General features: G+C 71.3%; 46 protein-coding genes (1 of these 46 running past the window's edge). 21 read left to right on the top strand and 25 right to left on the bottom strand.

Annotated features, from left to right (window positions below; all coding sequences use genetic code 11):
• Positions 1-235 precede the first annotated feature (235 nt).
• The 5 genes from ETD85_RS05060 to ETD85_RS05080 form a co-directional block, all read right to left on the bottom strand.
• Positions 236-1642 (bottom strand): PQQ-dependent sugar dehydrogenase, encoded by a 1407-nt coding sequence (locus ETD85_RS05060; RefSeq protein ID WP_138688420.1) that lies wholly within the window; start codon positions 1640-1642, stop codon positions 236-238.
• Positions 1643-1934: 292 nt separating this feature from the next.
• Complete coding sequence (locus ETD85_RS05065; protein ID WP_170246505.1) at positions 1935-2762, bottom strand: alpha/beta hydrolase; 828 nt, start codon at positions 2760-2762, stop codon at positions 1935-1937.
• A gap of 5 nt (positions 2763-2767) precedes the next feature.
• Entirely contained in the window at positions 2768-4042 is a 1275-nt protein-coding gene (locus ETD85_RS05070; protein ID WP_138688422.1) for an amidohydrolase family protein, read from the bottom strand.
• 150 nt (positions 4043-4192) lie between these two features.
• A complete protein-coding gene (locus ETD85_RS05075; RefSeq protein WP_138688423.1) occupies positions 4193-5017 on the bottom strand; it encodes an IclR family transcriptional regulator in 825 nt (274 codons plus the stop codon).
• A gap of 82 nt (positions 5018-5099) precedes the next feature.
• Positions 5100-5687, bottom strand: coding sequence for a PadR family transcriptional regulator (locus tag ETD85_RS05080; RefSeq protein WP_138688424.1), 588 nt, complete (start codon positions 5685-5687; stop codon positions 5100-5102).
• Between the two features lie 200 nt (positions 5688-5887).
• On the opposite strand from ETD85_RS05080, the gene ETD85_RS05085 reads away from it, so the two are divergent.
• The 4 genes from ETD85_RS05085 (at position 5888) to ETD85_RS05100 (ending at position 9227) form a co-directional block, all read left to right on the top strand.
• Entirely contained in the window at positions 5888-6643 is a 756-nt protein-coding gene (locus ETD85_RS05085) for an SDR family NAD(P)-dependent oxidoreductase (RefSeq protein WP_206058084.1), read from the top strand.
• Between the two features lie 84 nt (positions 6644-6727).
• Positions 6728-7600 (top strand): fumarylacetoacetate hydrolase family protein, encoded by an 873-nt coding sequence (locus ETD85_RS05090; RefSeq protein WP_138688425.1) that lies wholly within the window; start codon positions 6728-6730, stop codon positions 7598-7600.
• Positions 7597-8424, top strand: coding sequence for a fumarylacetoacetate hydrolase family protein (locus tag ETD85_RS05095; protein WP_138688426.1), 828 nt, complete (start codon positions 7597-7599; stop codon positions 8422-8424). Before ETD85_RS05090 ends, ETD85_RS05095 begins: the two co-directional genes overlap by 4 nt.
• 17 nt (positions 8425-8441) lie before the next feature.
• Positions 8442-9227 carry an SDR family NAD(P)-dependent oxidoreductase gene (locus ETD85_RS05100; protein WP_206058085.1) on the top strand — a complete coding sequence of 262 codons (786 nt, stop codon included), beginning with the start codon at positions 8442-8444 and terminating at the stop codon, positions 9225-9227.
• A gap of 13 nt (positions 9228-9240) precedes the next feature.
• Here ETD85_RS05100 and ETD85_RS05105 read toward each other — a convergent pair whose 3' ends face one another.
• Positions 9241-11103: a glycoside hydrolase family 3 protein gene (locus ETD85_RS05105; RefSeq protein WP_206058086.1), complete on the bottom strand. Its 1863-nt coding sequence runs from the start codon at positions 11101-11103 to the stop codon at positions 9241-9243.
• A gap of 86 nt (positions 11104-11189) precedes the next feature.
• On the bottom strand, positions 11190-11945 hold the full coding sequence (locus ETD85_RS05110) for an IclR family transcriptional regulator (RefSeq protein ID WP_240778966.1): 756 nt from the start codon (positions 11943-11945) through the stop codon (positions 11190-11192).
• 243 nt (positions 11946-12188) lie between these two features.
• Between ETD85_RS05110 and ETD85_RS05115 the strand changes: the two genes are divergently transcribed.
• Positions 12189-13505, top strand: coding sequence for an MFS transporter (locus ETD85_RS05115; RefSeq protein WP_138688429.1), 1317 nt, complete (start codon positions 12189-12191; stop codon positions 13503-13505).
• Positions 13506-13524: 19 nt separating this feature from the next.
• On the opposite strand, the gene ETD85_RS05120 is transcribed toward ETD85_RS05115, so the two are convergent.
• Complete coding sequence (locus ETD85_RS05120; protein ID WP_138688430.1) at positions 13525-14160, bottom strand: TetR/AcrR family transcriptional regulator; 636 nt, start codon at positions 14158-14160, stop codon at positions 13525-13527.
• 118 nt (positions 14161-14278) lie between these two features.
• Here ETD85_RS05120 and ETD85_RS05125 point away from each other — a divergent pair, with 118 nt between their 5' ends.
• The gene (locus ETD85_RS05125; protein WP_138688431.1) at positions 14279-16888 is read left to right on the top strand and encodes a family 78 glycoside hydrolase catalytic domain; all 2610 of its coding nucleotides are present in this window, start codon (positions 14279-14281) and stop codon (positions 16886-16888) included.
• Positions 16889-16954: 66 nt separating this feature from the next.
• Here ETD85_RS05125 and ETD85_RS05130 read toward each other — a convergent pair whose 3' ends face one another.
• Positions 16955-21301: an NACHT and WD repeat domain-containing protein gene (locus ETD85_RS05130; RefSeq protein ID WP_138688432.1), complete on the bottom strand. Its 4347-nt coding sequence runs from the start codon at positions 21299-21301 to the stop codon at positions 16955-16957.
• 116 nt (positions 21302-21417) lie between these two features.
• Positions 21418-22578 (bottom strand): serine hydrolase domain-containing protein, encoded by a 1161-nt coding sequence (locus ETD85_RS05135; protein ID WP_138688433.1) that lies wholly within the window; start codon positions 22576-22578, stop codon positions 21418-21420.
• A 378-nt stretch (positions 22579-22956) separates the two neighbouring features.
• Here ETD85_RS05135 and ETD85_RS05140 point away from each other — a divergent pair, with 378 nt between their 5' ends.
• The gene (locus ETD85_RS05140) at positions 22957-23244 is read left to right on the top strand and encodes a DUF4158 domain-containing protein (protein ID WP_276617175.1); all 288 of its coding nucleotides are present in this window, start codon (positions 22957-22959) and stop codon (positions 23242-23244) included.
• A 184-nt stretch (positions 23245-23428) separates the two neighbouring features.
• Here ETD85_RS05140 and ETD85_RS05145 read toward each other — a convergent pair whose 3' ends face one another.
• The 5 genes from ETD85_RS05145 to ETD85_RS05165 form a co-directional block, all read right to left on the bottom strand.
• Positions 23429-25309, bottom strand: a complete 1881-nt coding sequence (locus ETD85_RS05145) for a CocE/NonD family hydrolase (protein WP_138688434.1) — start codon at positions 25307-25309, stop codon at positions 23429-23431.
• A 328-nt stretch (positions 25310-25637) separates the two neighbouring features.
• Positions 25638-26426: a MerR family transcriptional regulator gene (locus ETD85_RS05150; protein WP_138688435.1), complete on the bottom strand. Its 789-nt coding sequence runs from the start codon at positions 26424-26426 to the stop codon at positions 25638-25640.
• A complete protein-coding gene (locus ETD85_RS05155) occupies positions 26423-27199 on the bottom strand; it encodes an alpha/beta fold hydrolase (protein ID WP_138688436.1) in 777 nt (258 codons plus the stop codon). The genes ETD85_RS05150 and ETD85_RS05155 overlap by 4 nt, the downstream gene beginning before the upstream one ends.
• Before the next feature lie 458 nt (positions 27200-27657).
• Complete coding sequence (locus ETD85_RS05160) at positions 27658-28317, bottom strand: response regulator (protein WP_138688437.1); 660 nt, start codon at positions 28315-28317, stop codon at positions 27658-27660.
• Positions 28314-29465: a sensor histidine kinase gene (locus ETD85_RS05165; protein WP_138688438.1), complete on the bottom strand. Its 1152-nt coding sequence runs from the start codon at positions 29463-29465 to the stop codon at positions 28314-28316. Before ETD85_RS05165 ends, ETD85_RS05160 begins: the two co-directional genes overlap by 4 nt.
• A 183-nt stretch (positions 29466-29648) precedes the next feature.
• Between ETD85_RS05165 and ETD85_RS05170 the strand changes: the two genes are divergently transcribed.
• The gene (locus ETD85_RS05170; RefSeq protein ID WP_138688439.1) at positions 29649-30347 is read left to right on the top strand and encodes a hypothetical protein; all 699 of its coding nucleotides are present in this window, start codon (positions 29649-29651) and stop codon (positions 30345-30347) included.
• Here ETD85_RS05170 and ETD85_RS05175 read toward each other — a convergent pair.
• Positions 30332-30931: a short chain dehydrogenase gene (locus tag ETD85_RS05175; RefSeq protein ID WP_138688440.1), complete on the bottom strand. Its 600-nt coding sequence runs from the start codon at positions 30929-30931 to the stop codon at positions 30332-30334. The genes ETD85_RS05170 and ETD85_RS05175 overlap by 16 nt on opposite strands.
• Positions 30932-31001: 70 nt before the next feature.
• Here ETD85_RS05175 and ETD85_RS05180 point away from each other — a divergent pair, with 70 nt between their 5' ends.
• The gene (locus ETD85_RS05180) at positions 31002-31862 is read left to right on the top strand and encodes a LysR family transcriptional regulator (protein ID WP_138688441.1); all 861 of its coding nucleotides are present in this window, start codon (positions 31002-31004) and stop codon (positions 31860-31862) included.
• Between the two features lie 68 nt (positions 31863-31930).
• Here ETD85_RS05180 and ETD85_RS05185 read toward each other — a convergent pair whose 3' ends face one another.
• The 3 genes from ETD85_RS05185 to ETD85_RS05195 form a co-directional block, all read right to left on the bottom strand.
• Complete coding sequence (locus ETD85_RS05185; RefSeq protein ID WP_138688442.1) at positions 31931-33085, bottom strand: MFS transporter; 1155 nt, start codon at positions 33083-33085, stop codon at positions 31931-31933.
• 123 nt (positions 33086-33208) lie between these two features.
• On the bottom strand, positions 33209-33676 hold the full coding sequence (locus tag ETD85_RS05190; protein WP_138688443.1) for an RrF2 family transcriptional regulator: 468 nt from the start codon (positions 33674-33676) through the stop codon (positions 33209-33211).
• A gap of 156 nt (positions 33677-33832) precedes the next feature.
• Entirely contained in the window at positions 33833-34495 is a 663-nt protein-coding gene (locus ETD85_RS05195; protein WP_206058088.1) for a helix-turn-helix domain-containing protein, read from the bottom strand.
• 164 nt (positions 34496-34659) lie between these two features.
• Between ETD85_RS05195 and ETD85_RS05200 the strand changes: the two genes are divergently transcribed.
• The 5 genes from ETD85_RS05200 to ETD85_RS05220 all read left to right on the top strand — a co-directional run bounded on the left by ETD85_RS05200 (position 34660) and on the right by ETD85_RS05220 (position 38952).
• Positions 34660-35862, top strand: coding sequence for a cytochrome P450 (locus ETD85_RS05200; RefSeq protein WP_138688493.1), 1203 nt, complete (start codon positions 34660-34662; stop codon positions 35860-35862).
• 5 nt (positions 35863-35867) lie between these two features.
• Entirely contained in the window at positions 35868-36812 is a 945-nt protein-coding gene (locus ETD85_RS05205; protein WP_138688445.1) for an ATP-binding cassette domain-containing protein, read from the top strand.
• Positions 36809-37567 carry an ABC transporter permease gene (locus ETD85_RS05210; protein WP_138688446.1) on the top strand — a complete coding sequence of 253 codons (759 nt, stop codon included), beginning with the start codon at positions 36809-36811 and terminating at the stop codon, positions 37565-37567. The genes ETD85_RS05205 and ETD85_RS05210 overlap by 4 nt, the downstream gene beginning before the upstream one ends.
• A 132-nt stretch (positions 37568-37699) precedes the next feature.
• Positions 37700-38497, top strand: a complete 798-nt coding sequence (locus ETD85_RS05215) for a thymidylate synthase (RefSeq protein ID WP_138688447.1) — start codon at positions 37700-37702, stop codon at positions 38495-38497.
• Entirely contained in the window at positions 38494-38952 is a 459-nt protein-coding gene (locus ETD85_RS05220; RefSeq protein WP_138688448.1) for a dihydrofolate reductase, read from the top strand. The genes ETD85_RS05215 and ETD85_RS05220 overlap by 4 nt, the downstream gene beginning before the upstream one ends.
• A 69-nt stretch (positions 38953-39021) precedes the next feature.
• On the opposite strand, the gene ETD85_RS05225 is transcribed toward ETD85_RS05220, so the two are convergent.
• The 6 genes from ETD85_RS05225 to ETD85_RS05250 all read right to left on the bottom strand — a co-directional run bounded on the left by ETD85_RS05225 (position 39022) and on the right by ETD85_RS05250 (position 48148).
• Complete coding sequence (locus ETD85_RS05225; protein WP_138688449.1) at positions 39022-40869, bottom strand: DUF2264 domain-containing protein; 1848 nt, start codon at positions 40867-40869, stop codon at positions 39022-39024.
• Positions 40870-40871: 2 nt separating this feature from the next.
• On the bottom strand, positions 40872-43181 hold the full coding sequence (locus ETD85_RS05230; protein WP_138688450.1) for a polysaccharide lyase 8 family protein: 2310 nt from the start codon (positions 43179-43181) through the stop codon (positions 40872-40874).
• A complete protein-coding gene (locus tag ETD85_RS05235) occupies positions 43178-44590 on the bottom strand; it encodes a M60 family metallopeptidase (RefSeq protein WP_138688451.1) in 1413 nt (470 codons plus the stop codon). Before ETD85_RS05235 ends, ETD85_RS05230 begins: the two co-directional genes overlap by 4 nt.
• A gap of 9 nt (positions 44591-44599) precedes the next feature.
• Positions 44600-45907: a M60 family metallopeptidase gene (locus tag ETD85_RS05240; protein WP_138688452.1), complete on the bottom strand. Its 1308-nt coding sequence runs from the start codon at positions 45905-45907 to the stop codon at positions 44600-44602.
• 112 nt (positions 45908-46019) lie between these two features.
• Positions 46020-47075: a LacI family DNA-binding transcriptional regulator gene (locus tag ETD85_RS05245; RefSeq protein ID WP_206058089.1), complete on the bottom strand. Its 1056-nt coding sequence runs from the start codon at positions 47073-47075 to the stop codon at positions 46020-46022.
• A gap of 26 nt (positions 47076-47101) precedes the next feature.
• Positions 47102-48148: a hydroxyacid dehydrogenase gene (locus ETD85_RS05250; RefSeq protein WP_206058090.1), complete on the bottom strand. Its 1047-nt coding sequence runs from the start codon at positions 48146-48148 to the stop codon at positions 47102-47104.
• Positions 48149-48309: 161 nt separating this feature from the next.
• On the opposite strand from ETD85_RS05250, the gene ETD85_RS05255 reads away from it, so the two are divergent.
• From ETD85_RS05255 to ETD85_RS05285, 7 genes are all read left to right on the top strand, one after another.
• On the top strand, positions 48310-49290 hold the full coding sequence (locus ETD85_RS05255) for an ABC transporter permease (protein WP_206058091.1): 981 nt from the start codon (positions 48310-48312) through the stop codon (positions 49288-49290).
• Positions 49277-50164, top strand: a complete 888-nt coding sequence (locus ETD85_RS05260; RefSeq protein ID WP_240778968.1) for a carbohydrate ABC transporter permease — start codon at positions 49277-49279, stop codon at positions 50162-50164. The genes ETD85_RS05255 and ETD85_RS05260 overlap by 14 nt, the downstream gene beginning before the upstream one ends.
• Before the next feature lie 26 nt (positions 50165-50190).
• Positions 50191-51858: an extracellular solute-binding protein gene (locus tag ETD85_RS05265; protein ID WP_138688454.1), complete on the top strand. Its 1668-nt coding sequence runs from the start codon at positions 50191-50193 to the stop codon at positions 51856-51858.
• Positions 51859-51861: 3 nt separating this feature from the next.
• On the top strand, positions 51862-53238 hold the full coding sequence (locus ETD85_RS05270; protein ID WP_138688455.1) for a M1 family metallopeptidase: 1377 nt from the start codon (positions 51862-51864) through the stop codon (positions 53236-53238).
• A complete protein-coding gene (locus ETD85_RS05275; protein WP_206058092.1) occupies positions 53235-55439 on the top strand; it encodes a right-handed parallel beta-helix repeat-containing protein in 2205 nt (734 codons plus the stop codon). Before ETD85_RS05270 ends, ETD85_RS05275 begins: the two co-directional genes overlap by 4 nt.
• Positions 55436-56647, top strand: a complete 1212-nt coding sequence (locus tag ETD85_RS05280) for an alpha-L-fucosidase (RefSeq protein WP_138688456.1) — start codon at positions 55436-55438, stop codon at positions 56645-56647. The genes ETD85_RS05275 and ETD85_RS05280 overlap by 4 nt, the downstream gene beginning before the upstream one ends.
• A gap of 397 nt (positions 56648-57044) precedes the next feature.
• Positions 57045-57671, top strand: partial view of a substrate-binding domain-containing protein gene (locus ETD85_RS05285; protein WP_240778969.1) — the 5' portion only. 300 nt of this gene lie beyond the right edge of the window; only the first 627 of its 927 coding nucleotides appear in the window; the start codon lies at positions 57045-57047; its stop codon lies beyond the right edge, outside the window.

The following is a 57671-nucleotide window of genomic DNA, read 5'->3' on the forward strand; positions in this document are numbered from 1 at the left end:
AGCTCCACCCGACCGACGACCCGGCCTTGGCACCCGCCACCGAAGCCGCCTAAGATCCACCCACGGCACCTACCTCGTCGAGCTATTTACACCGCTCCGAGGACGCGACCGCCGCCCGGGCACACCGACTCATGGAGACAGGCCGGCACCTCGGCAAAATCGTGCTGATCAACGACTGAGCCACAAGACGGCAACCGCCGAACGGAGGCCGGCGTATCGCGTCAGGCGTTCGGCCTCATCTCGTGGGTGCGACTCGCCACACGGTGTTGCCCGCGTCATCGGCGACCAGCAACCCTCCCGCCTTGTCGGCGATGACCCCCACGGGGCGTCCGTAGGTGGTGCTGTCGCCGGAGCCGGGCCTGAATCCGGTGAGGAAGTCCCGCGGCTTCCCGCTGGGCATGCCGTCGGCGAACGGCACGTGGACGACCTTGTACCCCACGGGTTCGCCACGGTTCCACGACCCGTGCTCGCCGATGAACGCGCCGCCGCGGTACGGCTCGGGAAACGACGTGGCGAACGCCAGCCCCAAGGGTGCCGTATGCGCTCCCAGCGAGTAGTCAGGGCGCAGCGCCTTGGCCACCAGGTCGGGGCGAGCGGGCCTGACGCGGTCGTCGACCTTTGTGCCCCAGTAGCTCCATGGCCAGCCGTAGAAGTCGCCGTCGCGAACCCTCGTCAGGTAGTCGGGCGAGGTGTCGTCGCCGAGGGCGTCGCGCTCGTTGACGACGGCCCAGAGTGTCCCGGTGGCGGGCTCGACGGCAAGGCCGTTGGGGTTTCTGAGGCCGGATGCGAGGAGGCGCTCGCCGCTGCCGTCCGGGTTGACCTCGAGCACGGCCGCGCGTCTGTGCTCGACCCCCAGGCCGTGCTCACCGGCGTTGCTGGCCGATCCGACCGTGACGTAGAGCTTGGACCCGTCGGGGGCGGCGAGCAGGTTGCGGGTCCAATGGTTGTTGTACCCGCCTGCCGGCAGATCGAGGATCTTCTGCCCTTCCGCGGTGATGCGGGTTTCGCCGAGCGTATGAGGAAAGCGCCACACCCCGTCGGTGCCGGCGACGTAGAACATGACGCCGGTGCCATCGGGGGCGGCTGGTTCGACCGCGTGCGGGGGCGCCGGTTTCAGCAGGGCCATGCCGAAGGGTTGGTGCAGGTTGTCCAGGAACGTCCCGCGGAAGTCGGCGACGCCGTCGCCGTCGGTGTCGCGGAGCAGGGTGATCCGGTTCGCGCTCTGCCCGGTGGTGGAGCCGTCGTTGCGACGCAGCCAGTTGAGGAACCCCATCACCGGCGAATCCGGATTTTTCGGCAAAGTAGCGGACTCGGCCACGAGCACGTCGCCGTTCGGAAGCTGGTAGAGCCAGCGCGGATGCTCCAGCCCGCCCTCGAATCTCGTCACGGAGAAGCCCCGAGGCGCGGTGGGCGCTTTGCCGGGCGGCCATCCCACGACGTCGGGCGGGTTGACCTTGGGGATCGGGAACGTGTCGGGATCTCCGAGTCTGGGCCGGCTCCCCAGGTGCGCCTCCGTCTGCGCCCGGCCGCCCCGGTTGACGGCCACGAAGGCTGCGGCCGTGGCCGCCGTGGCGAGCAGGAGCAGCACCAGAAGGGCGCGCCCGGCGATCCGGATGACGGGCCGCCTCCAGGCGTTGGCCATCTCTCACCCCTCGCTCTCGGGGGTGCTGAGCGGGAGACCGGCAGCCCGAGGGGCTTCCGGGGGTGGTACGGGAGCGACGAAGTCGCCGGGACGTGCGGGAATGCTGCGAATTTCCACGGCCATCACCTTTCGGGATTCGATGACCCCCACGGTGCTTGGCGGGCGGGAGCAGCACATCCGCCTTCGGGCTCGGCCTACCGGCCACTTGGCGGAGCCCGGCAGGCCAGTTGATGGCCTGCCGCAGCCGGCGCTACCCGGACGTCATCCGGCGGCGCAGGAGTGCCGGCCGCGATCAGCCCAGGTCGCCGCCGGTGCAGCGGGCCGGCGAGTGGCTGGGGGCGGCATGGCGTACGAGCCAGCCGGCCGATCGCTCGGCCAGCCGCCACTGCGCGTCGTGGTCGAGCTCGGGAAACATGTGCCCCGCACCGGGAATCTCCTCGACCCGAACGTCCCCGCCGGCCGCCCGGAGCGCCTGCGCGAGCCGGTGGCTCTGCCTGCGGGGGACGGCGGTGTCCAGGTCGCCGTGCAGCAGCAGGAACGGAGGAGCGCCGGGCCGCACGGCGTGCACCGGGCTCGCCGCTCGTGCCAGGTCGGGGCGCTCCGCGGCGGTCGCGCCGAGCAGCAGCGCCTCCCTGGAGCCCGGCCCGCGGTCGGGCTCTCCCCCGGCGTCCTCGATGTCGTCCGGCATGTGGAGCAGGTCGGTGGGCGGGTACCAGCAGACGACCGCGGACACCATGGCCGGCTCGGTCAGCGCGTGGAGGGCGGCCAGGTGCCCTCCGGCCGAGACTCCCCAGCTCACCATGGTGTCCGTGGCGATCCCGTGGTCGCCGCGGTGCTCGGCGAGGTAGCGCGCCGCGCTGGTCAGGTCCGCCAGCGGGGCGGGGAACCGCGCCTCGCCGCTGAGCCGGTACTCGATGCTGGCCACGGCGAGGCCGAGCCCGGCGACGCGCTCGAAGAACGACGGGGTGGCGAAGGGCGGCTGGGTGCGGCGGCCGGCTCGCCAGCCACCCCCGTGCAGGTACAGGCACAGGGCGGCGGGAGCCGGCGGCACGTAGAGGTCCAGGGCGAGCGGGCGGAAGCCGGGTGGCTGCGCGTAGACGATCTCCCGGAGGACGGCCACCCCGGTCACGACGCGCGGGCCTCGATCAGGGGCTCCTTGTGGAAGCGGCCGCCCTGCATGATCGCCGAGATGTTCCGCTGATCCTGGAGGATCGTGACGTCCTGTGCCGGGTTCCCCCGCACCATGAGGACGTCGGCCAGGTAGCCGGGGGCCAGCAGGCCCAGCTCGTCGCCCATGCCCATGACCTGGCCGCCGTACTGCGTGGCGGCGCGCAGGGCCTCCAGCGGGGTGTAGCCGAGCAGCTCGACGAAGAGCTGCAGGTCGCGGGCGTTTCGGCCGATGGGGTTGTTGGGGAATCCGTAGTCGCCGCCGGGCAGGGCGCGGATGCCGCGGGCGCGGATCTCCGGGTAGATGGCGGCCATGCCCTCCAGAGCGGCGACCGAGCCGATCTTCTCCGCCACGCCGCGGTCGATGCCGAACTCCGCGCCCTCGTGGACGTTGGCGTAGATGATGCCCGGGGCCGGCGAGACGAAGACCTCGTCCTTGACCGATTCCAGCAGGTCGAGGGCTTCCTCGTCCGCGTAGGTGCAGTGGTAGATCGAGCGGAAGCCGGCACGTACCGCGATCTTCACCGATTCGGCGGACTGCGCGTGACAGTTGAGCCACACCCCGCACTCGCGGGCCGCCTCGCCGGCGGCGGTGGCCTCCTCCTGGCTGTACTGGGTGAGCTGGGAGCCACCGGGGATGAAGACGTCGTCGTTGCTGAGCAGGAACTTGACGCTGTCGAATCCCATGGCGGCCTGCTCGCGGACGAACGCGCGGCAGGCGTCGGGGCCCTGCCAGCCGGGCTCGACGTGGCCGTCCGGCCGCACGGGGTGGTTGTCGCGCTCCATGCTGGCCGCGCGCAGGCGCGGGCCCGGCACCGCCCCCGCGGCGATCTTGTCTCGCAGGATCACCTCGGTCGGCATGGGCAGGATGGAGCCCGCCGAATAGGCCGCGGTGAAGCCGGCGTCCAGCAGGATCGCCGCGTTGCGCTCGGCCCTGGCCAGCTCGGCCTCCAGGCCCTCGATCCGGCCGAAGAAGCTGACGTCCAGCGGCGGGTTGAAGCCCGGGTCGATGTGGCCGACCGCGGAGGGGAAGGTGAGGTGCGCATGGGACTCGATGAGGCCGGGCATGACCGTGCAGCCGCGGGCGTCGATCACCCGGTCCTCGCCGTGCTCTTCCTGCCAGCGGCCGCGGACCTCCACCACGCGGTCGCCCTCGACGACCACTTCACCCGGTTCGGGGGACGAGCCCGTTCCGTCGAAGACCAGGCCGTTGGTGAAGACGATTCGCTTCATGGTGCACGCTCCCGGCGCGGGATTCTCACGTAATGAGAATGGGTTTTGTTAAGCACTCCCGAGAAAGAGTGGCCGTGGACCCCGCCGGCTGTCAATGCCTGCAGGTGCCGGTGACCAGGTGCCGCTCGACCTGCGGGCAGAGCCCCGCCGTCACACCTGGGAGCAGCCGAGCAGCAGGGAGATCTCCTGGCCCGTACGCGCCGCCTGCGGGCGCAGCTCCCTGATGAGCCGCTGCGCCGACCAGTCGCGCGCCTGCACCGCGACGTTCAGGCCCGCGATCACCTGGCCCGAGGCGTCGCGCACCGGAATGGCGATCGAGCGCAGCCCGAAGGCGAGCTCCTCGTCCTGGACGGCACAGCAGTCCCTGCGGATGGCGGCGAGCTCGTCCCGGAGCTCGTCTAGGGACAGCTTGGCGTTGGGACCGTGCGGCGGCAGGAAGGATCCGGCGGTGACGCGGGTCTCCAGCTCGTCGTCGCTCAGATGGGCCAGCAGCAGCTTGCCGATCGAGGTGAACACCGCCGGAAGCGTCGAGCCGACCTGGATGTTCGCGGTCACCAGGTCGGAGTTCCGGATCCGGATCAGGTAGAGCACCTGGTCCCCCGTCAGCACGCACAGGTTGACGGTCTCCCCCGTGGCCTCGGCCAGCGCCTTGAGCTCCGGGGTCGCGAGCTCGACGAGGTCCATGCTGCGCAGCGCGGCGCTGCCCAGCGTGAGCACGCGGACCCCGGGCCGGTAGTCGCCGTTCGGCAGATGGACGAGATAGCCCTCCGCGGTCAGCGTCATGACCATCCGGTAGACCGTCGGGAGCGGGACGCCGCTGGCGGCGGCCATGTCGCTGACGCGCCAGGCCGGGTGCTGCTCGGTGAACAGCGCCAGCAGCCTGAGGCCCTTGGCCAGCGCCTCGATGCGGTATTCGGGCCGGGGAGCGGACTCGGTCGGCGAGGCGGTCTGGGCCGGCCTCCGTCTGGCGGGCATGCCACGCGCCTCGCTCTCTCACGCCCTGAGAAACCCATGTTCGAGGCGCGAGACTATCACGAGCCTCGCCGGCCGGCCGCTCTCACCGCGGATCCTCCGCGCCCTCCAGCCAGGCCAGAGCGTCCTCGGCCCAGGCGATCTCCGCCCGGGCGCGGGCGATGTTGCCCTGCATGGCCAGCACCTTGAGCCCGGTGATGAGCCCGTGCTCGCTGCGCGGCCGGCCGGCCAGCCGCTTGACCAGCCGGGGGAAGACCCCGCGGCGCATCTCGCGCAGTTGCCGGAGGTAGACGGCCAGCAGGTCCTCGTAGTGGCGGCGATGCGTGCTCAGGTGTTCGCGGATCACCTCCACCGGGGCGGTGTCGAGGAACATCAGCTTGACCCGTTCGGCGTCGCGGACGGGCGGGTATTCCACCGGCTGCGCCAGCCACTCCCGCAGCTCGGCGGCCCCCTGCTCGGTGAGCTGGTAGGTCCGCTTCGGCTTGCCCGGGTTGTCGTCGGTCATGGTGCTGGTCACGAGCCCCTGGCTCTCCAGCCGCCGCAGCTCCGGATAGATCTGGGTGTGCGAGGCGTGCCAGAACCACCCCAGCGACTCGCCGAACTCGCGCGCGAGATCGTAGCCGGAGGTCGGCTCGGTGCTGAGGAACCCCAGCAGGGCGTACTTCAGAGACATCTGACCGTCTTTCGCGCTCCGGGACCGCAGATCCTGGTCCTATGTCAATCTTCACATAGGTTCGACGCTCCGTTGCCCTGGTGAATCCGGGCAGGCAAGAGTAGAGATTGACATAGCGGGACATGGACATCCGCGCTGGCGCATGGCTAGCATCCGTCAGGATGAAATCAACTTTCGCTGGATGAACTTGGAGGCCGGTCATGGATTGGCTCGGTCTGAGCGGGCGCAAGGCGCTCGTCATGGGTGCGGGCGGCCTCGGCGCCGCCTGCGCCAAGGGCCTCGCGCAGGCGGGGGCGTCCGTGACCGTCGCGGACGTGGACGCGGCCAGGCTGAAGGAGCTGCAGGCCGATCCGCACCTCGGCGGCGCCGGCATCGGCGTCATCCGCGCCGACCTGGCCGGCGCCGCGGCGTGCGAGGCGGCGGTGACGAGCGCCGCCGCCGAGCTCGGCGGGCTCGACGTGCTCGTGCACGCCGTCGGGGTCAACGACCGGCGGCCCGTGGTCGACACCCCCGACGAGGTGTGGGACCGCATCGTCACCCTGAACCTGTCCACCGCCTTCTGGGCCGGGCGGGCCGCCGGCCGGCTGATGCGGGAGGCCGGCCGGGGCAGCATGGTCTTCTTCTCCTCGGTCTCCTCGCAGCTCGCGCATCCGCACCACGGCCCCTACGCGGCCAGCAAGGGCGGCCTGGACCAGCTGGTCAAGGTGATGGCCAGGGAGTGGGCGGCCGACCGGGTGACCGTCAACGCGGTGGCGCCCGGCTACACCGAGACCGAGCTGACCCGCGACTACCTGGCCAGACCCGGGATGCGGGAGGAGATGACCAGGCTGGTCCCCGCGGGACGTCTGGGGACGCCGGAGGACGTGGTGGGCGCGGTCCTGTTCCTCCTGTCGCGGCGGGCCTGCTTCATCACCGGCCAGGTGCTGTACGTCGACGGCGGCAGGACGCTCGTATGACCGCGCCGCCGCCCGGACGGCCGCGGAAGCAGAGGCAGGCGAGGTCCACCGCGCGCCACGGCTCGGTCCACAAGGAGAGGGAACATGAAGCTGATCACCTTTGACGACGGCCGCGTAGGGCGGCTGGAGCTGGAAGAACGCATTGTCATCCCGTTGCGGCTGCCCTCCACCAGGGCGTACTTCGAAAGCGGCGGCCACGCCCCGGAGACCGGCGAGCGCCTGCGCCTGGACGACGTGCGGCTGCGCGCCCCGATCGTGCCGAAGAAGTTCTTCCACACCTCGGGCAACTTCCGCGAGCACGAGGACGAGTCGAAGAGCGTGGACTGGTCGCACCCGATCCACAAGGGCATCGTGTTCTTCCAGAACGTGGACGCCATCGTGGGCCCGGACGAGCCGGTCATCTACCCCGAGCACCTGACCAGCGAGCTGGACTACGAGCTGGAGATCGCGGTGGTGATCGGCAAGCCCGGCAAGTTCTTCGGCGTGGACGACGCCCCCGGCCACATCGCCGGCTACGTGGTCTACAACGACATCACCGCCCGCGACATCCAGCGCAGGGAGATGGCCTCCGGCGTGTTCTCCTTCTGCAAGGCGATCGACACCTTCAACCCGCTCGGACCGTACATCGTCACCGCGGACGAGATCCCGGACGCGCAGAACCTCGACATGGAGCTGCGGGTCAACGGCCGGGTCCGGCAGAAGTCCAACACCAGCCGCATGTCGGTGTCCATCCCGCACCTGGTGGCCTACCACTCGCCGCAGGGCTACAGCGCGGGCGACCTGATCTCCACGGGCACCATCCAGGGCGTGGCCGGTTTCAGCGGCGATCCCAGCCTCTACCTCAAGCCGGGCGACGTGATCGAGGCCGAGGTCGAGCGGCTCGGCGTGCTGCGCACCCCCGTCGTGAGCTGGGAGCAGGGGCATGGCACCCCGGTGCCGGAGAAGGTGGACTGGTGAGGGCCGGCGTCCTGGACGGCCGGGCCGTTCTGATCCGCGGCGAGCTGGCCGCGGACGTGGCCGTCCGCGGGTTGCCCGGCGAGCCGATGGCGCTGCTCGAACGGTGGCCGGAGCTACGGGAGCTGGCGGCCGGCCTGCCGGACGACGCCTTCGACCTGCCGCTCGGCCAGGCCGCCTGGCAGGCGCCGGTGCCGAGGCCGCGGCAGGTGTTCGCCGTCGCGCTGAACTACCCGCCACACGCCGCCGAGGCCGGCTTCGACCCGCCGGAGCATCCGCTGGTGTTCACCAAGTTCCCGGCCTGCCTGACCGGACCGCGCTCGATCGTCACGCTGCCCGAGGGCAAGGTGGACTGGGAGGCGGAGCTGGTCGCGGTGATCGGGCGCCACGCCCACCGCGTCAGCGAGGAGCGCGCGTGGGAGCACGTGGCCGCGCTCACCGCCGGCCAGGACCTCTCCGAGCGAGTCACCCAGAGCAGGGGCGCGCCCGCCCAGTTCAGCCTGGGCAAGTCCTTCCCCGGTTTCGGACCCACCGGCCCGCTCCTGGTCACGCCGGACGAGCTGGCCGACCCGGACGACCTGGAGATCACCTGCCTGCTCAACGGCGAGGTGGTCCAACACGACCGCACCAAGTCGATGATCTTCCCGGTGCCGGAGCTGGTGGCCAGGATCTCGGCCGTGGTGCCGCTGCTGCCGGGCGACCTGATCTTCACCGGCACCCCGGCCGGCGTCGGCAACCGCCGTACGCCGCCCCGCTACCTGAGCGCCGGCGACGAGCTCGTCACCCGCATCGAGGGCATCGGCGAGCTGCGCCAGACCTTCCAATGACGACAGGAGAACGTCGCGTGTCAGAGCAGTCCATCCCCCGGCGCTTCGCCGGCAAGAGCGTGCTGGTGACCGGCGCGGGCACCGGTTACGGGGCCGAGATCGCCGTCCGCGCCGCCCAGGAGGGCGCCCGGGTCGCCGTGCACTACAACACCTCGGCCGCCGGAGCCGGACGTACCGTCGCCCGGATCGAGGAGCTGGGGGGCGAGGCGGTCACCGTCCAGGCCGACATCAGCCGCCACGACGACATCCGCCGGATGGCCGAGGAGGTCTTCGCCCGCTTCGGTGGCCTGGACGTGCTGGTCAACAACGTCGGTGACGTGGCGCCGGAGCAGATGTCCTGGCGCGACCTCACCGAGGAGTCGATCGACCGGGTGCTCGCGGTCGACGTGAAGGGCACCATGCTGTGCACGCACGAGCTCGGCTCACGCATGCTGGAGCAGGGCCACGGTGCGATCATCAACATCGGCTCCACGGTCATCGTGCGCGGCAGCCCCCGCGCTCCGCAGTACGCCGCCGCCAAGTACGGCATCCTCGGCATCACCAAGTCCTACGCCGCGGCCTTCGCCCCCACGGTGCGGGTCAACACCTTCGCGCCCGGGTTCATCGAGACCGAGGCCACGCTGAGCCGGCACGACTGGCAGAGCGGCCGTCGCGAGGAGCTGATCTCCCGCACCCCGATGAGACGCGTCCCCGGGCCGGCCGAGCTGGCCGGAACCGCGCTGTTCCTGGCCACGGACGACGCCGCCCACATGACCGGCGTCTATCTCAACGCCGACGGCGGCTACAACATGATCGGCGCCTGAGAGGACCGCGCGTTCAGCCGTTCCCGGGGCCGGCGGCGCGCGGGTGCCAGGCGTGCGTATCGGCGGCATGGCCGAGCGGGAAGACCGGGTCCGCGGTGCCGCCCGGCAGGTCCTCCGGATGGGCCTCGACGGCGGCCATGGATCGGGGCAGCTCGAACGGCAGCCGCCCCTCCGGGCGCGCGTGCCCGAACACGACGTCGAGCACGGCGTCATCGCCGGCCCCGAAGTCGGCGACCAGCGCGGCGGCGCATCCGGCGAGCTCCGGGATGACGGCGGGGCGATCGAGGAAGACGTCGATCACGGTCGGCACGGTGGCGGCCAGCGCGCACAGGTGCTCACGCTGCCGGTCGGGCAGGTCGAGCCGGCCCTGGTGGAAGAACGCCTCCGGCAGCCCCTTCCTGGGCTCGTACGGAGCAGCGATGCGCACCAGCGCGGCGTCGGCGTCCTCCGGCCGGCCCACCACGGTCGCGTGCCCGGCGGCGAGGCCGGGGTCGATCCCCTCGACGTAGAGCCGGATCCCGGAGGCGAGCGGCAGCAGGCCGGAGTCGTTGCTCAGCAGCGTCATCGCCCGCCGCTGCGCCGCCGCGCCGGCCGCTGCGAAATCCGCCCGGCCCACGGTGGCCACCGCGCGTTCCTCGTCCACGTACGGGTCATCGAACAGGCCCAGCCGGAACAGCACGGTCAGCACGCGCCGTACCGACTCGTCGATCCGCGCCTCGCTGACCCGGCCGGCGGCGAGCAGGTCGGTGATCACCTCGGGGCACCACTCCCCGCCGAGCTGGTCCACGCCGGCGTCCAGCAGGAGCAGCGCGCGCCCGGCCCGGTCGAGGTGCTCCACGCCCCACGCACGGGCCGGCCACAGGCTGCCGTCGGGCAGCACGGCGGCTGTGAGCAGGCCGAAATCGGTGCACACGACGCCGTCATAGCCCTCGTCGCGGCGCAGCAGCCCGGCCACCACCTCCCGGTCGAAGGCGAACCCGACCTCGCCGAGCCCCGGCACCCCCACCGGCCGGCCGTAGTACGGCATCACGGCGGCGGCCCCGGCGCGCAGCGACGGGCGGAACTGCTCGCGGTGCAGCTCGAACAGCCCGGCCGGATAGACCTGGTCCTTGCCGCGGGCGAAGTGCGCGTCCTCGCCGCCGGCCTGCGGGCCCGCGCCGGGCCAGTGCTTGACCATGCCGGCGACGGAGCCGGGGCCGAGCCGCGCCCCCTGCAGTCCCTCGACGTAGGCGCCGGCCAGGCGGCCCACCACGTCCGGGTCGGCGCCGAACGTGCCGGCGGCGCGGCACCAGCGCGGCTCGCTGGCCAGGTCGGCCATGGGGTGGATCGCCAGCCGGATGCCCACCGCGGCGTACTCCGCGCGGATGACCCGCGCGAACTCGCGCACCAGCTCCTCATCGCCGATCGCGCCGAAACCGAGCGGTTCCGGCCAGCGCGAGCAGCCGCCGGAGGGGACCGAGGTCAGCGGGTTCTCGTTCGCGGAGTGGCGCGGATCCGAGGAGACCAGCACCGGGATGCCCAGCCGGCTGCCCGCGGCCAGGTCCTGCAGCCGGTTGTGCCAGCGGGCCAGGGGCCCGGCGGCGACCGGCGCCATCAGGGCCAGGCAGCGCAGGTGCAGGTCACGTACGGCGTGGGTGGTCGGAGCGGTGGGCAGCGGGCCCGCGGATTCCTCGGCCAGGCCGCCGTCGGGCCGGGCCGCGACGGGCGCGTGGCACATCAGCCCGGCCTTCTCCGCCGGCGTCATCCGGCTGATCAGGTCGCTCACCCGCTGCTCGATCGGTCGGGTCGGGTCTTCGTACGGGGCCATCACGCCGTCGCCGTCGAGGTCCCGGAAGGCGACGCCGTCTTGGATGGGCCGTGGTTCAATGCGTGACACAGGCATGAGCATGACGGCGGGCGACGCCGGTCACCTATCGCCATGCCATTCATTGGCAGGACCGCCGGGAGGACGACGCGGCCGGCTCAGAGCTGGGAGTCGGGAGCGCCGCTTGAACGGCGCGCGCCCAGTTCGCGGGAGATGCTCCGCGCGGCGGTCTGGACCGCCAGTCCCAGCAGCCGAGGCTGCGCGACCCGCTTCGGCACCAGGACCCCCAGGACGCCCACCGCCGTCTCGTCCTGGCCGAAGACCGGCGCGGCGATCGAGACGATGGTCTCGGACTCGTCCTCACGGCGGAACACCGCCAGCCGCTTCAGCCGCACGTCGGCCAGGGTGCGGCGCAGAGTGTCGGCGGGGATGAGCCGGTTGCCCGGCTCGCTGTAGACCGGCTTGGCCAGCAGCTCCTCCTGCACCTCCTGGGGCGCGAAGGCCAGCAGGACCAGCCCGACCCCGGTCGAGTGCAGGGGAAGCCGGCCGCCGGTCCGGTATTCCACCGACGCCGCCTGGCGCGCGGACAGCCGCTCCACGAGCATCGCCTGCATCCCGTCGCGGACGGCGAGCTGCACGTGCTGACGGGTGACTTCGGCCAGGTCGTGCATGAAAGGCAGGGCGACCTCGCGGAGCCCGTGCCCGCGCGGCGCCAGCGTGGCGACCTCCAGCAGCCGGAGGCCGACGCAGTATCGGCCCGCGCCGTCCCGTTCGAGCGCGCCCCAGCTCACCAGGCGAGCCGCCAGGCGCAGGGCGGAGCTCAGCGGGATCGCGCTGCGGCGGCTCAGCTCGGCCAGCGTCAGTACGCGGTGATCGGCGTCGAACGCCGCGAGCAGGGACAGGGCGCGGTCCACGACGGGCTCGCCGTGCGGGGGCCGGCGTCCGCGCGCCGGTGCGGAAGCCGTTCCGGTCGCCCGCACATCGGGTTGGCCGGATTGTGATGACCCGGGCCTTTCATTGATTGGCATCTCGGCTTAACGGTACAGCGCCACGGCGTCATCCTTCCGGGCAAGCCAGGCGCGGGACGGTCGACGGCCTCCGACAAGCCCTCACACCATCGCCGCCGATGGCTGACCGCTCGGCGAAAGGTGTCCACGATGAGTACTTCTGACCTGCAGGGCGAGAGCGTGCCGGACCCGGCGGGCATCGGCTCGGCCGACCGCGACACTCCGCCGGACGGCTGGCCCAACCCGCGCCAGGGCTTCCTGTTCTTCCTCGGCCTCGCCGCGATCGGCGCCGCGATGGCCAACCTCGTGCCCGCCGTCCTGACGCTGTCGATCAAGGCGACCGTGATCGCGCCGGATGACGCCGCCACCGTGGTCTCCATCGTCACCAGCATCAGCGCCCTGTGCTCGCTCCTCGTGTTCCCCGTGTTCGGCAGGCTCAGCGACCGCACCATCGGCCGGTTCGGCCGGCGGCGGCCGTACCTGCTGCTGGGCGCCGTGCTGTTCGCGGCCGGCGCGCTCACCATGCTGGCGGGTGACACCACGCTGGTGCTGACGGCCGCGGGCATCGTCACGGCGGTGGGGTTCAGCTCGGCCACTGTCGCGCTCACGGCGGTCGTCGCCGACCAGTTCGCGCCGGACCGGCGGGGACCGGCCTCGGCCGTCATCGGGCTGAGCCTGCCGGTCGGCGCGGTCGTGGGCCTGTTCATCGCGCAGTCGGTCGCGCCGAATCTGGCGGCGATGATCCTGCTCCCCGCGGGAGTCGCGGCTCTCGGCTGCGCCCTGTTCGCCGTCATGCTGAAGGACAAGGAGCTGTCGCCGGCCGAACGTCCGCCTTTCGGCTGGGGTGAGGTGCTCGGCACCTTCTGGGTGAACCCCGCGCGCAGCCCCAACTTCGGCTGGGCCTGGCTGAGCCGCTTCCTGGTCTTCCTCGGCGTGGCGGCGATCCAGGCGTACCAGGTCTTCTACCTGATGAACGCCCTGGGCTTCGCGCCGGCGGAGGTCGCGGGGGCCGTCTTCCTGTCGACGCTGGTCCTCACCGCCGCCGCCCTTGTCTTCGCCCCCATCGCCGGCAAGATCTCCGACCGGATCAGGCGTCGCAAGCCGTTCGTCATCGCATCGGCGCTGATCTTCGGGGTCGGCCTCCTGCTTGCCGCCTTCGCGACCTCCTTCCCCTTCTTCCTGTTCGCGATCGGCGTCGTCGGGCTCGGCCAAGGGGTCTACTTCGCGGTCGACATCGCGCTCGTGACGGAGATCCTGCCCGACCCGGCCAACCCGGCGAAGGACCTCGGGATCATGAACCTCGCCAGCAGCCTGCCGGCCTCGATCCTGCCGGCGATGGCTCCCGCGATCCTCTCGATCGGCGCCTCGGCGGCGGCCCCGCAGAACTTCTCGGCGCTGTTCCTGTTCGGAGCGCTCGCGGGCCTGCTGGGCGCGGCCCTGATCCTGCCCATTCGAAACGTCAGGTAGCGTTCCCCGCCGCGACGGCTCAGCCGCGGCCCAGGCCGCGGCCGTCGACGGTGATCGAGCGCGCCAGGCGGTCCAGGTGCGCGCGCACCGCACCGGCCAGGTCGAGCGTGCCGCCGCTGATGACCCACTGCAGTTGCAGGCCGTCGCTGGCGGCGATGTACTCACGCGCCACCGACGCGAAGTCGACGTCCTCGCGGAAGTGGCCGGAGCGGGCGCCGTCGCGCAGCCGCCGGGTGATCTCCGCGACGGCCTGCTCGTAGCGCTCGGCGAACAGGGCCTGCGCCGGGCCGGCCCGGTCGACCGCTTCCGCGGAGATCAGCACGAACAGCTCGATGAGCCCCGGCTGGGCCAGATGCCGCTCGGTGGTCTCGACCATCGCGTGCAGGACGTCCAGGCCGGTGGCCTCGGCGGGCAGCCCGGCCCACCAGGTGGCGTCCCCGGCCAGACGGTGCTCGGCGACGGCCAGCAGCAGGTGCTTCTTGCTGGGGAAATGGTGCAGCAGCCCGCCTTCGCTGAGCCCGGCGTCGGCGGCGATCTGCGCCATCGAAGTGGAGTGATAGCCGCCCGCCTCGGCGAACCGTCGCGCGGCCAGCTCGACGATCTTGGCGCGGCGCGCCGTCCCGACCGCGTAGCCGCCGCGCCGGGAGGTCTTCATGGCTCCCGAGCCTACCGGTCCGCGGCAGGTGAAGGCATGGATCGCCGAATGAAAACCGAGTAATCTCGGTTTTCGCGCTTCGGCAGGCAGCGCACCCCCGCGAGGCAGAAAGTCCCTCATGACCGCACCCACCCACCTTCGCGTCGAGCACCTCGACGAGCCGCTCGGCATCGGCACGCCGCGCCCACGCCTGTCGTGGTGGCTGCCGGCCGGCAGCTCACGCCAGCTCGCGTACCGCATCCAGGCGGACGGGTGGGACTCCGGCGCCGTCGGCTCGGCGGCCAGCGTGCTGGTCCCCTACGAAGGGCCGCTCCCCCGGTCGGGGCAGCGCGTGACCTGGCGGGTGAAGGTATGGACGGACACCGGGGAGAGCGGCTGGTCCCGGCCGTCCTGGTGGGAGCCCGGCCTGCTGGAGCCGGACGACTGGACCGCGGCCTGGATCAGCCCGGCCGATCCGCGGGCGGCCGCACCCGGTGAGCGTCCCGCCTACCTCCTGCGTACCGAATTCGCCCTGGACAAGCCGGTGGTCAGGGCCCGCGCGCACGCCACCGCGCGCGGCCTGTACGAGCTCCACTGCAACGGCAGCCGGGTGAGCGACCTCGAGTTGCTGCCCGGGTTCACCTCGTACCGGACGCGGCTGCAGGTGCAGACGTTCGACGTCACACCGCTGCTGCGGCAGGGGCCCGGCGTGCTCGGCGCGGTGCTGTCCGACGGCTGGTACCGCGGACGGCACGGCTTCCTGCGGCTGCCCGATCAGTGGGGCGAGGAGGTCGCCCTGCTCGTTCAGCTCGTCGTCGACCATCCCGGCGGCAGCAGGACGGTGATCGGGACGGGCCCGGACTGGCGGTGGGCCACCGGCGCGATCGTGTCCGCCGACCTCATGGACGGCCAGCGCGTCGATCTGCGCGAGGACCTGCCCGGCTGGTCACGGCCCGGACCGTGCGGCGGTGTCTGGAGCGACGTGGCGCTCGCCGAGCCGGAGCAGGCCCGGCTGGTCGCCTCCCCCGGCCCGCCCGTGCGGGCGGTGGAGACCCTGCGCCCGGTCGCCGTGACCACGGTGCGTCCCGGCGTCCAGGTGATCGACCTGGGACAGAACATCAACGGCCGGCTACGCCTGACCGGCCTCGGCCCGGCGGGCACGACGCTGACCCTGACCCACGGGGAGGCGCTCACCCCTGACGGCGACGTGACCACCGAGAACCTGCGCGCCTTCGACTTCGCCACCCGCGCGCCGCTCCCGGCCGGCCAGACGGACCGGGTGACGGCGGCGGGCCTGGACGGGGAGACCTTCGAGCCCCGGCACACCACCCACGGCTTCCGCTACGCGCGGGTGGAAGGCCACCCGGACGGCCTGGCGCCCGGCGACGTGGCCGGCGTCGTCGTCCACACCGACCTGCGGCGCACCGGCTGGTTCCGGTGCGCCGACGAGCGCCTGAACCAGCTGCACGAGGCGGCGGTGTGGAGCTTCCGCGGGAACGCGTGCGACATCCCGACCGACTGCCCGCAGCGGGAACGGGCCGGATGGACCGGCGACTACCAGCTGTTCGCGCCGGCCGCCGCGTTCGTCTTCGACGTCGCGGGCTTCACCTGGAAGTGGCTGCGCGACGTGGCGGCCGAACAGTGGCCGGACGGCCGCGTCCCGAACTACTCCCCCGGCCAGCCGCCCTTCCTCCTCAGCCCGGCCGAGGCCGGCATGACCGGCTCGGCGGGCTGGGGTGACGCGATGGTGAACGTCCCGTGGGAGATGTGGCGCGCGTACGGCGATCGCGACCTCCTCGCCGAGTTCTACCCGGCGATGCTGCGCTGGGTGGACTTCGGCGCCACCCGCGCGCGTGAGCACGGCCACCCCGGCCGGGCGCCCGGGCCCCACGACCGCTACCTGTGGGACACCGGCTTCCACTGGGGCGAATGGCTCCAGCCGGACGGCCCGCAGCATCCGGAGCCCGACCGCGACCACAGCGTGGTCGCCACCGCCTACCTGCACCGTTCCGCCCGCCTGGTGGCCGGCATCGCCCGGCTGCTCGGCCACCAGGGCGACGCCGCCCGCATGGACGAGCTGGCCGCGGGGACGCTGATGGCCTGGCGGCACGCGTTCGTCCGCCCGGACGGTGGCCTGGCCGTGGACGACCAGGCCACCCACGTGCGGTCGCTCGCGTTCGACCTGGTCCCGCCCGCGCACCGGGCCCTGGCGGCAGCGCGCCTGGCCGAGCTCGTCCGCCGGGCCGGCACCCATCTGACGACCGGCTTCCTGGCCACCCCTCATCTGCTGCCGGTACTGGCCGACAACGGTCATTTGGACGTGGCGTACGAGCTGCTGCTGCGCGACACCGCCCCGTCCTGGCTGCACATGATCGAGCAGGGGGCGACCACGATCTGGGAACACTGGGAGGCCGTCGGCGGTGACGGCACGGTGCGGGGCTCGCTCAACCACTACAGCAAGGGCGCCGTGATCTCCTTCCTGCACACCCACGTGGCCGGAATCCGCCCGCTGGAGCCGGGTTACCGCCACTTCGCCGTCGCGCCCCGGCCGGGCGGCGGCCTGAGCTGGGCGGAGGCCGAGCTGCACAGCCCGTACGGGCGGATCCTGTCGTCCTGGCGCGTCACCGGGGACGAGCTGGAGCTGCGGATCGAGGTGCCGCCCGGCACGACGGCGGACGTGCGCCTGCCCGGGGCGGAAGGGCACGCGACCACCGCCCCCGGCACCCATACCTACCGCACGAGGCTCTGACCTGCGACGCGAGCGCGTCGGGTCCCTGCCCGGGCCCCGGCATCAGCAGATCGCCACTCGGCCTCTTCAGGGCACGGACGGTGCGCAGACCGGCTCGTACGGCTCGCCCGGCACGTAGAGGTTCCACTCCTCGCGCGTGATCGTCCGCTGGGCCAGGACGCACACGCCGGCCTCCAGGTCGGAGGGCAGGTTCACGTCCCACAGCCGGATGGTGGCGTCATACCCGGTGCTGACGAGGGTGCGGCCGTCCGGGGTGAAGGCGACCCCGGAGACGCCCTGGTCATGCCCGGTCAGCGGACGGCCGAGTTGCCGCCGGGTGGCGACGTCCCACAGCCGGATCGTGCTGTCGCGGCCGGCGCTCGCGAGCAGCCGCCCATCGGGACTGAAGGCCGCCATCCATACCGTGTGGGTGTGCCCCACCAGCGGCTGGTCCTTCTGCCGGCCGGTGCGCACGTCCCACAGCCTGACCGTGCGGTCGCTGCTCGCACTGGCCAGAACCGAACCGTCCCGGTTGAACGCGACGTAGGTGACGGCGTCGATGTGGCCGCGCATCGGGGAGGCCCTCTCCAGGCGCGTACGCCGATCCCACTGCCGGACGGTCCCGTCGTCCATGCCCACCGCGAGGGTGGTGCCGTCGGGGGCGAAGGCCAGTGCGGAACCGCGGACACCTGTCACCGGCGGGCCGATCTGCCGGCGGGTCCGCACATCCCAGAACCGCAAGGTGGCGTCCGCACCGGTGCTGGCGAGCATCGTCCCGTCCGGGCTGAACGCGAGCCCGCGCACCCAGCTCTGACCGTCGTCCTCGGTGTGGCCGCGCAGCGGCGGCCCGAACTGCCGCTGGGTGGCGACCGTCCACAGGTCGATCACTCCGTCGGACGCGCCGGTGGCCAGCAGCTTGCCATCGGGGCTGACGGCCACCGGGCCTCCGTCGCCGATCCTGCCGGGCGCGATGGGCTGTCCGAGCGGGCTCACAACGGGCTGTCCGCGACGGTCGCGCCCGGCCAGCGTCCACAGCCGTACGCCGTTGCCGCTGGAGGTGGCGAGCGTGCGGCCGTCAGGGCCGATGGCGGTGCCGTAGATGGCGCCGGTGCCGGGCCGGGTGACGGGCCGGCCGGTTTGCCGGCCGCGGACGAGGCTCCAGACGCGGACGGTCCCGTCGACGGCGGCGCTGGCCAGCGTCGTCCCATCCGGGGAGAAGGCCACGTCCAACGGCGTGCCGGTGTGGCCGACGAGGGGAGCCCCGATCTGCCGGCGAGTGACGAGGTCGTACAGGACGATCGTGCCCGCGCCGCCGTCGGTGGCCATCGTGCCGCCATCGGGGCTGACGGCCAGCGCGGTGCCGGAGCCCTGAAGGGGGGCGCCGAGCCGGCGATGGGTGGTCGTGTCCCACCAGCGCACGGTTCCGTCGCTGTCCCCGCTCAGCAGCTTCGTGCCGTCAGGGGTGTAGGCCACCTTCCAGGCCGCGATGTTGCCCTTGCGGGTGGCCGGGCGGGGCATGATCTCGCGGCGCCGGGCCACGTCCCAGAACAGCACGGCCCCGGTCGTGCCGGCGGTGGCCAGCACGCGCCCGTCCGGGCTGAAGGTCACGTCTTCTGCCTGATCGGCAGTGATCTGGGCGACGCGCCGCCGGGTGGCGACCTGCCACAGATAAAGGACGCCGTCGTCTCCCGCGCCGGCCAGCGTCTCGCCATCGGGGCTGAGCGCCACAGCGTTGAAGCGCACGGTCTCCCCGTCGAGGACGCCTGCGACGGTGAGCGGGTCGCCGGCCGGGCGGCGGGCGGCGATGTCCCACACGTGTATCGCGCCCCCGTCGGAGTCCTCCGTGCCGCTCGCGCCGAACAGGAGCCTGCCATCCCGGCTGAAGGCCACTCCCCGCGCGCGTTCATCCGGCGCGAGCGTGAAGCGTGCGATCGGACGGCCCGTGGCGATGTTCCAGAGCCGTACGGTGCCGTCGCGTCCAGCCGAGGCCAAGGTCGTGCCGTCGGGGCTGAACGCTACTTCCTCGACATCGGCGACATGCCCGGCGAACACCGCGCGAGCCGGGTTGAGCAGCGCGGCGGTCATGGCCGCACGCGCCTCCGGCGTGTCGTCCATCCTCCATGCGGCGGCCGCCAGCAGCCGCGACAACGCGGGATCGGATTCGCTCACGTCCACGCTGCGCCCGGCGAGCTCGCGCGAGCGCGCGGCGTTCTCCTGCGCGCTCGCCTTCGATGCGCGGTCCACCGCGATCCCGGCCCCCGCCAGAGCCGCCACCAGCAGGATCGCCAGCGCGACGATGACGGCGCGGCGGGTGCGCGCGACCCGCGTGGACACCCGGACGCCGGCCTCCAGGAACTCGCGGTGCACGCCGGTCAGCACGGGGTGGCGTAACGGATCGGCGTCCCATCGGGGAAACGCCTCCTGCAGCTCCGACAGGCGGCTGCCCCGGTAGAGGAACGCCGGATCTCGGCTCTTGTCCTGCCAGTCCGCGGCGCTGTTCAGGAACTGCCGGAAGACGATGTGGTCCCTGCGCCCGTCGGCGAGCCAGCCGCTCAGCTTGGGCCAGGCGTGCAGCATCGCGTCGTGGGCGATCTCGATGGTGCCGCCGGCGCCCTGAGCGCCGCCGTCGCCGCCGAGGACGAGCAGCCGCCGGTCGGCGAACGCCCCCAGCACCGCCTCGACATCCGCGCTTCGCTCCGCCGGATAGCCGCCGAGCAACTCCCCCCGCGCCACCCGGAGCCGCACCGGCCGTCCGTCGGGCCCGATGTCGGCCAGATTCAGGAAGACCGCACGGGTGAGGCGCTGCTGCTCGGCGGTCAGGGCGTCGTACACCTCGTCCGCGGCCGACTCCACCGCGTGGGCGACGCCGCCCATCAGGCCGTACGCGCGGCTCGTCAGCGTGCGGCCTTCCCTCCTCTCCCAGGTGAGCAGCATCGCCTGCGACAGCAACGGCAGCACGCCGGTGCCGTAGCCGCCTTCGTCGGCGTGTGAGCGCAGGTCGCTCAGAACGCTTTCGACCAGGCCGGGTTCGAGCTCCAGGCCGGCGGCCGCGGCGGGTCCGGTGACGGCACGGCGTAGATCGGATTCGGTCATCGGGCCGAGCACGAACTGCCCGTCCTCCAGCGCCTCGCCCAGAACGGGGTGCGCGGCGCAGGTGGCCGCGAAGTCGCCACGCACGGCCAGCACGACCAGCGCCGGCGCGGCCGCGGCAGCGACGAGCGCGGTGCAGAAAGCCTCCCGCTCCTTGCTTCCGACCAGCTGGAAGACCTCCTCGAACTGGTCGACTACCAGCACGAGCCGGCCGGCTTCACGCCGCCGGCGCCGTTCGGCGTCGGCGAGCACGGCGTGCTGCACGGTCAGATGGGCGTCCTGCGGATTGGCCTCCAGCGAGCGGCGCACCGCACTCGGTTCGAGCCCGCCCAGGGCACTCAGCCGTACTGCCAAGGCGTCGAGTGGACGCGAGGTCGGCGTCATCACCACCTGCGGCCAGTGCTCGCAATCCGGCGCGCCCGGCAGCAGGCCACGGGCCAGCGCCGGCAGCAGCCCCGCGCGCAGCAGCGAGGACTTGCCTGCCCCGGACGCACCCGTCACCATGGCCAGCCCCGATGCGGGCAGCCGCTCGGTGAGCTTGCCGAGCAGCCTGGCCGTGGCCCGCTCGCGGCCGTAGAAGATCGGGGAATGGTTGCGCTCGAACGGCCACAGCCCCCGGTACGGCGCCTCGTCCGGCCACCTGGGGCCGCCGTCGTCCGCTTGCTGCGCGGCGGCCGCACGCCGGTTGACGGCGGAGATCTCTTCGCGTACGAGGGTCAGCTGCACCGACTGCCGGAGGGCCAGATCCCGGTCGTGCTGCTGCTCGGCGGCCTGACGGTGCAGCATCTCCTGCAGTTGGGTGGCCTTGCCCGACAGATCGGCGAGCAGCTGGCGGAACTCGGCGAAGCTCCCGCTCAGCTCGGCGAAGACGGTCGTGAGATGGGCCTGCAGCCGCTGATCTCCGTCGATGACCGCCGCCTCAAGAGCGGCTCCCGCCGCATCGATCTCGTGCAGCACCCCGGCGATCGCCCGCCGCAGGTCCAGCGCGTCGGCGCCATCTGCCTCCAGCGATCGCAGGAGCTGGGCGCCGATCTCGCCTTCGACTTCCTCTTCCGACAGGGGGCGGCCGGCGGCCCGCTGCCGCACCGCGTCCATCGACTTGATGATCACATCGGCCAGCACGTTGCCGCCCACACCGCCGAGCACTTGGGCCCCGGCCGTGACCAGGCCATCGGCGCCGGCGAAGGCGAGCGGCACCAGGGCGCCGGCGCACAACGTCGCGATGACCGCCTGCGGAGACCGCTTCAGCAGACCGCTCCCGCTCCGCCGCACCACCAGGGCGATCCGCGCCCGCGCCGCCTGAGCCTGGGAATCGCCGGGCTCGTCGTCGGCGCCCGATCCCATGCACAACCCCCCGTCGGTCCGCGAAGGCACCCGCCCGTGTGTGTTATCGCGACCGAGCCGGGCCCCGCTACAACGACCGTGGCCGGCTCACCCCGCGAGCGGCCCGGATCGCCCGCCTAGGACGCGGTCGGGCAGAACTCGGCGGAGAGCGCGTCGGTGAAGACGCTCAGGGGTGCCCAGTCGCCATTGACCTGGGTGGTGAGGCGGTGTTTGCCGTCGCGGGTGCCCATGGAGTAGCTCCAGGAGCCGTAGGTGGCGCCGGCGTTGCCCCAGACGGTGGTCCCGCAGGGCAGCTCCTGTTCGAAGATGCCCAGGCCGTAGCGGGTGCCGGGGATCCAGTTCGCTCCCTCGGTGGAGACGGTGGTGAGCATCTCGCGCAGTTGCGCGGGCGGCAGGACGCGCCCGCCGAACAGGGCGGCGAAGAACCGGTTGAGGTCGGTGGCGGTGGAGATGACGCCGCCGGCGGACCAGGCGAAGGACTGGTTCATCTGGGTGGCGTCGTAGATCGTGGGCTGGGGGTCGCGGGAGAACAGGGTGGAGTAGTGGACCGGGTGCGGGCCGCGGATCTTGGCGGCGGTGCCGGGCAGGTAGGTGCCGGTCAGGCGCAGGGGTCGGATGACGGTGCGGTCCAGCTCCTGCTCGAACGTCCTGCCCGTCGCCTTCTCGACGATCATCGCGGCGAGGATGTAGTTCGTGTTGGAGTACTTGAAGCGCTGCCCCGGCTCGCCGGTGGGCGGGTGGGCCAGGGCGATCTTCACCAGCTGTTGCGGGGTGTAGGTGTCGTAGCGGTGCTTGAACCACTCGGCGCCGACGCCCGTGGCGAAGAACTCCTCGTCGTCGGAGTATGCGTAGATGCCGCTGGTCTGGTTGAGCAGCTGCCTGATGGTGATCTTTTCGGGCTGGTAGGCGCTGTCGTCGAAGAGGCCGGGGAGGTACTTGTCCAGGGTGTCGTCCAGGCTCAGCTTGCCGGCGGCGGCGAGCTTGAGCACCACGGTGGCGGTGAAGGCCTTGGATGCGCTGCCGATGCGGAATCGCTCGTTCTGCCGGCGCTCGCGTCCGGTTTTGGTGCTGGACACGCCCGCCGAGCCGAACCAGGAGCGGCGGCCGTCGCGGACGTGGGCGACCATGCCGGGGGCGAGTTTGGCGGCCACCGCCTGGTCGAGCACCTGCTGCACCTTGGGATGTCCGGGAGCGGAGGATGCGGCTGCGGGCAGGGCTGTGGTGGCCAGGGTCGCGGCGGCGAGTAGTGCCGTAACGACGGACTGTGATCTGAGCAAGTCAGCTCCTCCATTGAGGGGTGGGCCGGAAAGGTCCTGCCGGGCGCGCCCGCCTGTTCAGCGTTTGCAATGCACGAAAAGCTAGCTTGCATTCACAAAACTATCAATTTAAATATGGGTTCTGACCGGGAATTCCTTGGGTAATTGCAATGGATGTGAGGGTGAATGCAAGTGAGGAAACTTGCAATGAGATGGACCCGAACGCAAACGGCACCCGCGCCGGCGAGCTGGCGCTCGCGATCAGGGTCCCAGTAGCACGGAAGAAATTTCCAGCGAAGTGGCGTCTGACCTGTGGTAACGGCAGAGTCGATCTCCGTGGCGGGTTGATGATCACTGCCGCTGCGTTCGTTCCGGTTGTCCGGTACGGCACGTGGAGTGGTGCGTTGTCCGAGAAGATGCTCGTTCCCGGAGATCAGCGCGGATGAGCTGATCCGGTCTTTCACGCCGACGGCGGCTGACGTGGCGTTCGTCGATCCGGGCAAGGGGCGGGGCCCGGTTGATCGGCTGGGCATGCTGGTCCAGCTCTGTACACTGCCGTGGCTCGGGTTCGTGCCCGACGATGTGGGCTCGGCACCGCCGCCGGCTGTGGCCCGGGTCGCGGAGCGGCGGGGCCTGATCGCAAGTATCTGGAGTGGCAGACCGCCCCGGCGGGCAGCCAGGCGATGAAGGAGCTGGAGCAGTTCCTGCTGGACCGGGCGATGGAGCACGACTCGCCGACGCTGCTGTTCAACCTGGCGCGCGAGTACCTGATGGCGGCCAAGATGGTCGGCACGGCCCGCAAGGGCGCCTCCGATCTGACCTCGCAGCTGGTGGGGCACCACCTCGAAGATCGCGAGTGTCGATCTTGCCGTTACTTGCTGGTTGTGCCGGTGACCAGCGGCAGCGAGATCGACGTGTCGGCCAGGTCGACGGTGACCTTGGCCCCGGTGCCGGGTTCGACGTTGCTGCTCTCGTCGAGGTTGAGGTCGTCGTTGGTTCCGGTCAGTATCAGGCCCAGCCGGTGCCCGGCCTTGAACTCGTAATCCAGCGGCAGCATCTTCCAGGTGATCTGGTAGGCCTTGCCAGGCGTCAGCGGCGCCTGGCGGCTCAGCGACTCATGGTTCTGCGCGTCCAGGATTCCCCGGGTGACCACGTGGAAGTCGGAAGTCGCCAGGTTGTCGCCGGCCTTGAGGTAGCAGCCGTCGTCACCGTCCGTGCTCTGGCCGACGCAGTCTTCACCGCCGATGAACTTCAGGCCTTCCGCGGACGTCGCGCTGCGTTCGCGGTAGTTGATGCGGGCGTCGGTGCCGTAGTCGACGAGCACGACACCCAGGTTGGCGGTCGGCTCGTTCAGGGTGACCCGCAGGCTCACCGACGGCGTCCCGGACAGCCGCATCGCCTTCTTCAACGGCGGGGTCAGGAAGGCCAGCCGGTTGGGGTCGGCGGTGTCGGGGTTGCCGGCCATCGCGATCTCAGTCTGGGCGGTGTCGAGGTAGCTGCCGGTCCCGGTCGAGGGCTTGCGGCCCAGGGAGCCGTCCTGCTGCGGCCGCAGGGTCGTCGTCCGCGCCGCGGGTGCGGGCCAGTCGGCCTGGGTGATCCAGCGGTCCGGACCGAGCTGCACATCGACGCGCGGCCGGCGCGTGATGTCGTTGGAGACGCCCATGAGTTCGTGGTCGAACCACTGGTGCAGGGTGTCGACCCACACCTCGCGGCGGGCCCAGAACGGGTCGAGGTGCCCGTACTGCGTCACCCACGCCTTGCGCTGCAGGTCGCGAGGCAGTTGGGTCCACCAGGTGGAGAACTGGTCGGCCATCACGTTCCGGTCCTGCATCCCCATCACCGAGAAGACGCTGGCGCGCACGTTGCGCGCCTTCGAAACCGGCCCGGTCCGGTAGTCGAGCTCCCGCCAATAGGCGTTGTCGTTGCCGGTGGCGTCGTCAGAGCCCTCGCTCATGCGCCGGCGCACTGCCGCGCACTTCTCGTCCGGATCCTCGTCAATCCGTGCGGCCATCCAGGCCTGCCCGTCCTTGATGTCGGTGAGGGTGCCGTTCGCGCGCCACATGTCGTACCAGCTGCTCGGCCCCGCGATCGGCACGATCGTCTCCAGCCCTCGCACCCCGGTGCCGGCGACTGCCATGGCGAGGGCACCCTCATAGGAGTGCCCGATCATCCCGGTACGGCCTGTGGTCCAGGACGCCTTGACCGGAGCGCCCTTGGCGTCGTAGGCGGTCGCCCGGCCGTTGAGCCAGTCGACGACCGCCTTGCCGCCCAGCACGTCGGACGGACCGCCGCTCGTCGGACAGCCGTCCGACAACCGGGTGCCGATCATGTCCACGGACACGAACGCGTACCCGCGCGGCACGAAGTAGTTGTCGTAGAACATCGGAAACTTCGTCAGGTTCCCGTCCGCGCCATACTTCTTCTTTTCGACCTCGAAGCCGACACCCGGTTCACCGAAGTACGGGCTCTGATGCATGATCACCGGAACCTTGAGCCCGGGACCTGACTCCTTCGGCCGGATGATGTCCACCCGGACCAGATCCTTCTTTCCGTCGCCGTCACTGTCGACCGTCGACTGCACCCGAACGTGCTCACGGATGGCGTCGGCGTAGGAGAAAGCGGGCTGCGTGAGCCCGCCGGAGACTTTGATCTTCGGCTTCGCCGTCGCGGACGCGGCGGGAGCAGCGGCGACCACGAACGGAATCGCAAGTGCGACTACGGCGAGGAGGCTTCGCCGTTTAAAACTGGACATGTGCCCTCCTTAGGGCTGGTAACTGCTGTCGATGAAGCGCCGCAGCACGGGGGTCCGGCGAGAACCTCGGGACAAGCCCGTCAAGCGGCGTCGAGGACTTCGGTGATCTTGCGGGCCATGTCCGCCGGGGTGAGGCTGGGCCGGCTCTGGTGGGTGCGGGCGGCCGCTTCGACGGCGACGCTCATGACCCGGCGGCTGACCAGGAAGAAGCCGCTGACATGGACCCGAAAGCCAACGGCTGCGCCGTGGGCCGCCAGAGTGCCCTGGCTCAGAAGGCCGGAGTGGGGCCCGACCTACGCGGTGGAGGCCAAGGATGCGATTTCAGAGTTCAGTCAAGGGGAGTCTGGTCCGCGATGTCGATGCCGGCCGAGCGCAGACGCGTCTCGATCAACGCGGTCAGCCGGGTCCAGGCCGGCTTCTGCTCTTGTCCGTGGTGAGTGAGCAGGCTGTACCGGCTCGCACTGTCGGTGCGGGCCTGGAGTCCGGCCGGGATGGGCAGCAGCGCGGGATGGGCGAGGAAGTGGTCGGCGATGGCCGTGGCGAGTTCGTCGATGCGGGGGTCGTCCGGCTCCCACTCGGCGGCGCGCCACATGCGCTTGATCAAGGACCCGTACCGGGGGTCGTCGAGGGCGCGCTCGATCCGGGAGAGGTAGTCGTCGAAGCCCTCCGGCACCAGGGCTTTGATCAGCACCAGGCCCTCCCTGGCCGTCGCCACGTCGTCCGGGGTCAAGCCGAGATCGGCGGCCCTGTCCAGGAGGGCTAGAGCGCGATCGGGCAGCAGGGCCCGGTCGCCGGTGGCGAGCCGGCGCAGCGTGTCACGCCGCGCGATCAGATCGTCGATCCGGTCGGTGAGGCGCCGTTCGACGTCAACGAGTGCGTCGGCGAACCGGCCAGGATCGGCGTCGAGCATCGCCCCGATCTCGGCCAGCGGTACGCCGGCGGCGGCCAGCGTCCGGATCTGGACCAGCCGCAGCAGGTCGGCCGATCCGTAGCGCCGGTAGCCGGAGCTGTCGCGTCGCGGCTCGCCGATCAACCCGTGGCGGTGGTAGTGCCGCACGGCCTTCACCGTGACGCCGGCGAATGCCGCCGCCTGGCCGATCGTGACGCCGTCCGTCATCGGCTCAGCCGGCCCCGTGCCCGTGCCGTGCCGGCGAGCTCGCGAACCGCGTCCGCGACCGCGCGGAAGTCCTTGCGCACGATCTTGCTGTGGTTGCTGGCAACCTTCGCACTCACCTTGATGTTCGGGTTGCGGGCGAGCACCGGGTCGAGGGTGGCGCGCGCGCTTTCCATTTCATCATGCCCGCCCCCGAGGTTGGCGCCCGTGGCGACGACATACCGGACCGGGACGGTCACACCGTCCAGGATCGGGCCGAGAGCGGCGCTGATCTCGATGAGCTCGATGTTGCTCTGGGCATGCTGCTCGGCGGACATCTTCGCGGCCATGCCCAGCCTGGAGAGCAATGGCAGCAGCCAGCGCATCCGGAGCCAGAACTGCCGGACCCGTTCCGGGGGAGCGTCAGGATAGTCGTGCGGGTAGGCGCCGTCCACGGGCACCACCCCCAGGGCGCGGTCCGGATTCCGGCCGGCCCAGTGCACCGCGACCGCCGCGCCGTAGGACCAGCCGACCACAATCGCCCGGTCCACACCCCTGGCCGCAAGGACGCTGCCGACGTCACGGACATGCGTCTCGAACGAAGCGGCCGCGGCCGAACGCCTCGATCGGCCGCGGGCCCGCATGTCATAGGTGATGTGCCGGTACTCGCCCCCGAGATCGGCGATGACCTGCCGCCAGTACGCCTGACTGGCGAACTGGCCATTGAGGTAGATCACGCAAGGGCCGGGCCCACCGGTGTCGGTCACGGCCAGCGCGGTGTCGTCGACCGGCACCATGCCGGTCCAGGCGGAGTTGAAGTTGCTCACCCGTTCAGCGTGCACCCTGACCTAAGGTCAAGGTCAAACCGGGGCGCGGGCATCGCGCACATCCGCCGAGGGGGCATGCGACCAAGCGCCTGACGTCGTCTGAACGCAAGGCGGGCAGTATGTCGTTGTGGTCGACGCCCCGCGCGCAGCAGCGCGTCGATCTGGCGGTCGGGGGCGGCTCTGCGATCGGTCCGGCGAGTGTCGACAGACGATGGTTACTCGACACCGAGATGGCCAATCCCGCAACCACACGGTGACGCGGACCCGAGTGGGGCCCAGGACACGGCCCAGGACACTGCCATCGCGTCGCCCTCCCCCACGAACCCGGGTCCGGGGTCGCTGAACTCCCCCGGCACCGCGCAGGATGATCCAACACCGTGATCGAACCGAGACGTCAGCCGGAGGTCTCATTGCTACTGGGACCCCGATCAGCCGCCGGCGCGGATGAGGCCGTGTTCGTAGGCGTACACGACGGCTTGGACGCGGTCACGGAGGCCGAGTTTGGTGAGCATCCGGGCGACGTGGGTCTTGACGGTGGCCTCGCTGACGTACAGCCGGGCCGCGACCTCGGCATTGGACAGGCCGTGCGCGACCAGGTGCAGGACCTCACGCTCGCGTGCGGTCAACGTGGCGAGCTGCGGAGTCGCGGGAAGTGGCGCGGGCGTGCGGGCGAACTCCTCGATCACCCGCCGGGTCACGGCCGGGTCGAGCAGGCCCGCGCCGGAGGAGACGATGCGGATGGCGTGGACGAGGTCTTCGGGGGGCGCGTTCTTGAGCAGGAAGCCGCTCGCCCCGGCCCGCAGCGCTTCGTACACGTAGGCGTCGATGTCGAAGGTGGTCAGGACGATGACGCGGGTCGGCGGTGGGGTGCCGGCGGACAGCCGGGTGGTGGCCTGGATGCCGTCTAGCTTCGGCATGCGGATGTCCATGAGCGTCACGTCGGGGCGGAGCCGCCTGGCCGCGGCCACCGCGGCGGCTCCGTCACCGGCCTCGCCCACCACCTCGATGTCGGGTTCCGCGGCGATGACCAGGCGCAGCCCGGCCCGGATCATCTGCTGGTCGTCGGCGAGGAGCACGCGGATCGTCATGTGGCGGGCCCGTCCAGGGGGAGGACCGCGGTGACGCGGTAGCCGGGCCCGGCGCAGGGGCCGGCCTCCAGCGTCCCGCCGTAGAGCGTGGCCCTCTCCCGCATCCCGATCAGCCCGTGCCCTCCCGCGGGCGCCGCCCGCCCGGCTCGCGGGGGCTCGCCGTCGTTGCTGATGTCGAGGCGTACGCTCTGCTCGCCGTACCGGATGACGCAGTCGATCCGGGTGGCGTCGGCGTGCTTGACGACGTTCGTGATCGCTTCTTGCAGGATCCGGTACGCAGACAGGTCGATGCCCGGCGGCAGCGGTCGCGGAGTCCCCTCAACCCGCAGTTCGGCGCTCAGCCCGCCCGCCCGTACCGGATCGAGCAGGTCGCCGGCGTCGGCCAGCCGTGGCAGCGGCGTGTGCGGGGCGGCCTGGCCGGGCTCGCGCAGCAGGCCGAGCAGCCGGTGCAGCTCGGCCAGCGCCTGGCGGCCGGTCTGCTCGGCCATCAGCAGGGCTTCCCGCTCGGCCTGCTGGTCGGGCCGCAGGATCCGCCGGATCCCGCCGACGTGCAGGGCCATCGCGGTCATGCTGCTGGCCACGACGTCGTGCAACTCGCGTGCGATCCTGGCCCGCTCCCGGTCGACTGCGACCCCGGCCTGCCAGGCGGCCTCCCGCTCGGCCTGCGCGGCCCGCTGTTCGGACAGCTGGGAGCTGAGCTGCCTGATGCGCAGCGCATGCCCGGCCAGCCACACACCGCCTGCGAACACGCCCGCGTACAGCAGATCGGCGGCCGAAGGCCCCTTCTCGATCAGCACCGCGACCTCGGCCAGGCCCACCGCCGCAGCCAGGACCGGCAACGGGTGCCGCGCCTGGTAAGCCGCCGTGCAGAGCGCGATGACCACGGCGAACACCATCGCGAAGCCGGTGTTGGAGTCCACCCCGAGCGCGGCCTGGGCGATCATGCCGGCCAGCACGGTCACCAGCGTCGCCGGCGGAAATCGCCTCCGCCACGCCAGCGCCAGGCCCGCCACGAGCCCGGTGGCGGCCACCGCGGGCCGCGGGCCGCCCACGACGGCCCCGGTCCACACCTCGGCCTGGGCCAGGCCGGCGATGCCCAGCGCCAGCAGCACGTCGCGCCGGGCCGGCGATGCGGCGAGCCCGGCCATGAGTTGACGATAGACCTGGGGGCAACCGCCGTAGTCAGCCTTGAGAGCGACGTTTTCCGGCGGCTGCCTGGTCCCTTCGGACGACCCGGATCGAGTCGTGCTGCCGACGCATTCGAGGGGCGCCCGGCAGGACAGTGGAGGCGCCGGCCGCCATCAGAACGGCCACGACCCAGGAGGGACACCATGTCGGCTTTCTCCGACGCCCGCCGTCCTCGCCGCATCGCGTCAGGGATCGGCCTGCTCGGGTTCGGCACGCTGCTTCTCGCTCAGGACCCCTTCGACCCGACCGGCGACGCCGGTTTCTACGACGCCTCCGTCAGCCATCCGGAGCGGTTGACCGTCTCGGCGCTGATCCTGCTGGCATCGGCGGTGCTCACCGTTCCGGCGATCGGCGGCATCATCCATCAGGCCCGCGACCGCGGCTCGCTCCTCGCCCACCTGGGCGCACTGTTCACCCTGCTCGGCGCGCTGGGGCACATGGGGCTCACCACCGTCTATCTGGTCATGCGGTCACTGGCCGGCGGAGATCCGGCACAGATGCGCGCCTTCGAGGGCAGGCTCAACGCCGACCCGGCACTGGTGGTCTTCTTCGTCCTGCTGACCAGTTTCGGCCTCGGCCTGGCGCTGCTGGCCTGGGCGGCGTGGCGAGCCGGGCTGATCGGCTGGTGGGCCCCGGCGCTGATCACCTTCGTCGCGATCGCCCACAACGCGCTGCCCGACGACCCGCCGATCGTGGTCAAGCTCGGCGCGATCGGCGCGATCGCCGTGGTCTTCGGCCGGCTGGGCATCCGTACCCTCAGGCTGTCCGACGCCGACTGGGACGTCACCGCCACGGTGGGACACCAGCCGGCGCCCACCGGCCGGCACTACGGCAGGGCGTAGACCTGGCCGGTCTGCGAGCCTTCGATCGAGCGGACGTAAGCCTGGGCGACCTCGCTGAGGTCGACCGGCGGGAAGCCGGGGAAGTAGGCCCCGTACTTCTCGAGGTCCTCGGTGAAGATCGTCGGGGAGACGGCGTTGATGCGCTGGGGTGCGATCTCGATGGCGGCCGCCCGTACGAACGCCTCCACCGCGCCGTTGGCCATGGACGCGGCACTGCCGGTGGCGACGGGCTCACGGGCCAGCACCCCGCTGATCAGGGTGAAGGACCCCCGCTCGGAAACGTGCGCGATCCCCTGGCGCACCAGCTCGATCTGGCTGAGCACCTTGCCGTCGAACGCCGCCTGGTAGTCCTGCGGCGTCATCTCCGCGAACGGCTTCCAGGGGACATCGCCGGCGGCGCTGACCACGGCATCGACCGTGTCCGCCTTCGCGTACAGTGCCGTGATTTGCGCGGGGTCGGAGATGTCGTGGCGGAGCTCACCACTACGCCGGCCGGCGGTGAGGACGTCATGGCCACGCCCGAGCAGCGTCTCACGCAAGGCGGTGCCGAGCGTGCCGCCGGCGCCGATGAGCAGAATCTTCATGGCCACGACGTTACGGCGGCCCGCGGCCCGCAGTGAAATGCTCTTCAGGCGGCATTTATGCTCGGCGTTTATGAATGTGGAACTGCGTCATCTCCGGGCCCTGGCGGCGATCGGCGACGAGGGGACGATCACCGGTGCCGCACTCGCTCTCCACATGACCCAGCCCGCGCTTTCCCGCACCTTGGAACAGTTGGAGAGCCGCCTGGGGACCCGGCTGGTGGAGCGCACCACGCGCCGCCTCACGCTCACCGAAGCCGGCCGGCGGCTGTGGGAGCACGCCCACCGCATTCTCGGCCAGGTGGACTCCGCGCTGGCCGAGGCGGCCACCGGGACGCGGCCACGCTCCCTCCGCGCGGCCTTCGCCTGGTCCGCGCTGGGCAGCCACACCGTCCCCCTCCTTCGCGCCTGGCGTGAGCGCCACCCCGACACGCCTGTGCACGTCCGGCGCGTGGACGACCCCGAAGCGGCCGTACGCCGAGGCGAGGCCGACGTGGCATTCCTGCGCGCCGAGCCCACCCCCGACCCCGGCCTCGCGAGCTGCTCCCTCATCAGCGAGCAGCGCGTGGCGGCCGTGCCTGAGGAGCATCACCTCGCCCAGCGCCCGGCCGTGCGCCTGGCCGATCTCGCGGGCCAGCCCGTCGCCGTGTGCTCGACCGCCTCGACCACGCGCGCCGACCTGTGGCCCGACACCCAGCGGCCCCCGACCTTCCAGGTGCCCGGCGTGGACGAATGGCTCACCACCATCGCCACCGGCGAGGCCGTCGGGGTGACCACCGCGGGCATCAGCTACACCCATCCCCACCCAGGCATCCGCTACCTGCCCTTGTCCGATGCCGCCCCGGTGACGGTGTACATGGTGTGGCCGAGCAGCCCCTCGCATCCCGCGACCGAGGCCTTCCGCCGGCTGGTGCAACAGCAACTGGTGTCCTAGCGTCGGCGCGGTGCGGGTCTGCTGTTCCCGGACCGTGCGGCAGCGGCGTACGGCCTCAGGGGCGGGCTTCAGCGGGGTTTGCGGAGGGTGACGGCGAGGGCGGCGGCGGCCAGGAGGGCGGCGGTGCCGTACATCCAGGAGACCTCCCACGTGAGGGTCATGCCGCCGAGGACGGTGCCCAGCCCGATGCCCGCGTAGATCGCGGAGGAGTTCAGGGAGACCAGCAACGCGGCCTCCCCCGGCGCGGCGGAGATGAGACGGTGCTGCTGCGGCGGGGTCTGGCACCAGCTGCTCGCTCCCCACCCCACCATGAGCACGCCGACCGCGACGGGGATCGCCACATCCGACGCCGCGAGCCAGGCCAGTATGCCCATGGTGAGCGCCATCAGCACGTAGCCGATCGCGAGGACCCGGCGCGCGCCCCACCGGTCAGTCGCGTAACCGGACAGCAGGTTGCCCGCGACGGCGCCGGCGCCGTACAGGAAGAGCATCAACCCGATCGCCGAGACGCCGACCCCCTCCAAGGCGGGGACGCTGTAGGCATAGGCCGTGTAGGCGGCCGCCATGCCCAGCACGGTCAACGGCAGCACGCGCACCACGGCCGGATGGCGCAGCACCGCGAGCCGGCTCCGGAGCGGGACCTGAGGGCCCCCTGGCAGCCGAGGCATGATCGCGAAGACTCCGGCGGCCACCACCCCGCTGAGCCCGGCGACCAATCCCAGCGCGCTGCGCCAGCCGAGCCACTGGGCGGCCACGTTGCCCAACGGCACCCCGAGCGCTGTCGCGATCGTCAGCCCGCCGACCACCACGGCCAACGCCCGGGCCCGCGACTCCGGCCGCACGAGGGAGGCGGCCACCGCGCCCGCGTTCGGCGTGTAGGCGGCGGCACCCAATGCGGCCAGCACGCGGGTCGCGATCAGGATCGGCAGGCTGGGCGCCAGCGCCGACCCCACGTTCGCCAGTCCGAGCACGATCAGCGCCCCCACGAGCAGCCGCCGTCGCGGCAGCCGGGCCGTCAACGTCGCCAGCACCGGCGACCCGATGGCGTACGCTGCCGCGAACACGGTCGTCGACTGCCCGGCGGCCGCTTCGGAGACGTGCAACGACGCCGCCATCTCGGGCAGAAATCCGGCCACCACGAAGGCATCGGTCCCTACCGCGAACGTGCCCAGCGCCAGCACCAGCGCCGAGCTCGGCCGGGTCCTAATCGGGACATCCAACATCCCTGTTCTCCTCAAGTGAATGCGGCACCTCGGGGAGGTGCCGCGAGCTTTCTGCTACGGCGGCGCGCGAGACGGAGCGGCGGTCTACCGGACGGACCCGCTAAGAGGCGGACACGCCACCCTTCAGGGGGTGAGGCGGGCGTACCGCTGCCGCATCCGGGCCGCCGCCTCGGCCGGAGCCGTGGCGACCAGGTCAGCCACGGTCTGGCCGGCCAGCTCTCGCCGCCAGGCCAGCTCCGCCCTGCGCATGGCCGTGGCCACCCCGCACGGCCGGGCGAACTCCGGCGCGGGCTCCACCCCGCGCTGCCGGATCTCGGTGCACCGGAACGCCTCGTCCGGCCCCTCCAGCGCGGTCACCACGTCCATCAACGTGATCCGTTCCGGCGACCGGGCCAGCAGGAACCCGCCGTTGACCCCGGGGGCCGAGGTGAGGATGCCGGCTCTGACCAGGGACTGTAGCCGCTTCTTCAGATATGCGGGCGGCAGCTCGAACAGCGTGGCGAACTTCGCCGTGGACACCGGTCGCTCATCGAGCCATGCCAGCGTGAGGCAGCAGTGCAGCCCCCACTCGACTCCCTCACCCATCCGCATGAATCGGGATATTACACGTCCCGATTGGCCGCAGGCCCGGAGGGGCACCACCACGCTGGCGGCAAGCGCCATCCCGGCACAACGTGCACTGCGTCTGAACCGCGCGTGACCGGAAAGGGCGCCCTCCAGCGGGGACGTGGAGGGCGCCCTTTCCGGTCACTGCAGCAGGTCGCGCCAGCGTTCGGCCGACGCCAGGCCGTCCAGGCTGATCCGCTCCAGGAACGCACCGCCCCTGGCCAGGCGGCGCCCCACGGGCGTGTCGAGCCCGATCGCCTCCCCCGCCGCCTTCGCGACCTCCGCCGCCGCGAGCGTCTGCCGCGAGCTGATCACCGTCGATTGGAACCAGGCGTCGTCGTCGACCACGTAGATGTCGCGCCGCCGCTGCGGATCACGCTCGCGCCTGATCAGCCCCTGCTGGGTCAGGTAACCCACCGCCGTGGAGATCGAGGCGGGACTGACGTTCAGCCCGCGCGACAGGTCGGCCGCAGCGAGCCGGCCGTCCTCGCTCAGCCACAGGCCGATGAGCACGCGCGCCATCATTTTCGGCAGGCCCATCCCGATCGCCATCTCGACGGCTTCCTCCTCCACCTCGAAGACCTTGCGGTCCTTGGGGTCGGCCGGACGAGCCGGGGTGCCGCGCCGCGCGCGCCGCGCCGCCGCCTGGTGCGCCCGCTCGGGGCGGTAGTCGCCGGGGCCGCCGTTGCGGCCGACCTCGCGGCTGATCGTCGAGGTCGGCCGGTCCAGGCGCCTGGCGATCTCGGCGTAGGAGCGGCCCTCGGCGAGGCCGGTCGCGATGCGCTGGCGATCCTGCCGGGTCAACCTTCCTTCTGACATCACCCCATCATTGCGTTCGGCACCACACAATGCAACGGTTCATTGCATTCAGCTTCAGCGTCAACGCATCAATTTAACGGCTTTGAACTGCGGATATATGCATCGATTAATTGACAGAATTTCTGAAAGCAACGTAGCTTTCAATCATGATGAACGCGTACTATCGCGACGAGCCGGTCGCGCCGTCCCTCGACCGCGCACCCGCCTGTCCCTTCGATCCCGCCCCTTCGCTCACCGCCCTGCGGGCGGAGCAGCCGATCGCCCGCTTGGCCGCGCCCGAGGGCGCCCCCGGCGTCTGGATGATCACCGGATACGACCTGGTCCGCCAGATCCTCGCCGACCCGCGCTTCAGCTCCCGCTACGAAACCCACTACCACCCCCTGGCGGGCGGGCACCTGCCGCCGGCCCCCGTCGGCGACCTGACCGGCATGGACGCACCCCAGCACACCCGCTTCCGCAAGCTGCTGGCGGGCAAGTTCACCGTCCGCAGGATGAACCTGCTCACCGAGCGGGTCACCGAGATCACCCGCGAGCGGCTCGACGCGATGGAGCGGCAGGGGCCGCCCGCCGACCTCGTCCAGGTCTTCACGCAGCCGGTGCCGGCGCTGATGATCTGCGAGCTGCTCGGCGTGCCGTTCGAGGACCGTGACCAGTTCCAGAGCTCCACCCGGGCCCTGCCGGACGGGACAGCCGAGGCGCAGTACGCCGCCTTCGTCGAGCTCGGCACGTACCTGCGGGAGCTCGCGCTCGCCAAGCGGGCCAAGCCGACCGACGACCTGCTCAGCGACCTGGCCACCGGCGGCGACCTGACCGACGAGGAGCTCGGCGGCGTGGCCGCGTTCCTGCTCGGCGCCGGGCTCGACACCACCGCCAACATGCTCGCGCTCGGCACCTTCGCCCTGCTGCGCGACCCGGCCCAGCTCACCGCCCTGCGCGACGACCCCGATCTGGCCGCCGGCGCCGTGGAGGAGCTGCTGCGTTACCTGTCCGTCGCCGCCACCGGCATGCGCGGCGTGCTGGAGGACGTGGAGCTCGGCGGCAGGCAGCTCAAGGCGGGCGACACGGTCGTCATCGCGATCAACACCGCCAACCGGGACCCGGCCAGGTTCTCCGACCCCGACGTGCTCGATCTGCGCCGCTCGGCCGCCGGGCATCTGGCCTTCGGCCACGGCGTCCATCAGTGCCTCGGCCAGCAGCTTGCCCGCATCGAGATGCGCGTCGCGTTTCCCGCGCTGCTCAGCCGCTTCCCGACGCTGCGGCTGGCCGTACCGGCTGAAGAGCTGTCGCTGCGCACCGACCCCTCGCAGGTGTACGGCGTGCACAGCCTGCCCGTCACCTGGGATCGGGGGTGACCGCGATGCGAACCTTCGTCTCGGCGACAGGGCTGCGCAAGTCCTACGGCGCCCATCGCGTCCTGGACGGCATCGACCTCACCATCCCGCAGGGCACCGTCTTCTCGCTGCTCGGCCCCAACGGCGCGGGCAAGACCACCGCGGTGCAGATCCTGTCCACCCTGATCAAGGCCGACGCGGGCGAGATCTGGGTGGCCGGGCACGACCTGGCCAGGGAACCCGACCAGGTGCGTGCCGCGATCGGCGTCACCGGGCAGTTCTCCGCGGTCGACAGCTTCCTCACCGGCGAGGAGAACCTGCGGCTCATGGCCGACCTGCTCCACCTAGGCCGCGCCAGGGGCCGCAGCCGCGCCCGCGAGCTGCTGGAGCGCTTCGACCTCACCGACGCCGCGCGCAAGCCCGCGGCCACCTACTCGGGCGGCATGCGCCGCCGGCTCGACCTCGCCATGACCATGGTCGGCACGCCCGAGCTCATCTTCCTCGACGAACCGACCACGGGCCTGGACCCGCGCAGCCGCCGCACCATGTGGCAGATCGTCCGGGACCTGGTCCAGCAGGACGGCGTGACCATCTTCCTGACCACCCAGTACCTGGAGGAGGCCGACGAGCTCGCCGACCGCATCGCGCTGCTCAGCCAGGGCCGGCTGGTGGCCGAGGGCACCCCTGAGGAGCTCAAGCGCATGGTCCCTGGCGGCCACATCGTCGTGCGCTTCGCCGACCCCGACGGGTACCGCAGGGCGGCCGGCCAGGTCGGCGCCACCTCCAGCGACGACGCGGCGCTCACCGTCCAGATCCCCGACTCCGGCGGAGTCAGGACGCTGAGGAAGCTCCTGGAGTGGCTGGACGCGCACGCCGTCGACGTCGCCGAGCTGTCGGTGCACACCCCCAACCTGGACGACGTCTTCCTCACCCTGACCCAGGAGCCCTCGACCCAGGAGCCCTCCCGATGAGAGCGATCACCGACTCGGCGACGATGCTGCGGCGCCAGGTCAAGCACATCTGGCGCTACCCCACGCTGATCCTCACGTTCGCGGCCGTGCCCGTGGTGTTCCTGCTGCTGTTCGTCTACGTCTTCGGCGGCACCATGGGCGCGGGCATCGGCGCCGACCGGGCCGCCTACGCCGGTTACCTCACCCCAGGCATCATGATCACGACGATCGTCGGGGCCGCGCAGGGAACCGCGATCTCGGTGGCGACCGACATGACCGAGGGCATCATCGCCAGGTTCAAGACCATGGCCATCGCCCGCGTCTCGGTGCTCACCGGGCACGTGCTCGGGGCGATGGTGCAGACGTTCCTCGCGCTTGCCATGGTGACCGCGGTGGCGTTGCTGATCGGGTTCCGCCCGCCCGCCTCGGTGCTGGACTGGCTCGGCGTGGTCGGTGTGCTGGCCATGTTCACCTTCGCCATCACCTGGCTGTCGGTCGCGCTCGCCCTGGTCACCAGGAACGTGGCCACGGCCAGCAACCTGCCGATGCCGCTGATGCTGCTGCCGTTCCTCGGCAGCGGCTTCGTCCCGACCGAGTCGATGCCGGCCGGTCTGCGCTGGTTCGCCGAGCACCAGCCGGCCACCCCCGTCATCGAGACGCTGCGCGCGCTGCTGGCCGGGCGTCCGGCCGGGTCCAGCTTCCTGGAGGCGGCCGCGTGGAGCGCGGGCATCGCCCTGGTCAGCTACCTGTGGGCGCGCAGGCTCTACAACCGGTGAGGCTCGCTGGATCCGGCGGCGGCGAGCTGCGTGATGCCACAGGCCGACTCGAACCGCCACGGAACCGGCGGTTCGACGACCCTCCGACCGCGGTGGCCGAGAATCCCTGACCTCTTGGTTAGGCTTGCGGGCATGCCAGACACGCAGTACGAAGACCTGCTCCGCCACGTGCTCGACACGGGCGCCCGCAAACACGACCGCACCGGCACGGGGACGCGGTCGATCTTCGGTCACCAGCTGCGCTACCGGCTCTCCGACGGCTTCCCGCTGATCACGACGAAGAAGGTCCACTTTCGCTCGGTCGCCTATGAGCTGCTGTGGTTCCTGCGCGGCGACTCGAACGTCACGTGGCTCCGGGACAACGGCGTCACGATCTGGGACGAGTGGGCGGCCCCGGACGGTGATCTCGGCCCGATCTACGGCGTGCAGTGGCGGTCGTGGCCGACCCCGGACGGCGGGCATGTCGACCAGATCAGCGAGGTGCTGCGCACGCTGCGCGACAATCCCGACTCCCGGCGGATCATCGTGTCCGCCTGGAACGTCGCCGACATCCCGCAGATGGCGCTGCCCCCCTGCCACGCGTTCTTCCAGTTCTACGTCGCCGACGGCAAGCTGTCCTGCCAGCTCTACCAGCGAAGCGCGGACCTGTTCCTCGGCGTGCCGTTCAACATCGCGAGCTACGCCCTGCTGACGCACATGATCGCCGAGCAGGTGGGCCTCGGCGTCGGTGACTTCGTCTGGACCGGCGGCGACTGTCACATCTACGACAACCACGAGGACCAGGTCCGTACCCAGCTCGCCCGCGAGGCGCGGCCGTTCCCCGTGCTGAGCCTGAAGCCGGCGACCAGCCTGTTCGACTACACCTACGAGCACATCGCGCTCGACGGTTACAACCCGCACCCCGCCATCAAGGCCCCGGTGGCGGTGTGATCGGGCTGGTCTGGGCACAGTCGGCGAACGGCGTCATCGGCCGTGACGGCACGCTGCCGTGGCACCTGCCGGAGGACCTGAAGCACTTCCGCTCCCTGACCGCGGGCGCGACCGTCCTCATGGGCCGCCGCACGTGGGAGTCGCTGCCGCCGCGGTTCCGTCCGCTGCCGGGCAGGCGCAATCTCGTGCTGTCACGCACGCCGCAGGAGGGCGTGGACACGTTCCCCGACCTGCGGCAGGCGCTCGCAGCGGCGTCCGGGGACGTGTGGGTGATCGGTGGCGCGGCCGTCTACCGGGCGGCACTGCCCGTCGCGGACCGCATCGTGGTCACCGAGATCCGGGAGTCCTTCGAAGGCGACACCCACGCACCGGACGTGGGACGCTCGCCGGACTCCGTCGGGGCATGGCAGGAGTCTTCGACCGGGCTGCACTACCGCTTCCTGACCTGGGGCTGAGGCCGATCTCGCGGAAGGAGCATCCCGAAGGAAAGGCACCTTGTGCGCGCCTCTCGCGCGTGCGGACCGCTACGGCCATTGCCCTCGACGCTGGGTCGTGGAGGTGCCGTCGGGGAAGCCGATGGTGATCTCCTCGTCGGAGACGTGCACGGTGACGGCGTCGCGGAGCGCGCCTGGGTGGACGGCGTCGCCGGAGAGTACGACCAGCGAGATGTGCAGTCCTGGCGTGTCGGCGTACAGGCAGGGGATCGCTGAGTGCGGGCCGAACGCGTTGGACTCGACCTCTCGCGACACGCTCGTCCGCCGCCAGCCGTGCAGGCCGATGATCGCGGAGGTGAGGCCGTCGGCGCGGCGCGCGAGGGCCCAGCCGCGGCCGGTGGCGACCGCGGGCGGGGTGGTGTCGGAGACGGCGTAGCCGCCTTCGCGTACCGTGCACGAGCCGCCGTCCGCGATCTCGTGGACGCGGATCTCCCAGGGGCCGCGCACGGTGGAGGTGCTGGTGACCCGCGCGCCCGCGGCGGTTTCGTGCGAGGAGGAGGCGGTGGCGCCGTCGCACGACAGCGGCTTGATGGCGGCCCGGCGCGAGTGGGTGCCGTCCGGCGCGATGAGCGCGAGATGGTTGTCGACGTCGCGGGTCCAGGCGTGCTCGGCCGCCTCCGGCCCGGTGCGGGTGGAGTAGGCGAGCTTGGCGTAGTGGGGGTCGTCGGGCGGCGCGCCGTGATCGCTGCCGTGGTTGAGCAGGCGGACGATCCCGTCATGGCGGGTGCCGTGCAGGAGCAGTCCGGCGGCCGGGATGGCCGCGCTCACGTCGCGCTCGTCGATGGGCAGCGGTTGCTCGCGCTCGGTCCACACCGGGTGGGCGGGCGGTAGCAGCAACCCGAGGAAGGCCTTCGAGGCCCAGTAGGGCGAGGCGGGCCCCGAGTACGCCTGCGTCGCCGGCAGGAACGGCCCGTACCAGCCCAGGGAGAGCAGCCCGTCCCGATCGGGAACCCCTCGTTCGGCGAAGTGGCGCACCACGGAGGAGGCCAGCTTCCTGGTCTGTCCCGGCGCGAGCGGTGTGGCGCCGGTGAGCGCGCCCAGCCAGACGGGCGCCAGGGCGGCGAAGCGGTACGTGAGCGAGCGGCCGTGATGGACGGGCGCGCCATCAGACCCGAAGAAATGCTGATATGTCCCGAGAAATTCGTTCAGGCGCCCCGCGTAGATCCCGGCCCGCTCCGCGTCCCCCGACATGCGCGTCCACAGCAGCGGATACAGGTGCAGCGCCCACCCGCAGTAATAGTCGAAGTTCCGGGAACCCCCGTCGGTGTACCAGCCGTCCCCGGCGTACCAGTTCTCGATCCGCTCCAGTCCACGATCGATCTCCCGCTGCTCGTACGGCCCGCCCACCGACTTGAGGAACTCCTCCGTCACCGTCTGGAACAGCATCCAGTTGTTGTCCCAGGTGCGCTTGCCCACGAAGCCGCCGAGCCAGTCGACCACGCGTTCCCGCACGCCGGCGTCGAGCCGGTCCCACAGCCACGGCCTGGTCTCGTGCAGCCCGATCGCGATAGAGGCGGCCTCCACCATCTGCTGCGAGCAGTCGGTCAGCACCGGCCACGCCTCTCCGCCGGAGGGGTCGGTGCCCGCGGCGAGCCCCCTGGCGTACCGCTCGATCAGGTGGGGCGCGTCTCCCGCCGCGCCCGCGATGCGGAACGCGGCGGTCAGGAACGTGCGGGCGTACCCTTCCAGCCCGTCGAGGGCGACGCCCGACCAGCTCGCCCGGCCCGGCAGCCGGATCTGGGCGTGGCCGGGCGAGGCGAACGGCGCCACCGCGTCGAGCAGGCGGTCGGCCAGGGCCTCCCAATGTGCCCGGGTCCAGCCGGTGCGCGGGGAGAGCACGCGGTCGCTCGGCGGCAGCGGCAGGTAGGGAGGGATCATGCTCAGCCTTTCTGGCCGACGGCGAGTTCGGCGGTGTGGGTCCGGCCGCGGGAGCCGGCCAGGTTAACGGTAACCGTGGGGGTCTCGCCCGTGCTCACGGAGACCGTGTCATCGGCTCTGATCAGGCGGTGCGCCGGGTGGCCGAGGGCGAGCGTCACCGTGGTCACGGTACGGCCGGGGTCGGACACCGCCACCGTGATCCGGCCCGCCGCCCGCCGGACCAGGACCGCGCAGGGGGCGGAGGCCGACACACCGCCCGCCTCCCCCGCCGCCCAGAAGGTGGCCGCGAACACCTCGCCGCCGCCGGCCGAGCGTCCGTGCGCCCGCACGGCCTGCGCGCTCGCGGTGTTGGCCAGGATCGCGACCCGGTCGAAGTCTCGGGTCTGCCGCGCGGTCGCGGCCGGCAGCAGGATGTACGCGTAGCCCGCCTCCACGGGATTGACCCCGTGGTCGATCCAGAGCGTGGTGTAGTCGCAGGTCACGGGGTCGCCGGTGCCCTTGGTGCTCGGCCCGTCGTTGATCGCCAGCCAGGTGTCGGTGCGCCGTTCGGTGAGCGAGCGCGGTGCCGCCCCGGACGGGAAGACGTACCCGGCGACCCCTTCGAGGTGCGCCCAGCCGTCGCCGACGGTCAGCGGGGCGGCGGTGGCGCGGTTCTCCACCACCGTCTCCACCGTGCGGCCGTCGGAGCCGGTGATCCCCGCGCCCAGGCAGACCACCGCGTCGTCGAGGCAGACCCAGCTCTTCCTGGCGGTGAGCGTGGTGTCCACGGCCATCAGGTCGAGCCCGGCGACGCCGTACCCGCCGACGGTGGCGCCGCCCGCCCAGGCGTTCCGCGGCCGGAAGGTTCCCGTGCCGCTGACGGAGACCGCGGGGTCGCGCGGGCGGGTGTCCACGGTGGTGCCGGCCAGCCGGTAGGAGTTCACCGTCGGCCAGTAGCCGGCGTGGTAGTGGTCGAGATCGAGATGGAGGTAGGTGGCGCCGTCGCCCTGGTACCAGGCCCGGTAGTTCTCGCCGTTGCCGCACTCGTACATCGCGATCCGCTTCGACGACAGGCTGAGCGCGAACGACCAGCCGGGACGGCGGTGCACGACCCTGTCCATGGCCGCGAACACGTGATGCCCGCTCGGCCGCGGCGCGGCGGCGACCGCGGCGTCTCCGAGCACCGCGACGGCCCTGGCGGTGGCGGCGACGTCCGCGGTGTCCAGGAACCTGCCTCGCTCGATCCAGCCCTTCGCCAGCTCCCTGAACCGGGCGGCGTACGGCTCCCCGGCTCCGGCCGCGAGCCGCAGGATCGCGTCCACGGTGTCCCGTCCGGCGTCGTGGTCGCGGTTGAACTGCCGTGACACGGCCCGGCCGCGGACGCTGTCCATCATCAGCCCGTCGTGGATCCACGGCGCGTAGGTCCGCTCGACCGCGTCGAGCACGACGCGCACCGCCGGATCGGTCACCTCCCACGGGGTGGCGCCGAGCAGGCCCAGGATCGCGCTGACCGACTGGAGCAGCACGACCCCGTACGAACCGGTGTAGGCCACCACGTCGTGCTGGATGAACGAGCCGTCGGCGTAGTAGCCGTCGCCGGAGGTGACGTAGCCGAACAGGGTGTTCTTCCCGGCGTCCCGCGTGTCGGACAGGCCGTCGCGGGCGAGTGCGATCTTGTCGGGACTCTCGCCGGCGATGCCGCGCAGGGCCACGATGAGCGCCTTGTCGGCCCGGTTGGCGCCGGTCTCCGCGAAGCCGGTGAGGTTGGTCCGGCGGTCCGGATCGGGGCAGAAGCGGTCCACCACCCGGATCCAGGCCGCCCGCCGCTCGGCGCTGATCGTCTCGTGCATGAGCACGCAGGTGTCCATCAGCGCGCGGGGTGCGCCGATCTCCCAGTGGTACCAGTTGCCGGTCTCGCGCTTGCCCTCGTTGTAGGCCCGCTCGTAGAGGAAGTCGAGGCCGGCGAGGATCTCCCCGGCCAGGGTCTCGTCGCCGTACAGGCTGGAGCCCCGGCTCGCCCAGGCGACGGCGAGCGTGCGCAGGCGCTGGTAGCTGCCCGCGATGTCACCGGACACGCCGGTCAGCGGCAGGTCGGGCCAGAGGAAGGTACGGCCGGTCGCCAGGCTCATCGCCGCCCGCTGGGCCCTCGCGGCGGCGTCCAGCCTGGCCAGCGGCGCGGCGAAGACCGGATCGCGCGGGTCGAGCTCGCCGCCCGTGAGCTGCGCGACCGCCTTGCCCCGCAGGGCGGCGAAGTCGGCGGAGTGACCGGTGGAGAGCCGGTCGAGCAGCGGCACGGCGGCGACCGCTCCGAAGAAGGCACGGCGGCTGGTCATCGCTCGCTCATCCGGGTCAGGTCGGCGTCGGGCTGGGGCAGGCCGAGCGCGGCCAGCTCGGCGTAACCGCTCTCGGGGACGGGGAACGCCCAGGCACGCAGGAAACCGGTGAGGTCGCGCCCGGCGACGCGGCTGAAGTACAGGGCCATCAGCGTGAAGCGGCGGGCGGAGTCCCCCGAGGACGACGCGGGCGCCTCCTCCCTGACCAGCCGGTGCACCCGCGGATAGAAGCCGTCCCCGAACCCGAGCTCGAGCTGCCGGAACGGCACCAGCTTCTCGAAGGCGGCGAGCCCCGCGTAGTCGGTGACGGGCAGCTTGGCGAGCGCTGTCTCGTAGGCGTTGTTGGTCACCAGGTTGGACGGCATGCCGAAGTGCCGCTGCACGGCCAGGCTGTAGATGTTGACGGTGACCTCGGTCAGCTCGCTCGGCCGCCAGGCCATCTGCTGGTGCTGGTGCCCGAGCTCGTGGTAGACGCCCCAGCCCGTGGTCCGGACCTTGTCGGGCAGCAGCAGGCGGGTGGTGGCGTACGGGTCGTAGTAGGCGGTGTAGGCGTGCGTGGCGTAGGCGGTCGACTTGGGGCCGTACTCGGGGCGTACGTTGATCAGGTGCCGTCCGAGCGGGGTCGGCGCGTGCAGCGCGGAGGAGCCGTCGAGGCCGGAGATCGCCGCCTCGACGTCCTCGACCTGTTCCAGGTACGTCAGCAGCTGGGCGTGATCCTGGTCGCGTACCTGGAGGAACGTCTCGCGCCTGACGGTCACGATCATCTGCGGCGAGACCAGCTCCACGAAGGGTGACTCCGTCAGCGTGTCCAGCTGCGACTGGAATTCGGCCTCGGTGGTGCCTTCGGCGGCGAACACGGGTGCGGCGAAGTCCGGCCGCCCTCTCCACGCCGCGCTCGTGGCCACGGCCGGATCGCCGCACCCGCTGCTCGGCGCCAGCACGAAGGTCGGTGCGGGCACGCCTTCCGGCCCGAACCGCACGACCGCCCGCGACCGGCGGTCGCCGACGAACGACAGGTAGACCATGCCGCCGCCCGGGTCGGAGATCGTGTTGACGCCCGCGGCGAGGGGGTATGCGCGCGGGTACCGGTAGGCGGTGTCGGGGTTGGTGTCGGCCGCGCCGACGTGCGCGGCGGGCAGCGCGCCGTCGTTCGCCCGCACCTCCAGCGTGAGCGCGCGGCCCGGCGGCAGGTAGAGCCCGGCCGGTACGAACTCCGTCGTGCGGTAGACGGTCTGCATGCGCAGCCGCTCCGCCTCGGCCGCCGGCCGCCCGCGCAGCACCACGGTCCGGCGCGGGCCGGCGACCGGGGATGCGGCTGGAGACGGGGAGGCGGACGCGGGCCGGGGAAGCAGCGTGACGGCGCCGGCGGCGGCGAGCCCTCCGAGCACGGTCCTTCGGGTGAGGGTCACTGTCGTCTCCTAGTCGGTCAGCGTCGAGGGGTCCGTGGCGGGCGCGGGCAGTCCGAGCTCGGCGACCCGCGCGAGGTACTCGGCCGTCAGCGGAGCGCCCCACCGGGTCCAGAACCCCGCCAGGTCGGCCCGGGCGACCCTGGAGGTGTAGATCGCCAGGTAACCCCAGCGCTTCTCCGACTCCGTGTAGTCGGAGGCCGGCTGCTCGGCGCGTACCAGCCGGTGCAGGCGCGGGTAGAAGTCCTCGCCGAAGGCCAGCTCGAGCTGGCGGAAGGGGACGAGCTTCTCGAACGCCGGCAGCTTGCGATAGTCGGCGGCCGGCAGCTTGCCCAGCGCGCTCTGATAGGGCGTCAGGCCCGTCGTGGCGTCGGGCTTGGTGAGGTTGGACTGCTGGCCGAGCGTGCGCTGAGCGGCCAGCGCGTAGATGTTGACCGTCACCTCGGTGAGGTCGTTCGGCTTGTAGGCCATCTGCTGGTGCTGGTGCCCGAGCTCGTGGTAGACGCCCCAGCCCCTGGTGCGCAGCCCGTCCACGGCGATCAGCCGGTCCAGGTAGGTGCGCGGGTAGGCGGTCCAGCCGTGGGTCGCGTACGCCCCCGCGCCCGCCGGCATCCTGGGCGCCTCGACGAGGTGGAAGGGCAGCGGCGGGCGTTCCGCCTCGGAGAGCCCGGAGATCGCCGCGTGCGAGGCGATGATCGTCTCGAGGAGCCGGAGCAGGGCCGCGTGGTCCTGCTCGCGCCAGGTCAGCGCGCCTTCCCTGGTGATCGAGACGATCGCGTGCCTGGACACCAGCTCGACCTGCGGCGCGGCGGCCAGCGTGTCGAGCTCCGACTGGAAGCCCGCCTCCGTGCTCTTCCCGAGCGTGAAGGTGGGGACGCGCACCCCGCCGGAGCGGAAGGAGACCCTGGCGCGCTGGCCGTCGCCGGTCAGCGACAGGTAGACCAGGCCGCCGCCCGGGTCGGTGATCGTGTTGCCGCCCGCGGCGAGGGGGTAGGCACGCGGGTTCTTGTAGGTGACGTCGGGATGGGTGTCGGGGGCGCCGACGTGCAGCGTCGGCAGAAGGCCGTCGGGGGCTGACACCTCGACGGTCATCGGGGTGCCCGCCGGCAGGTAGACGCGGGTGGGGTGGAAGTCGGTGGTCCTGAGCGCCTGCTGGAGCCTGAGGCGCTCGCTCTCGGCGGCGGGCCTGGCCGTGAGTGTGACGGTGTGCCGCGCGTCGTCGGCCAGCGCCGGGCGGGCCGTCGGCAGAGCCGCGCCGGCCGCGACGCCGGCCGCGACGCCGGCCGCCGCCAGGAAGGTTCTGCGACTGAGGGGGGTCATGTGACGGATTTTGTAAGCGCTTACTATGGCGGTCAAGGGCTTACTAGATCTTTCTGTGGCTTTCTATCCCTGCTCTATGGCCTGATTCGGGATCTGTGCGAGTAAGCGCTTGCTACTTCGGCGGGGCGACCGAGGCTCTGACGACGATGCTCGTGCCGACCTTGGCCGTGGTCTGGACGGGCGAGAGGTAGTCGTTGTCCTCCCCCACGTCCAGGCCGAGCCGGACCGCCTGGCGGCCCATCTCCTCCAGGGGGATGCGCACGGTCGTGAGCTGCGGGCGCAGCTCCTGCGCGATGGGCACGTCGTCGTAGCCCACCACGGAGATCGCCTCGGGCACGGGCACTCCCGCCAGCTCCAGGCCCTGCATCGCGCCTGCGGCCACGGTGTCGTTGGCGCAGAACACGGCGGTGAAGTCGAGCTTGTCGGCCAGCAGCGCCCTGATCCTGTCGTAGCCGAACCTGCGGTGGAGCTGCCCGGTGTGGATCAGGCCCTTGTCGTACGGCAGGCCGCGGAAGCGCAGGGCGCGCCGATGCCCGGCGAGCCTGGCCACGGTGGTGGACAGGCTCGGCGGGCCACCCAGAAAGACGATCTTGCGGTGGCCCTGCGTGATCAGGTAGTCGGTGATCGCGAATGCGCCGCCCTCGTTGTCGTACTCGACGACCCTGGTCGGCACGTCCTCACCGAGGGATGGCCGGCCGCACAGCACGAGCGTGGAGCCGCTGGCGTGCAGCGCGCGAGCCCGTCGCGCGACCTGGGCGGCGTAGGAGCGGTCCTCGTAGGCGCCGCCGACCAGGATCACCGCGTCGGCACGCTGCTCGTGCAGCAGGTCGATCAGCGCCAGCTCCTGCTCGTGGCTGCCCTGCGTGCAGCAGACCATGCAGAGGCGGCCGTGCCTGGTCGCCTCGCGCTCGACGCCGCGGGCGATGTAGGCGTAGAACGGGTCCACCACGTCGTTGATGATGATCCCGACGGTCCTGTTCGTGACCCCGGCCAGCGCCCTGGCGTGGGCGTTGGCCACGTACCCGAGCTCGGCGATGGCCTGTTCGACTCGTTGCCTGGTCGTGGCCGAGACGGGGTAGTTGCCGTTGATCACCCGGGAGACGGTCGCGCTCGAGACGCCGGCGCGCTGCGCCACGTCGGCCATGGTCGCCAGACTCGGCTCGGTCACCGGCACCTCCTCACTGTGGTTGTCGATCATGCCATCCGGTCGAGCTCGCCGCGATGGATCTCGTGCAGCAGCGGCAGCCCGGCGGCGTAGCGGGCGATCTCCTCGAGCGTGGACTCGGCCAGCCTGCCCAGCTCGTTGCCCTGGGCGCCGGCCAGATGGGGGGTCACGAACGCGTTGGGCAGATCGAACAGCGGGTGGCCGGACGAGAGCGGCTCGGGGTCGCTGACATCAAGTATCGCGTCGAGCCGCCCGCTGCGAAGCTCCTTGACCAGCGCGTCGGTGTCGATCAGCCCGCCGCGCGCCGTGTTGATCACGACGGCGCCGTCCGGGAGCAGCGACAGCCGCCTCGCGTCGAGCATCCGATAGGTCTCCCGGCTCTCCGGCGCGTGCAGGCTCACCACGTGTGAGCGCCGGACCAGGGTGTCGAGGTCGACGGCCGTGCCGCCGAGCGCAGCGATCTCGGCCGGGTCGGCGTACGGGTCGTAGACCAGCACCTCGGCGTCGAGGCCGCGGAGCAGCCCCATGACCCGGCGCCCGATCCTGGACAGCCCGATCAGCCCGACCGTGATGTCGCGGGTGCCGAGCCAGGCCAGGCCGGTGAAGTCGCGCTTGGTGCCGTGCTCGCGGTAGCGGTGGGCGAGGGTGAAGGCGCGCTTGGCGCCGAAGACGATGGCGGCGTAGGTGAACTCCGCCACGGGCACCGCGTTGGCGTCGGCGGCGCTCGAGACCCGGACACCGCGTTCGAGCACCGCGGGGTCGAGGAAGGTCTTCACCGTGCCCGCCGCGTGCGCGATGAAGCGCAGGCCGGGGGCCAGGTCGAGCAGGTCGGCGCCGATCATCGGGCAGCCCCATCCGGTGACGAGGACCTCCGCTCCGGCGATCGCGCGCAGCGCGCCGGGAGAGGTCACCTCGTGCAGCACCTGCTCATGGATCTCGGTCAGCTCGCCGAGCCGGCGCAGGGCCTCCTGCCCGAACATCTTCTCGCGAACCCCGGGTGCCATCGCCAGGACGGCACTCGGTCTCAGCCGGGTGTTCGGGAGCTCCACCGGCGCCCTCTCTCTGCCCACGTCCATCTCCTGATAGTAAGCGCGTTCTATACGCTGCAGCGGCACGCTAGGGCTTCACCTGCGTAAAGGTCAAGCAGTGCAGGACGAATAGCGACATATTTCCCGCAAGGACTTGACGCGGACGAAAGCGCTTACTAATTTCCTCGCCAACTGGAAGGACCCAGCGCATGACCACTACCCTCGACGCCCCGCGTGCCGGGGCCGCGTCCGTACACCACGAGAGGCCACGCAGGCTCTCGCTGTGGCGTCGCATCTGGCGCGACCGGGTGATGCTCCTGCTGGCGCTGCCCGGGCTGATCTATTTCCTGGTCTTCCACTACGGGCCGCTGTTCGGCTACGTGGTCGCGTTCAAGGACTACCAGCCCTACATCGGCTTCATCGACAGCGCCTGGGTGGGGCTGCAGAACTTCGTCAGCGTCTTCAGCGATCCCGGCGTCTGGAACGCCCTCGGCAACACACTCAAGATCACTCTCACCCAGCTCGTGCTCTTCTTCCCCGCGCCCATCGCCCTGGCGCTGCTGCTCAACAGCGTGCTCAGCGACAAGGTGCGCCGGTTCGTGCAGAGCGTGGTCTACCTGCCGCACTTCATCGGCTGGGTGATCATCGTCTCGGTGTTCCAGCAGATCCTCGGCGGCGCCGGCGCGCTGCCGAACTTCCTGGAGAGCGCCGGCCTGCCGCGCTACGACATGATGACCGACCCCGACGTCTTCCCGCTGCTGGTGACGTTGCAGGTGATCTGGAAGGACGCCGGCTGGGCCACGATCATCTTCCTCGCGGCGCTGCTCGCCATCAACCAGGACCTCTACGAGGCGGCGGCGATGGACGGCGCGGGGCGATGGCGCCGGCTCTGGCACGTCACGCTGCCCGGCATCACCCCCATCATCATCCTGCTGCTGATCCTCAACCTCGGCAGCATCCTGTCCGTCGGCTTCGAGCAGATCCTGCTCCAGCGCGACAACGTCGGTCCCGACGCGGGCGAGGTGCTGGACACCTTCGTCTACTTCAACGGCGTCAAGGACGGCCAATGGGGTCCCGCCGCCGCGGTCGGCCTGGTCAAGACCATCGTCGGCACCGTCATGGTGCTCGGCGCGAACAAGGTGGCCCACCTGCTCGGCCACGAGGGGGTGTACCGCGGTGGCGACAAGTAACCGGCCCGCCTGGATGGAGCGGCCGTCCACGCCCGGCCTGATACTCAAGGGCGCGATCCTCACCGCCGTCGTCCTGCTGGTGGCCTATCCCTTCGTCGGCGTGATCGGCACCAGCCTGTCGGCGGAGACCGACATCGCCAGGAGCGGCGGGTTCGTGCTCATCCCCACCTCGCCGAACCTGTCGGCCTACTCGACCATCTTCAGCGGCGGCACCGTGACGAGGGCGTTGCTGGTCAGCGTGCTGGTGACGGCCGCCGGCACGCTCGCCAGCGTGCTCGCCACCATCGGCATGGCGTACGGCCTGAGCCGCCGCGAGGTGACCGGCGCCCGCTGGATCCTGATGATCGCCCTGCTGACCATGCTGTTCAACCCGGGCCTGATCGCCAACTTCCTGCTGGTCAAGCAGGTCGGCCTGATCGACACCTTCGGCGCGCTGATCCTGCCGAGCCTGGTCAGCGCGTTCAACCTGGTCGTGCTCCGCTCGTTCTTCATGAGCCTGCCCCGCGAGCTGCTGGAGAGCGCGCGCATCGACGGCGCGGGCGACTTCGGCATCCTCGTCAGGATCGTGCTCCCGCTGTCCAAGGCGGTGCTGGCGGTCATCTCGCTGTTCTACGCCGTCGGCTACTGGAACGCCTTCTTCAACGCCCTGCTCTACCTCGACGACGCGGCGAAGTTCCCGCTCCCGCTGATCCTGCGCACGTTCGTCCTGCAGGGCCGCTCGCTGGAGGCCCTGACGTCCGCCGAGGCGCCCGCCCCCGTCCAGGCGATCCAGATGGCCGTGCTCGTGGTGGCGATCGTGCCGATCCTGCTCGTCTACCCCTTCCTCCAGCGCTACTTCACCAAGGGCGTGCTCACCGGCGCCATCAAAGGCTGACCCCCCCAACCCCAAGGAAGATCCCCATGAGCGAACGCGTCTCCCGTCGCGGTTTCCTGCATCTCGGCGCCGCCACGGCCGCGGGTGTCGTCGCCTCCTCCGTGCTCTCGGCCTGCGGCGCCGGCTCGGCCGCCCCGGCCGCGAAGGCGCAGGGACTCACCATCAAGCTGCCCGCGTACACGCCGCTGTCCAGCGTCCTGACCCCTGACCTCCCCGGTGACGCCACGGGCGTTCCCGAGGGGTATCTCACCTATCCGAAGGAGCTGTTCAGGGCGGTGGCCAAGCCGCCGATGTCGGGCGGGACCGCGAAGATCGCGGTGCAGACGTTCTCGCCGCCCCCGCCCGGGCGCGCCGAGAATCCCGCGTGGCAGGAGGTGGAGAAGCGGCTCGGCGGAACGGCGGACGTGCAGGCGGTCTCCGCGGACGACTGGCCGACCAAGTTCAACACCATGGTCGCCGGCGGCACGTTGCCCGACATGTTCACCTACATCTCCTCCCAGGGAGTCAACAACCTGCCGGCGTTCGTGGCCAGCCAGTGCACCGACCTGACGGCGCTGCTCGGCGGTGACGCGGTCAAGGAATATCCGAACCTGGCGGCGATCCCGCAGGTGTTCTGGAAGCAGGGCATCGTCGGCGGCAAGCTCTACGGCATCCCCGTGCCGCGCAACATGGTCGGCGGGTTCGGCTTCTACCGGGCCGACATGTTCGCCGCGGCAGGCGTCACCGACCTGTCCCAGATCTCCGACCTGGACCGGCTGTTCGAGCTGCTCAAGGAGGTGACCAGGCCCAAGGACAACCGTTGGGGCCTGGTCACCGCCACCGGCGGCGTCTACGGTCTGTCGATCTTCTCGCAGCTCTTCGGCGCGCCCAACGGCTGGCGGCTGGAGAACGGCAAGCTGCTGCACGCCATCGAGACCGAGGAGTACAAGGCCGCCGTCGAGTACGTCCGCAAGCTGCGCGAGGCGGGCATCGTCTATCCGGGCTCGGAGGGGTTCGACCAGCTCAAGCGCAAGAACGAGTTCAACGCCGGCCACGCGGCGCTCGTCTACGACGGACTGCCCGCCTTCCTCGGGCCCACCGGGTTCCTGCAGACCTCCAAGAAGATCGATCCGGCCGCCGATCCCAGGCCCATCACGCCCATCGGGCCGGCCGCCAAGGCGTTCCTCAACAACATCACCGTCTCCATCACCATGCTGAAGAAGAGCGATGAGACGCGGGCGAAGGAACTGCTGCGGGTGGCCGACTTCTTCGCCTCGCCGTTCGGCAGCGAGGAGTACACCCTGTTCAACTACGGGGTCGAGGGGACCGACTACAAGCGCGACGGCAAGGGCGCTCCGGTGCTGACCGAGCAGGGCGGCAGGGACACCGCGGTGCCGTGGAAGATGATCGCGGCGCCGACGCAGGCACTGTTCGACTCCTCCTCGCAGGAGGCGGTGAAGATCATGCACGCCGCGATCAGCAAGATGATCGCCGTGGGCGTCGAGGACCCCACCGTCGGGTTGTACTCACCGGCCAACGAGAACAAGTACGAGTCGCTGTACACGATGCGCACCGACCGCGTCACCTCGATCGTGGCCGGCCGCGCGCCGGTGAGCGACCTCGACAAACTGATCAAGGACTGGCGGGCGCAGGGCGGCGACAAGGCGCGCGCCGAGTTCGAGGAAGCGCTCAAGCAGTCTCCGAAGGTGGGCTGACCCGTGAAGCGCAAATTCGCCTTGCTCGCCATCGCCGCGCTGCTCAGCACCGCCGCGGCCGTACCCGCCGAGCCCTCGCCCGGCTCCCCCGGACTCGGCGACCCGCTCTTCCCCACGCTCGGCAACGGCGGCTACGACGTGCGCCACTACGACGTCTCCTTCGACTTCACACCCGTCACCTACGACTTCTCCGGCTCGGTGCGGTTCACCGCGAAGGCCACCCAGGCGCTGTCCGCCTTCAACCTCGACACCGACGGGCACACCATCGACGCGGTCACCGTGAACGGCGGGCCCGCCACCTGGTCGCTCTCACCCGGCCAGAGCGGGCAGGAGCTGACCGTCACACCGGCCGCGCCGCTGCCCGAGCACGTGCCGTTCGAGGCCGAGATCCGCTTCCACGGCAACGGCAAGGCACCGCGCGCGGGCCTCACGGGCTGGCGCTTCGGACCCGACGGCGGGTTCGCCGCCGCGGCGCAGTCCAGCAGGGCCGACACGTTCTTCCCGGTCAACGACCACCCGTCCGACAAGGCCACCTGGACCTTCCGCGTCACCGCGCCGGAAGGGTACGTCGCCACTGCCAACGGCGAACTGCGCGGTCGCCGGGGCGGCGTCTGGACCTTCGAGGAGCGCGAGCCGATGGCGTCGGAGCTGATCGGAATCGCGGTGGTGAAGGGCACGTACCTGTACGGCGAAGGCCCCCACGCCCTGCCCCTGCGCCACGTCGTGCCCCAGGGCCAGGAGGCCCGGTACGCCCCCATCGTGGCCGAGACCGCGGGCCAGATCGCGTGGGCGGAGGCCAGATTCGGCCGGTTCCCGTTCTCCACGTACGGCATCCACGTCTACCCCGGCTACAGCGACGCCCTGGAGAACCAGACCCTGTCGCTGTTCGGCACCGGCTGGTTCGACCGGCCCGCCTACTCCAACACGATGGTCCACGAGCTCGTCCACCAGTGGTTCGGCGACTCGGTCACGCCCGCCACCTGGCAGGACGCCTGGCTGAACGAGGGCCCGGCCGTCTACTACGCGGCGTTGTGGGCCGAGGAGCATGGCGGCCAGTCCATGACGGACCGGATGCGGGGCGTGTACGCCAAGCTCGACCAGGTCCGGGCCGTGGACGGCCCGCCCGGCAGGCCGAAGGCGCTGGGCGGCTACAACATCTACGACGGCGGAGCCCTGGTGCTCCACGCCCTGCGCACCGAGGCGGGCGACGCCGCTTTTGACCGGATCATGCGCAGGTGGGTGCAGCGCCACAAGGACGGCAACGCCTCCACCGAGGACTTCATCGCCCACGCCGCCGGCACCGCGCACCGGCCCGACCTGGACGGCTTCCTGCGCGCCTGGCTCTACGGCGCCCAGAACCCCCCGCTGGAGGGAATGTGAACAGCGCGATCGCCCTCGCCCTGGTGCTCTCGCTGACACCCGCGACGGCGCCCGGCCCCAAGATCTACCACGCCTCCCCCACCGGCCGGTCCGCGGCCTGCAGCCAGATCAACCCGTGCTCGCTGGAGACCGCCAGGGACAAGGTCCGGCAGGCCGTCGCCGGCGGGATGGACCGCGACGTCGAGGTACGCCTCGCCGGCGGCCGGTACGCCATGGCCGGGCCGCTCGTCCTGGACCAGCGGGATTCCGGGCTGGAAGGGCACACGGTGACCTGGACCGCGGAACCCGGCGCGAGACCGGTGCTCTCCGGCGGCGTGCGGCTCACCGGCTGGCGGCGGCAGGGCCGCTTCCAGGTGGCGCCGGTGCCCGACGGGATCTCCCCCCGCCAGCTCTTCGTCGGCGGCGTCCGCGCGATCCGCGCGCGGGGAGAGTCGTGCCCGGCCTCCGTCTGCGACGCGACCAGGACCGGCATGACCGGCGCGATCGGGAGCGGGGTGGCCGGCTGGAGCGACCCGGCCGGCGCCGAAGCGGTCATCAAGGTCAGGTGGCGTAACTACCGCTGCCGGATCGACCGGGTGGACGGCGACACGATGACCTTCGTCCAGCCGTGCTGGGCGAACTCCGCGAGCGGCACCGGCCGCACCGGCCCCGCCTGGGACTCCACGACGGTCGACTCCACCAGGTACGGCAAGGTCTCCTTCTTCGAGAACGCCGTCGAGCTGCTCGACCAGCCGGGCGAGTTCGTCTACGACCGCACGGCCCGTACCGTCACCTATCTCCCCCGCCCGGGAGAGAGCCTGGACGACGTCGTCGCCCCGGCCACGGAGACGCTGCTGCGCGTGGAGGGGGCGAGCCGGGTCAGGTTCGCGGGGCTGCGGTTCGAGCACGCCGCCTACCGCCAGCCGGACACCGGCGAGGGGTACGCGGGCACGCAGGCGGGCCTCACCCTGACCGGGGCCACCGGTCCCGAGGACCATGCCGGGCGCTACTACACCAAGCCGGCCGCCGCCGTGGTGGTGCGCGGAGGCAGCGGTGTGACCATCGCCGATGCCGCCTTCGCGCATCTGGGCGGCGCCGGGGTGATCTTCGAGAGCGGCACCAAGGACTCGTCGGTCACCGGATCGACGTTCACCGACCTGTCGTCGGGCGCCGTCTACGTCGGCGACACCGAGCCCAACCCGCCGGCCGGCCTGCGGGGCGAGCGCAACACCGTGGCCCGCAACTCCATCTCCTGGATCGGCCGGGAGTTCACCGACGCCGCCGGGATCTGGGCCGGCTACGAGACCGGCCTGCGCGTGGACCACAACACCCTGGAGAAGTTGCCGTACTCCGGCATCTCCGTCGGCTGGGGCTGGAACCAGCCGGTGGCCCAGAGCCCCGACATGCGCGACAACCAGATCACCGGCAACAGGATCGTGGACGCCATGATGGTCGCGGAAGACCAGCACGACGGCGGCGCGATCTACACCCAGGGCCCCCAGCCGGGCACGGTGATCTCCGGCAACTATCTCAACAGGTCCGCCTACGGCAACACCGAGCGTGACGGCAACGGCGTCTACCTGGACGAGCAGAGCTCACACATCAGGGTCGAAGGCAACGTGATCACCCGGGTCGGCTACAAGTGGATCTCCAACTGGGCCGGGTACGGGATCGACAACCTCGCGACGGGCAACTGGACCGACACCACCGCGCCGGACCTGTCGGGGCGGGGCTCGCAGCAGGTGGACAACTTCACGGCGCTGGAACGACTGCCCGAGGCCGCGCTCGAGGTCGCCGCGGCGGCCGGCGCCCGGCCGGGAGCGGTCGAGCAGCTCGAACCCGACCTCGCCCGGGCGGGGAGCGCGAGCCAGTCCGCCACCGACGGGGTCGCGGCCGCCGCCAACGCTCTCGACGGGTCCACCGTGACCGACAGCAGGACCACGTCCGCGGCGGGCTCCTGGTGGCAGGTCGACCTCGAAGAGGTCAGGAAGGTCGGCACGGTGGAGATCTGGAACGACGCGGCCATGACCACCGCCGACGTCCAGGTGCTGGTGTCGAGCACGCCGGACTTCGCCCAGGCGGTGACGGTGTCCCTGCCGGGCAAGGCGCTGCGTCCGTCACTGGTCACGACGAACGCCACAGGGCGATATATCCGTATTCAGCGGGTCGGAACCGGCAGGATCGGGCTCGCGAGCGTCGCGGCCTATGAAGGAGTGTCATGAGCTGGTTCACGGAGGCGCGTTTCGGCCTCTTCATCCACTGGGGGATCTACGCCGCGGCGGCGCGGCACGAGTGGGTGAAGTCGTACGAGCGGCTCAGCGACGAGCAGTACCGCCGCTACTTCGACCACTTCGACCCCGACCTGTACGACCCGGGCAGGTGGGCGGACGAGGCCGTGAACGCGGGGATGAAGTACCTCGTGGTGACCAGCAAGCACCATGACGGGTTCTGCCTGTGGGACTCGGATCTGACGGACTACAAGGCGCGGCGGGATCTGCTCGCGCCGATGCTCGACGCCTTCAGGGAGCGGGGGCTGCGTACCGGCCTGTACTACTCGCTCCTCGACTGGCATCACCCCGAGTTCCCCAACGACCTGTACCACCCGCAGCGGGACGAGGACCTCGGCGACCGCGACATCCGGAAATATGCGGACTACATGCATGGGCAGGTGCGCGAGCTCCTCACCCGCTACGGCCGCATCGACACGATGTGGTTTGACTTCTCCTACGCCGGGCGCGGCTTCGGCGCCAAGGGCCCCGACGAGTGGCGCTCGGCCGAGCTGGAAGGGATGGTCCGCGAACTGCAGCCCGGCATCCTCATCAACAACCGGCTCGGGCTCGGCGGCGGCGACTTCACCACGCCCGAGCAGGTCATGCCGCCCGGCGGCGTGCCCGGGCACCGGCCGTGGGAGGCGTGCCAGACACTCAACGGGAGCTGGGGCTACCACAGGGACAACCACGACTGGAAACCGGTCGATCTGCTGGTGAAGATGCTGGTCGACACCGTGTCCAAAGGCGGCAACATGCTGCTCAACGTGGGCCCCGACGCCCGCGGCGAGTTCGAGCCGCGGGCGATCGAGCGGCTGCGCGGCATCGGGACGTGGATGCGCCTGCACGCCCGCTCCATCCACGGCGCCGGGGCCTCGGAGTTCGAGGCGCCGCAGGACTGCCGCTACACCCAGCGCGGCGACCGGCTCTACCTCCATCTGCTGTCCTGGCCGATGAAGCACATCCACCTGCCCGGACTGGGCAGACGGGTGGCCTACGCCCAGTTCCTGCACGACGCCTCCGAAGTGCCGATCGAAGAGATCGACCCGAAGGAGCCCTTCCACCACTACCTGCGCGGGCTGCCGGAGGACACGCTCACCCTGCGGCTCCCGGTCACCCGTCCCGACGTCACCATCCCCGTCGTGGAGCTGTTCCTGAAGTGAGCAGACGTCTGCGGACCGGAGGCTTCCGGTCCGCAGACGCTCGACGCTGATCCACACCCTCCCCGACCCTGAGGCTTCGCCTGGAGGCCCGCCGCGCGGCCCCGTGCTGTCGGGCATTTTTCCCGCGTGACTCCCATCACATACACTCTGTCCAGCGGTTTCGCGGCGACGACCGGATCCGGCCGGAGGCAGCCGCCCGGTTTCGGCGGAGCGGCGGACGGCCCGGCGAAGAGCCGGCGCAATCACGGCACTCCGTGATCGACACGCGACCTGCCCGGGGGAAGGCACGGCGCCCGGCACTCATATCGCGGCAGCAGGTACTGCATGGTGGTGACCCCGCATGCGGCTCTCCTCGACGCCCGACAGCGCAGGCGACGGAACAAGAGGAAGAAAGATCATGCGAGTTCTCGCGATTCTCATAGTCGGTGCCGCGGTCGGCCTGGCCGGGTGCGGGTTGCCCAACGCGGGCATGACCTCGGACGACCTCACGATCGGCATGTCGGTGTCAACCCTGAGCAACCCCTACTTCGTCCAGTTCCGTGACGGAGCCGAGGCCGCGGCGCAGCGTCACGGGGTCAAACTCACCGTCACCGACGCCCAGAACGACACCTCCCGGCAGACCGCCGACATCCAAAAGTTCAGCCAACGACACGTAAAGGCCATCATTCTCAACCCGGTCGACTCCGCCGCGGCCGCCCCGGCCGTCCAGGCGGCCGATCGGGCCGGCATCCCGGTGATCGCGGCCGATCGTGGTGTGAGCGGCTGCGAAGTAGCGCAAACCGTGACCTCCGACAACGTGGCCGGAGGCAGGCTGGCTGCGCGGGAGCTGGCCAAACAGCTCAGCGGAAAGGGCGATGTGGTCGTGCTCCAGGGCGCGACCGGCACCTCTGCCTCCCGTGACCGCGATCAGGGCTTCACCGACGGCATCGCCGCCCATCCGGACATCAAGGTCATCGCCCGGCAGCCGGCCGACTTCAACCGGGCCAAGGGCCAGAGCGTCATGACGAGCCTGCTTCAGCGTCAC

This window comes from Nonomuraea zeae (genome assembly GCF_005889725.1).
Taxonomy (GTDB): Bacteria; Actinomycetota; Actinomycetes; order Streptosporangiales; family Streptosporangiaceae; genus Nonomuraea; species Nonomuraea zeae.

What these genes read in the sequence shown, in the direction of transcription:
- ETD85_RS05060 (WP_138688420.1), bottom strand. Translation starts at nt 1,642, where the DNA reads ATGGCCAACGCCTGGAGGCGGCCCGTCATCCGGATCGCCGGGCGCGCC.
- ETD85_RS05070 (WP_138688422.1), bottom strand. Translation starts at nt 4,042, where the DNA reads ATGAAGCGAATCGTCTTCACCAACGGCCTGGTCTTCGACGGAACGGGC.
- ETD85_RS05075 (WP_138688423.1), bottom strand. Translation starts at nt 5,017, where the DNA reads ATGCCCGCCAGACGGAGGCCGGCCCAGACCGCCTCGCCGACCGAGTCC.
- ETD85_RS05080 (WP_138688424.1), bottom strand. Translation starts at nt 5,687, where the DNA reads ATGTCTCTGAAGTACGCCCTGCTGGGGTTCCTCAGCACCGAGCCGACC.
- ETD85_RS05085 (WP_206058084.1), top strand. Translation starts at nt 5,888, where the DNA reads ATGGATTGGCTCGGTCTGAGCGGGCGCAAGGCGCTCGTCATGGGTGCG.
- ETD85_RS05090 (WP_138688425.1), top strand. Translation starts at nt 6,728, where the DNA reads ATGAAGCTGATCACCTTTGACGACGGCCGCGTAGGGCGGCTGGAGCTG.
- ETD85_RS05115 (WP_138688429.1), top strand. Translation starts at nt 12,189, where the DNA reads ATGAGTACTTCTGACCTGCAGGGCGAGAGCGTGCCGGACCCGGCGGGC.
- ETD85_RS05120 (WP_138688430.1), bottom strand. Translation starts at nt 14,160, where the DNA reads ATGAAGACCTCCCGGCGCGGCGGCTACGCGGTCGGGACGGCGCGCCGC.
- ETD85_RS05125 (WP_138688431.1), top strand. Translation starts at nt 14,279, where the DNA reads ATGACCGCACCCACCCACCTTCGCGTCGAGCACCTCGACGAGCCGCTC.
- ETD85_RS05130 (WP_138688432.1), bottom strand. Translation starts at nt 21,301, where the DNA reads ATGGGATCGGGCGCCGACGACGAGCCCGGCGATTCCCAGGCTCAGGCG.
- ETD85_RS05145 (WP_138688434.1), bottom strand. Translation starts at nt 25,309, where the DNA reads ATGTCCAGTTTTAAACGGCGAAGCCTCCTCGCCGTAGTCGCACTTGCG.
- ETD85_RS05150 (WP_138688435.1), bottom strand. Translation starts at nt 26,426, where the DNA reads ATGACGGACGGCGTCACGATCGGCCAGGCGGCGGCATTCGCCGGCGTC.
- ETD85_RS05155 (WP_138688436.1), bottom strand. Translation starts at nt 27,199, where the DNA reads ATGGTGCCGGTCGACGACACCGCGCTGGCCGTGACCGACACCGGTGGG.
- ETD85_RS05160 (WP_138688437.1), bottom strand. Translation starts at nt 28,317, where the DNA reads ATGACGATCCGCGTGCTCCTCGCCGACGACCAGCAGATGATCCGGGCC.
- ETD85_RS05165 (WP_138688438.1), bottom strand. Translation starts at nt 29,465, where the DNA reads ATGGCCGGGCTCGCCGCATCGCCGGCCCGGCGCGACGTGCTGCTGGCG.
- ETD85_RS05170 (WP_138688439.1), top strand. Translation starts at nt 29,649, where the DNA reads ATGTCGGCTTTCTCCGACGCCCGCCGTCCTCGCCGCATCGCGTCAGGG.
- ETD85_RS05175 (WP_138688440.1), bottom strand. Translation starts at nt 30,931, where the DNA reads ATGAAGATTCTGCTCATCGGCGCCGGCGGCACGCTCGGCACCGCCTTG.
- ETD85_RS05180 (WP_138688441.1), top strand. Translation starts at nt 31,002, where the DNA reads ATGAATGTGGAACTGCGTCATCTCCGGGCCCTGGCGGCGATCGGCGAC.
- ETD85_RS05185 (WP_138688442.1), bottom strand. Translation starts at nt 33,085, where the DNA reads ATGTTGGATGTCCCGATTAGGACCCGGCCGAGCTCGGCGCTGGTGCTG.
- ETD85_RS05190 (WP_138688443.1), bottom strand. Translation starts at nt 33,676, where the DNA reads ATGCGGATGGGTGAGGGAGTCGAGTGGGGGCTGCACTGCTGCCTCACG.
- ETD85_RS05200 (WP_138688493.1), top strand. Translation starts at nt 34,660, where the DNA reads ATGAACGCGTACTATCGCGACGAGCCGGTCGCGCCGTCCCTCGACCGC.
- ETD85_RS05205 (WP_138688445.1), top strand. Translation starts at nt 35,868, where the DNA reads ATGCGAACCTTCGTCTCGGCGACAGGGCTGCGCAAGTCCTACGGCGCC.
- ETD85_RS05210 (WP_138688446.1), top strand. Translation starts at nt 36,809, where the DNA reads ATGAGAGCGATCACCGACTCGGCGACGATGCTGCGGCGCCAGGTCAAG.
- ETD85_RS05215 (WP_138688447.1), top strand. Translation starts at nt 37,700, where the DNA reads ATGCCAGACACGCAGTACGAAGACCTGCTCCGCCACGTGCTCGACACG.
- ETD85_RS05225 (WP_138688449.1), bottom strand. Translation starts at nt 40,869, where the DNA reads ATGATCCCTCCCTACCTGCCGCTGCCGCCGAGCGACCGCGTGCTCTCC.
- ETD85_RS05230 (WP_138688450.1), bottom strand. Translation starts at nt 43,181, where the DNA reads ATGACCAGCCGCCGTGCCTTCTTCGGAGCGGTCGCCGCCGTGCCGCTG.
- ETD85_RS05240 (WP_138688452.1), bottom strand. Translation starts at nt 45,907, where the DNA reads ATGACCCCCCTCAGTCGCAGAACCTTCCTGGCGGCGGCCGGCGTCGCG.
- ETD85_RS05250 (WP_206058090.1), bottom strand. Translation starts at nt 48,148, where the DNA reads ATGGACGTGGGCAGAGAGAGGGCGCCGGTGGAGCTCCCGAACACCCGG.
- ETD85_RS05255 (WP_206058091.1), top strand. Translation starts at nt 48,310, where the DNA reads ATGACCACTACCCTCGACGCCCCGCGTGCCGGGGCCGCGTCCGTACAC.
- ETD85_RS05265 (WP_138688454.1), top strand. Translation starts at nt 50,191, where the DNA reads ATGAGCGAACGCGTCTCCCGTCGCGGTTTCCTGCATCTCGGCGCCGCC.
- ETD85_RS05280 (WP_138688456.1), top strand. Translation starts at nt 55,436, where the DNA reads ATGAGCTGGTTCACGGAGGCGCGTTTCGGCCTCTTCATCCACTGGGGG.